This is a genomic window from Paraburkholderia mimosarum LMG 23256 = NBRC 106338 (assembly GCF_000739815.1).
GTDB classification, from domain to species: domain Bacteria; phylum Pseudomonadota; class Gammaproteobacteria; order Burkholderiales; family Burkholderiaceae; genus Paraburkholderia; species Paraburkholderia mimosarum.
This window is the reverse complement of the sequence record NZ_BBJJ01000054.1, coordinates 1-48,439: the sequence shown is the minus strand read 5'-3', so window position 1 is coordinate 48,439 and position 48,439 is coordinate 1. Positions and strand designations below refer to the sequence as shown.

Here is a 48,439-nt window from a genome sequence, read left to right as displayed (position 1 = left end):
TGAAGTGGGCTTTTCGTTGATGGTTTCGCCTTGCCGCTTACTTCGCCACCGGCATCGTGAATTCCGCACCTTTCTCCGTGCTCTCGGGCCAGCGCTGCATGATCGACTTCTGCTTCGTATAGAAGCGCACGCCTTCCTCGCCATACGCGTGCATGTCGCCGAACAGGCTGCGCTTCCAGCCGCCGAAACCGTGCCATGCCATCGGCACCGGAATCGGCACGTTGATGCCCACCATGCCCACCTCGATCTGGCGGCCGAACTCGCGTGCCACGTTGCCGTCGCGCGTGAAACAGGCCACGCCGTTGCCGAACTCGTGGTCGTTGATCAACTGCACGGCCTCGGAGAAGTCCTTCGCGCGCACGCAGGCAAGCACCGGCCCGAAGATCTCTTCCTTGTAGATGCGCATTTCAGGCGTGACGTGGTCGAACAGCGTGCCGCCCGTGAAAAAGCCATTTTCATGGCCCGGCACCTTCAGGCCGCGCCCGTCGACCACGAGCGTCGCACCTTCTTCCACGCCGCTCGCGATATAGCCCTCGATGCGCTCCAGTGCCTGCTTCGTGACGATCGGGCCCATTTCCGCATCGGCTTCCATGCCGTTTTTCACCTTGAGCGTGCGTGCGCGTTCGGCGAGTCGCGGCATGATCTTGTCGGCCACGTCGCCCACCAGCACCGCCACCGAGATCGCCATGCAACGCTCGCCCGCCGAGCCGTAACCCGCGCCGATCAGCGCATCCACGGCTTGATCCATGTCTGCGTCGGGCATCACGACCATGTGGTTCTTCGCGCCGCCCAGCGCCTGTACGCGCTTGCCGTGCTTCGCCCCGGTTTCGTAGATGTAGTTCGCGATCGGCGTGGAGCCCACGAAGCTCACGGCCTTCACGTCGCGGTGTGCGAGGAGGGCATCGACCACGATCTTGTCGCCCTGCACGACGTTGAACACGCCGTCGGGCAAGCCGGCTTCCTTGAGCAGGCGCGCCATGAAGAGCGACGCCGAAGGGTCGCGCTCGCTGGGCTTGAGGACGAACGTGCAGCCCGCGGCGAGCGCAACCGGGAACATCCAGCACGGCACCATGCAGGGGAAATTGAACGGCGTGATGCCCGCCACCACGCCCAGCGGCTGGCGCACGGTCCAGTTGTCCATGCCCGTGGAGACCTGCTCGGTGTAGTCGCCCTTGAGCAGTTGCGGAATGCCGCAGGCGAATTCGATTACGTCGATGCCGCGCGCGACTTCGCCTTGCGCATCGGCAAACACCTTGCCGTGCTCCGCGGTGATGATGGCCGCAAGTTCGTCCTTGTGGCGGTTCATCAGTTCGAGAAAGCGCAGCATGACGCGCGCGCGGCGAATGGGCGGCGTGTCGCGCCACTCCGGGAACGCGGCTTTCGCGCTCGCCACGGCGGCGTCCACATCGGCGACTTCACCCAGCACGAGGCGGCGAGCCGCGACGCCGGTCGCGGGATTGAAGATCGCCTGGGTGCGGTCGCCCACGCCGCGCTCGGTCTTGCCGCCGATAAAGTGGATCACGTCTGCGGAATCGGTGTAGGCCTGCATGTCATCTCCTCGTCTGGTGAGTGCGTGCCGTCCAGTTTACGTAGCTCGAAGGAGCCGGAACAGACTCCGGCGCTGAATTGATTGTTTTCGTTGATGAACAATCGATGGTGCAGGTCGTGAAAGATTTGGGCCGGCGATGCTAGTATCGGCGTGGGTACACGCTATTGATCACGACATTTGAAGCGGGCATTTCATCGATGGATACGCAGCGAATCGAGGCGCTCTGGACGCATCTGCACTGGTTGAACGTGCTGGCCGCGCAAGGCAGCTACACCGCGGCCGCGGCGCGCCTGGGCGTGAGCAAGGCGGCCATGAGCCAGCGCATTGCCGAGCTGGAGCGCGTGGCGGGCGTGCCTCTGGTGCAGCGCACCACGCGCAGCGTGCGCTTCACGGAAGCGGGGCTGCGGCTCGTCGAGGACACGCGCGCGGAGTTCGAGAGCATCGCTGCGAGCTTCGCGAGCGTGCGCGAAATGGCCGACGTGGCGCGCGGCACGGTGCGCGTGACGGCACCCGTTGCGTTTGCGCGCCAGCAACTCGTGCCGCGTCTCGGGCAGTTTTCGCGCGCCCATCCGGAAGTGCGCGTGCAACTGGAGCTGTCCGACCGGCTTACATCGATTGCGAGCGAAGGGTTCGATCTCGCCATCCGCCATAGCGCGCACGTACCGGAAACCCACGTGGCCTGGAAACTGTGCGACACACGCTCGGTCATCGTCGCCACGCGCGCTTACCTCAAGCAGCGCGGCACGCCGCAAACGCCCGCCGATCTCGCGCAGCACGACTGTCTGTACTATCCGCGCACGCTGGGCGCGGGCGTGTGGTCGTTCGAAAAGATTGGCCGCCGCGTGGATGGCGCGCGTGAGACCGTAACGGTGAACGGCCCGTTCTCCGCGAACAACAGCGAGGCACTGCGCGACGCGGCGCTCGAACATCTGGGTATTGCGCTGTTGCCCGACTTCAGCGCGCAGGCGGCCTTGCGGGCCGGCAAGCTGGTCGTGCTCCTGCCCAACTGGCGGCCGGTGGACGCATTCGCTTCGCAGCTCCATGTCGTGCGGCCCTATGGGGCGCAGGTGCCGCGCGCGGTCAAACGCTTTGCGGAATTCTTGCGGCAGACCTTCAAGGACGGCTTCCCGCTGGAGTGATGCGCGTGGCGCCGATCGCAACCCGACTCGCGCGCAGCGTGACAGACCTTCCCGCCCCGAAGTGTTTATGCTGACGCTTAGAGCGTCCCGGACGCCGGTTACCGACGCTATCCTCGAGGCAAAACGGAGGCGGACACATGGATCAGCACGAGACACACGCGCCGGAACGGGGGCGGCAATGGTACCTGGAGCGCGAATGCTCGCTAGAGGCATTCGTGAACCAGTTGCACGACGAAGGCGGTCCGTTGCGTTTCGCCGCCGAAGTGAGGCAGTGCATTCCCGTGTACGACTGCCGCGATCTTGAAAGCGTGCTTGACGACGCAGCGCAGCGCCTGCTTTTGCAGGCCGAGTGGGCGCGTGTGCTGCGCGACGGCGCGGGCGTGCTGGTGCTCGAACGCGCCTACGCCAGCACGCAGCCGATAGACGAGGCGACCGCCGTTTTCGAAGCCATCGTCCGGGCCGAACGGGAGCAGGGATCGAGCGGTGCCGACCACTTTGCGAAAGCCGGCGCAAACGATCGTATCTGGAACGCGCAGCAGAAGCTTTGCCTGCGGGCGCCCGCCGTATTCGTCGACTACTTTGCGAACCTGCCGCTCATGGCCGTGTGCGAGGCATGGCTCGGGCCGTGCTATCAGATGACTTCGCAGGTCAACGTGGTGCGTCCGGGCGGCATGGCGCAGGAGGCGCACCGTGATTATCACCTGGGATTCCAGACGATCGAATCGGCACAGCGCTATCCGGCGCATGTGCATCGCATGTCCGCGTTGCTCACGCTCCAGGGCGCGGTGGCGCATTGCGACATGCCGGTCGAGAGCGGGCCCACGAAGCTCCTGCCGTTTTCGCAGCGCTATGCCGAGGGGTATCTTGCATGGCGGCGCGCCGATTTCCGCGAGTATTTCGAAGCGCATTGCGTGCAGCTGCCGCTGACAAAGGGCGATGCCGTGTTTTTCAATCCCGCGCTTTTTCATGCGGCGGGTGCGAACCGAACCGCCGACGTGCAGCGCATGGCGAACCTGCTGCAGGTGTCGTCGGCGATGGGGCGTGCGATGGAAGCGCTCGACCGCGCAGCCATGTGCGAAGCGATTTACCCCGTGCTGCGCGAGCATCGCACGAACGGGCGGCTCGGCGATGCCGCGGCGCTCGCGGCCATTGCTGCGTGCGCGGAGGGTTACCCGTTTCCCACGAATCTGGACCGTGACCCGCCCGTGGGTGGCCTGGCACCTGAAAGCCAGCAGGGGCTCATGCTACGCGCGCTGGGCGAGAACTGGGAGCCGGCCCGATTCGCCACGGCGTTGCGCACGCAAGACGCGCGCCGTGACCCCGCATGACGAGGGCATACCCCAGCACGCGAGTGCCAGGGCAAGTCGGGTTGCGCGGCGGCGCGCCTTCGGCGCAAGCGCTCGAGCCAGTCGGCATTTTCCGTCGATGGCCGGGGGGATCTGCACATGATCGTCTGCAACCGCGGTCGATCCACGGCAGGCGGAACGCATCCAGGCGCTGATCGAGCCGTCATGGCGACGGTCGTTCGCGCTCGTTCCGGTCGTTGTGTCACGGACGCCATCGGTAAACGACGACGCTTGTTCCGTTGTAGTTGTCTTTCGTAATTACGTATTCGCCGCTCGATCGCAGGTACGCGCGAATCCCGTACATCGAATCCACGTCGTTGCCGACGTCCATCGCCGGTGCGTTCGAGTTGGTCAAGGTCGTGACCAGACGGCCTGTGTCGAGATCGAATACGTCGATGTTCGGCACCGTATGCACGTAGCCGACGAACAGATAATGTCCGGCCGCCGCAATCGATTTCGGGTTCGCGGCCGTGAGGTCGATCACAGGGTTGGGCGCTTCCGTATTGCCGGCCTGCCAGCCGTGGTAGACGGCGATGTGTCCGTTCATCGCCGTCCAATCCCAACTATCCGAAATGCCCTGCGCGAGGATCATCGTGTCGCTGTCCGACTGATAGATGATCCTCGTGAGCGGCAGTACGGCGCGCGGGATCGGGATCGCCGTGGCCGCGCCCCATGACGGCTTGCCGTTCGCGTCGAAGCCCGCGAGGGGATAGTGGTAAATGTGGTTGGTGCGATCGAGCCCGGCCCATATGTCGCCGTGGCCGTCGATCGCGAAGCCGGCCGTTACCTTGAGATTCGTGTTGAACGGCTTGCCCGGAATCGAGCCGTCCGGAATGGCGACGTAGCCGCTCGACGCATTGAAGTGGTAGAGGTTGAAGGTGTCGGGGTTCTGTCCGGACGCGACGAGAATACGGTTGCCGCCCACGAGCACGAGCTGCGCGAAATGCTGGCCGCGTTGATAGTCGTTCATGTTCAGGCGCGCATCGGCGGGCCAGGTGAACGGATCGATTGTGTTCGCAACGAAAATGCCGCCTGCAGTGCCCGTATAGACGGCGTTGCCGCTGTAGAAATAGGCACCGTCGGTCGCCGGATCCGGCGCGGCGACGGCCTCGAAATTGAGCGCCTGCAAGGTCCATTGCAGCGTCCCCGTTGGGCTGTATGCGTGAATGTCGGTGCTGCCGTTGCGCCCGAGGTCCCAGTCGCCGCCCCACGCATTGTTGAGCACGTACAGATTGCCGGCCGTATCCTTGCCGATGCCCGCGACGCGCGTGAAGCGCTTGTCGCCGACTTGCCCCTTGATGCCCGTCGTGGTGTCGAGATAGCCATGTTGCACGCCGAACGTTCCGACCTGCGCCGGCACGCCGGCCAGCGTGTAAATCTTGATGTTCATGTCGGGCCCTTCGTCGCCAACCAGCAACTGGGTCGTCGACGCGTCGAAGTCGAGCGCCGAGGGGCGCGCGAGCGCCGCCATCTGGATCGTGCTCAGTGGAGCGCCAGCGGGGCTGAACTGGACCACGACGCCCGCGTTCTTGCGCGCGACCCACAGGTTGCCCGCGCTGTCGATCGCTAGCGCGCCGGACTGCGTCACGGCGATGTCGCGCTGCCAGACGCCTTCGGTCGTATAGACGCGCACACGGTTGCCGTAAAAGTCGCTGGCGTAGAGCAGCGTGCCGGCCGTCGCGAGTCCGGTGATCACATCCGCGTTGGGGAGCCCGGTCCACGTGCTCACGGCGATGCGAAGGTCGCGTGCGTTCGTGCTGCGGCTATAGCGGCCCACCGAGCCGCTGCCGAACGTCCGGTTATACCCGAGCGCAACGAAGATCGACGTCGCGTTGCCGGTGATCGCGCCGCCCTGAAATTCATCATGCGTGCCGATGGTGCCGAGCGTCGCGCCGTTCCGATAGATCGCTATGCCGCCCGCCTGTTCGTCCCAGCGCGACGATGTATAGATGACGCCTTCCGGCGCGACCCACATCGATCGCGCGCCGTTGCCGACATGCGCAGAAAGCGTGCCGAACGTGTTTGCGAGCCAGTCGCTCGTGTATTGCGCGTGGCTCACGCTCGTCAGCACGGCGACGAAGAGCCCCAGCAATGCCGTGCGAATCCGTTCGATGCGCATGCGCAATGTTCCTTTGGATGCCGCGCGTCGCGACGATTTGCGTCACGGCGCATAACGTGGTCGATGAGATTGACGCTGCACCGGACCCGCACGGTGAGCTTTCGCGGGCCTGGCTGAAGAGGAGTGTGGTCAAGAAAGCAGGAACCGGCGTGTCAACCGTTCGGACTTCGAAGCGGATGGGCCGCCCGGTCGAGGTCACTTGCGCGCCATGAGAGCGTGGCCGATCTGGCGCGCGCGCTTGACTTCATCGCCGTGCAGGTAATTCGATGGCCACTGCCGCTTGCATGAACGGTCCGAGGTCACGGCATATCATAGTGGCGAAAAATTATGTTTCGTGGCGTGCTGACTGATTGTCATATGCCCTGTTTAGCGCCAGCTGGATGTTGAACATGCCGTTCGACATACGTGAACTACTCCGTTGTTTCGGCAACAGGGCCAAAATTCCCTTCATCGTATACAGCAAGATCAGCGCGCCTGTCAGGTCACCCACGAACATGCTGAAGAAGCTTTCGAACCATTCCTTCGTCGCACCGGTCAGCGCAAACCATAAATGATGGAACAGCGGATTTGCTACCGAATAAGCAACCGCAAGGATGAGGAGCCGCTTCGGCGTGAGATTGGTCAGCGTTGCACGCAGGTCATAGTATTCCAGCGCAAGCCGGTAGACGAGATACGGCGCCAGTGACCCAAGGATCGCTCCCGCGGTCGCCCGAACCGGATCGTGGGGAAACCAGTAGAGAAAGTCCACGAGTAGTCCGGCAAGCAGCAGACCAAGGAACCCATCGACACCAACCAGCAACGTGCTGAGCAGTCTGACGCCCGACGGCAGATAGATCCAGTTGACGCCGCGTACGAATGATGTGTGCGTGAACACCTCCAGGCGTGCAGCCGTTGCGCGCTCGCTGATGGCAGCGGCCGGCCATGTGTTTCTATCGGCCCACGTCCAATTCGATTGTTTCCCGGTCGTCTTCGCTGCGTTTGCGGCTCGGTGGACGCGGCACGCTTTCTGCTGTCCCGGTGTGGCCGCGCCTGGTGCATGTCCGGCACGGGCACTCGACCTGGAGAGGAGGCGTCATGGAAGAGACGGATCATCTGCACACGGATTTCGCGACGGCGCGTGGCACCCAACCGCCGTACGCGCGCGGGCAAGGCGCAGTTTCATGGGCTGCGATCTTCGCCGGCGCGGTGGCCATCGCGGCCTTTTCTCTCATTCTGCTCACGCTCGGCACCGGCCTCGGACTTTCGTCGCTCTCGCCGTGGCCTGGAAGCGGTGCGCATGCGAAAACTTTTGGGTTTGCGGCCATCATCTGGATCTGCGTGACTCAAGTGATGTCCGCTGGACTCGGGGGCTATCTGGCTGGCCGTCTGCGTCGTCACTGGCCCGACGTCAGCGTCGACGAAACGCATTTCCGGGACACCGCCCACGGCTTTATCGCCTGGGCGCTCGCCACACTTCTGTCTGCCGTAGTCGTTGCATCTGCCGTTACCGGCGTTGTGCGAGAAGGGGCGAGAGACGTGGCGGCGGGAGAGGCGGCGCAAGCGGGCGTGCCGACAGCGCTGGGCTTTGGCTCGCTCTCGCGTGGGGATGGGCTTGCTGCTTACCGGACCTGGCCGATAGGGTATCTGATCGACGGAATGCTGCATCCGCCGGCTGGAGCCAGTCTGCCAGATGATCAGAGTGCCGGAGCGGCGTTCGCGAGGGTCGAGCAGAAGCAGGAGATCGCGCGAATCTTTCTCAACAGTCTCTCAGGCACCGGAGCACTGGCACCGGACGATAGTGACTATGTCGCCAGACTCGTCGCCCGAAGGACAGGACTTGCGCCAACCGACGCTCGCGCCCGGGTCTTGACCACGTGGTCGCGGCTGCAGGAGAAAGCCGGCCAGGCAACCAACGCGGCGCGCGCGGCTGCGGATGAGGCGCGCAAGGCAACCATACACGTCACGTTGTGGCTTTTTGTTTCCCTGCTCTTGGGCGCGTTCGCCGCCAGCCTCATGGCGACGATCGGCGGCCGCATGCGTGAATTCTGACGCAGCGGGGCACCTACCTTTACCGAACCGGTCTGGAGACAGCTATGCGCTCGATTCTTCTCTACCTGCTGGGTGTACCGATCCCCATCATCATCCTGATCGCGCTACTCTGGCACTGATCCGTAAGGGTGCGATGTCCGCGCCCTGGCGATCTTGCTGGCTACGAACAGCGAGATGTTGCGCGCCGCGCGCGAGCCCATGATCGACGGGACATTGACATGTGGCCGCCCGGCGCAAAGCGATCGCGTTGAATATGGCTTGCGACGTTCAGTAACCTCCCGCCGCGCGTCGATCATGGAGCGGGCGGTTGATCGGGCACGTGACTTCGCAGTCCAGCCTTCACCGCGCAAGGGCCTTCACGGGTAGCGTCGAATTGTGAAATAAACGGCGTTTGTTTCCGGTATTGCATGTGTGGAACATGCAATGGAGCAAACGAAATGGACATCATCGGCATGGCCCGTGCTTCGGGATTGACGGTTATCCTCGATGGCCGGATTGGCCATGAGGAATACCAAAGCGTATGCGGTTCGATATTGGCGTTACAGCGATTCGCCGACTCGCTTCTTCTTCGCCAGGCGTACGGGAATGACAGCGCCCCCCACCGGCCGGCGGCGGCGAGCGCGTCGGTCCGGATACGCGGGCGCATCAGCAAACCTGCGGGAACCGCGCGTGCCGTGGCGTTACCTGCTCGCCGCATGTCGCGCATCACGCGCTGGAGGCTGAAGTGAGAGGCTTCCGGGGAGACGCTCGCCCAACCAGCGAAGTGAGAATCCGGTGGCAATCCATTCTGCGCCGGTTACAACTCGGGTCCGGCCTGGTGATGCTGACCTGGCTGTTTCTTCATCTGGTCAATCACGCGCTCGGGATCTGGTCACTCGACCTGGCCGGCCGTGGACTCGTACTCGCGCTGCGGCTGTGGCGCAGCGTGCCTGGAACGATCGCGCTGTATGGCGCTGCCTCTCTGCATTTTGCGTTGGCGTTGCATACGCTATACGGGCGGCGCCACTGGGCATTGCCGCCCGCCGAATGGATCCGCCTCTGGGCAGGGCTCAGCCTGCCACTGCTGCTCATCCGCCATGCGGTGACGACCCGGCTCGCGTCGTCGCTCTACGGCTTCGAGCCTGACTACGAGCGCGTCATTGTCGTGCTGCTCACGAGCGGTACGCAGGGTCTGCAACTTGCGCTGCTTGCACCCGGCTGGATACACGGGTGCCTCGGACTGTGGTTCAGGTTGCGCCACTATGCGTGGGCCCGTCGCCTGAAGCCCGTGCTGCTGGCGCTCGTTGTCTCGTTGCCGCTGTTGTCCGCTGCGGGCTTTATCCGGATGATGCGAGCCGTGGAGGGAATGAGCCGCGTGCTTCCGCCTGTCGATGCGACGCTCGCGGTCCATCAAGCTGCCCTCAACGCTTTGCGTCACGATCTCGTCACGCTGTATTTAACCCTGATTGTCAGTGCCGTGATCATGGGCCGGATGCGCAATGCCTTTGAACGCCGCTGCTCGCACTCGTAGTTTCCGCTAGTCATGACCGCGGATTCCGGGAATGGACGAAAAGTGGGCAAGTGTCGTTTCAGTGACGAACGGTCTCAGGTGATCTGAAATGGCGTCGATGGTACGAGGCGAGCCGCAATGCCATGCCAGGCGCCTCGCTCAACGGCGTTCCGGAAGGGATAGTGCGACATACGTCCGTATGATGGACAAGCCGCTCGGGGCCAGATAGATTGGATTGACGGGTACTTCGGCAGAGAACTCATGCCCTCAAGCCGTCAAACTGGCGCTTCGCCCGCGGGCCGGGCTCCGGGGACCGTGTGGATCGTAGACGACGACGAATCCTCGCGCCTCGCAATGGAGAGTCTGGTGCAATCGCTCGGCTATCCGACGCAGGTTTTCGCTGCGCCGGATGAGTACCTGGCCGCGCGCACTTCCCGCTTGCGCACCGAGGACGGCGTTCTGATTTCCGATATCCGCATGCCCGGCATGAGCGGCCTGGAGTTGCTCGATCGACTCGTGGCGCTGGGCACAGCGCCACCAACGATCTTCGTCAGCGCATTCCCGAGTGACGCCTTAAGGTTGCGGGTGCAGGCAAGCGCGGCAGTCGCGCTCCTCGATAAACCGGTGGACGCCACGGTTCTTAAGCGCGAACTCGAGAACATCGGGGTTTGATCCGGAATCCGGAATGCCTTGGGCATCTACAGAACAGACACCTCAGGTATGCGGCTCCCCAGGCTTCGGGCCGATATCGAGCGCAGCGGCTTTGAGCACGAGATCCGCAAGCGAATGCGCATTCATTTTTTTCATCAACTGCCCCCGATGTATTTTCACGGTGATTTCGCTTACGTTGAGCTGTGCGGCGATCTGTTTGTTCAGCAGGCCGCGAACGACCAGCGCCAGGATGTCTCGTTCGCGAGGCGTTAGCGAGTCGTAGGCTGCGCGTAGCGCCGTGAGGCCTTGCTCAGTTTCGAGGCGTCGCGCGTCCTTCGAGAGGGCCTCGGAAATCGCATCAAGCATGTCCTGGTCGCGAAACGGCTTCGGGAAGAAATGGAATGCGCCAGCTCTCATTGCTCGCACCGACATTTCCATGTCGCCATGACCGGTCATGAAAAGCACCGGCATGTGGAGTCCGTCGCGCGCCATCGCCTGCTGGAATGCCAATCCGCTTTCCCCCTTCAGCCTTACGTCGAGTACAAGACAACTGGGCCCGCCGGGTTTGCGGAAATCGAGGAATTCCCGGACGGAGCCGAACGTTTCGACGCAATACCCGACCGACTCCAGCAGGTCGCGCAACGCGAGACGGATGGACTCCTCATCGTCGACGACGAAAACGGTCGAGCTACGAATTCCGCTTGCGCTGGACGGAACATGCCGATCGGTAACCATGGAAAGTCCCTTGGTAGGCCCGGGCGAGGTCTGCGCTATCTGGCGTGCCTGTCGCACGCGCGTCGTGGCCTGTTCGAGCAAGAGGCGCTTTAGTATGGCACGCCGATAACCAGGGCAGGGGCAAATGTGCGAATGCAGTTTTGCGCGGGCTCTGCCCTTACCGCGGAGCCATCACGGCTCTGGCACAGCCGATGTGCATTCATGTCGTTCAATCGGCACGGTCAGCCGAAACACGGCCCCGCGCGGCGCGTTCGGCCCCACGTCGATGCGTCCGCCGTGCGCCTGAGCAATGGACTTGCAGATCGCGAGGCCCATGCCCATCCCTTCCGGTTTCGTCGTATAAAACGATTCGAACAGGCGTGCGGATTCTCCGCCTTGTATGCCGGCACCCGTGTCGCGCACCTCGACGAACGCATGCCCTTCGGGATCGACGCCTGTGGCGACCGTCAGTTCGCGGCGTCTATCGTCAACGTCGCGCATTGCATCGATGCCGTTCACGATCAGGTTGATGAGTACCTGCTGGACCTGGACGCGATCGCCGTCGATAAAAACGGGGACATCTTCGATTTCCTCAATGAGCCGGATACGGTTACGCGCGATATCGGCCTGAGTTAGCGCGGTCACTTCTTTTGCCGCCTCGTTCAAATTCCAGCGCTCCAGGCGCGGCGGCGCCTTCTTGACGAGCGAGCGTACACGAGCGAGCACCTCGACCGCGCGGTTGCCATCGTTGACGATCCGCGCAACGGCCTGCGCCGCCTTGTGCGTGGCCGGCGGATCGTGACCGAGCCAGTTCAGCGCCGCGGTGGCGCTGGTCATCATCGCGGCAATCGGCTGTTTGATCTCGTGCGCGATGGACGCCGTCATCTCGCCAAGGACGAGTACGCGGTTCATCCGGAAGAGGTCGGAGCGCGCCTGCTCGAGCGCATCTTCCAGGCGCACGCGCTCGGTAATGTCGTTGTTCGTTTCCAGAACCATCGAAGGGCGGCCGGCCGCATCGCGCTGCAGCGTCAGGCGGGCGCTTACGATGCATATGGCGCCGTCGGCCCGACGTCGGACGAACTGGCCTTCCCAGCTATCGTGCTGAAGCAGCCGGTCGATCATCTGTTCGAGGGGTATGGCGAATTCGGTGTTGAGCACCGTGTGCACGACCTTGCCCAGGACTGCCTGGCGGTCGAAGCCGTACAGCGCTTGCGCGCCACTGTTCCAGTAGAGCACCTTCCCGTTCATGTCCCAGGTAATGAAGGCATCGCGGGTCAGATCCAGCAGGCTTGCCTGATATCGATGCTTCTGCTCGGTCCGCACATTGCGAAACATGAGGAGCGTCACCAGCGCAATCGTGATGATGCTGATGGATTCGTTGATGATCCCCTCGATGGCCGGACCGCCCGGTTGCGTGAGGATCCAGCTGATCGCGGAAAGCGCGATGCATCCGGCGCCCACCCACAGTACCGCCCGGGTCGATCCGGATCTTGCTGACAGCAGCACGACGAGCACATACAGCGTGGCTACGGCGATTTCGGGGACCGTGACGGTATCGGCGACGAAAATGAGCGACGCCAATACGAGCATCGTAATTGCCGTCTGCCAGTTGCGGAAACGAAACCGGTCCATTCGCAATTGTTCGGATGAATGCACGCACCGCGACGCGGAAGACCCGTCGCGTCATCGAAATTATATAGCGCGATAAACCGTTCACGAACGCGCGTTGGCCAGCGGAACAAGACCGGGCGTGGAATCGCCTGCATGCTGCAGCGCGGCGACGATCCTTCCGCCGGGGAACCGACATCCGGTTAATTCGTTATCCTGTTCTGTGTGCACGGCAGCATGAACTCGAACACGGCGCCGCGTGGCGCATTGGCGCTTGCCCACAAGCGTCCGCCGTGCGCTTCCATGATCGACTGACAAATCGATAATCCCATGCCCATTCCCCCGGCTTTCGAGGTGTAGAAAGGCTGGAAGATGCGGTCGATGTGATCTGGCGCGAGGCCTGGACCGGAATCGCGGATGCAGACAAGAATGTCACCGGACTCGTCGCGACGGGTATTGACGATCAATTCGCGCCGCTCGTCGCCGAGCCCGCTCATCGCTTCGACGGCATTGACGACGAGATTCAGCATCACCTGTTGCAATCCGATGCGATCGCCTTCAATGGTTGGCAAATCATCTGCAAGCTGCATCCGCACCGAAACGCCGCTCTCGGCAACCTGAGCCCGCATCAGCGCAATCACCTCGCCAATGACCTCGTTGATCTGCAAACTCTCTCTGGAAGGCGGATTGCTTTCGACGATGCCATGAATCCGGTTCAGAACTTCTGCTGTTCGCTCAGCGTCTTTCAAAATGCGAGCGAACGCTTCTTGAACCTTCGGCAGATTAGGCGGCACAGAATCCAGCCAGATCAGCCCGGTCTGCACATTGGTCACGATTGCCGCGACCGGTTGCTTGATTTCGTGGCTCATCGAGGCTGCAAGCTGCCCAATCGTCGTGATCCGGTTTGCGCGTACCAGCGCCATCTGGGCTTCACGGTACCGCCGTTCGCTCTCACGCAATTCGGCTTCCGCGCGCTTTTGCTCCGTGATATCGCGCGAGATGCCGATCAGAAACTGTGGCTCGCCGCGCGCATCGAGGATCGGGATCTTCATGGTATGCAAGAGGCGTGGGCCATCACGGGTCTGAACCGTCTCTTCCGGTATGTCCACGAGTTGCCGTGACTCCAGCACGGCACGATCCATCTGCGCGAAGAATTCGGCCTGTTGCGCTGGGAACAGGTCGTGGACGGATTTCCCGATCAGCTCCTCTCGCCGGTAGCCAAGCAGTTCCTCCGTGGCCCGGTTGACCCGCAAGAAGCGCAGCGACCCGGCTTCCTTGACGAACAGTAGAACCGGTATGTTCTCGATGATGCTGTCCAGAAAGTGCTCGCTGGCGCGTGCGGCTGCTTCGGCACGTTGACGTTCGGCAATCTCCGCGGTTTGTCCCGCGAGAGCCGCCGCCAATTCGGCCGTGCGCTGCGCGACGCGCGCCTCGAGTTCGGCGTTGAGTCGCTTGAGCGCGTCCTCGGCCCGTCTGCGCTCCCGGCGATCTTCGAGGAACTGCTCGACTGCGCGCGCCATGTCGGCAATCTCATCGCCGCCCTCGACGGGCACACGGGCTTGTGCATTGTCGTCGCCGTCGCGATCGCCATTTCGCAGATAGTGGCTGACCTGGCGCAGCCGTGCCACGATGTGGCGACCAAGAAAACCCTGCACGATCAACCAGGTGAGTACCAGGCTGACAGCGACCTCTCCAACGACCCACGCGCGCAGGCGCCTGGAGTCTTTCGCCAGGTTTTCGACCGTTCTGCGGTAGTCGAGCGTGAAATCGTCCGCCACCTGGCGCGCTGCGGCGGACAGAGCGTCCGCCTGGCGTTGCACCTCTTCATCGAGGTCTGCCACGGTTGCAGCGGCCTGCGCAGAGGCTCTCGGCGCGTCCGCCGTGACAAGCGTCGTCTCACGCATCTGGGCCTCGATGTTCACTGCATTTCGGAAACGCTGGCTCGCTCGATGCAGCGCGAGCGCATCGACACTGACATCGTTGCTCGCCGTAGACGAGGTGAGGCGGTCCACCAGGCTGTCAAAGACTTCTAGCTGCGCGAGGATATGCCGATGCGTTTCTCGCAGCGTGTCAACGGTGCGTGCGTTGGACAACTGCAGCGCCATTCTTTCGATCGCCAGCGTGCGCTGCACCAGAGCTTGCGTGTCCTCTCCGCGCTGCAGTTTCACGCCGGCGAGTCCGCGAACCGCATCGGCGGAATAGGTCAACGAGTAGACGGTCGTGGCTCCGACTGCGATTACCAGTGCAGCCAGGCACGAGACCACCAGCGCGAATTGCGCCGTGAGCGATTGGGGCAGCGGGCGTTTCATGGCCGTTGCCAAATGCGGCGATAGATCTCGCGATAGCCGTTCGCGGGGTCGTAAAGGAGACGCTCACCGCCGTCCTTGGTGACGTTGGCAGCCGTCACGAGATGCACCGGAAACACGTAACCCGATACGTGTTCTCCCGCGAGCAGCCTGTTCATCTCGTCAACAAGCTGCCAGCCCTGGAGAGACAGGGGCTCGGCGACCGTTCCCGTCTGAAAGGTGCCAGTCCGGATGCGCAGGAACGCTGAGTCACTGCCGTCGCCTGCCGAGAGCATGATCATGGCGCTGGTCGGCACGCCGGCCTGGGTCAGCGCCGGGACCGCGTAGTCGAAGTAGATGTCATTGATAGCCAGTGCGCAAGTCCAACGCTTTCCGTAACGCGCGAGCAACTCGCGCGTTACGGCCGGCATCAATTGCTCGCTGCGCGAAATCGGGACGTCGCGAACTTCCAGCAAGGCGCACGTTTTGCAGGCCCGCACGACAGCGGCCATCGCATTGGCTTTGTCTTGCGCAACCCGGAAATTAGAGTCGGTGAAAATGACGACTCCGGGATGCCCGCCGGACTGCGCGATCGCCGCGAGCGCGGTCACGCGCGCAACCTCGCGTGGATCCGTCGACACATTCATCGCCACCGGCGTACCGTCTACCCGTCCTGCCTGGGCCGCAACATGCCAGCCAACGACAGGGATGCTTCGCTCGGCGAACGGCTGTAATCCTGGCAGCAGCGCCTGCGCGTCGCCGCCCACGACAATGAGACCGTCAGGGCGACTTGCAAGCGCGTTCGCAAGGGTCTTGAGCCGCAACCCGGATTGCCCCTCCGAATCGAATGTCTTTGCGGTCCAGCCAATTACCCTGGCCGCTTCGAGCACACCGTCGACGACGCCGAGGATGCCGCCGTTGCGCAAATCCTCGGCGTCTATAGCGATGTATTTGCCCGATTGTGCGTGCGGCCCGGTGCGCGGCCCGTTCCAGGGCAGGGTGGGTTGCGCGGCGGCGCCGGCGACCTGCCGTGCCACTGCAAGAGAGACCTCGCCGGCGTCGTTCGCGGCTTCCGAAACCGGCTCCGGCTGCCCATGCGCCATGCAGGCCGACGACAGGCATGCACAGGCAATTGCCCATGCGCACAATGAAAGCAAGTTCCTCATGCTGATTCCCCTGCTGCCTGCTGCCCTTGTGAGGACGTGATCGCATCTGTCGGGGCAAGGACCCCGCGGCCGGGCAGCTCACGCCCAGCAAGTTTGCCACACGTGGTACGGCGGCGGCGTTGATTCCTGGTCCGCTGGCAAAGCATCGAATCGCGTGGGCGGCCGTTTTCGCGGCTCGCGGAGTCCGTGGACAGGCACGGGCTGCTCCGTGCCACAGGGACAGAGCGACTTCCATCCGCTAGCAGTCGTACCGCTATGAGATCGTGGCGCGAACGGCATCCACCGCGGCAGCGCTTTCGGTGGCCTTCTGGGCTATCACCTGCACAAAGAATGCCGGCGGCGTGTGAGCGGCAGGCAGGATCGCGCCGTCGCCGCTCTCGTCGCGTGCGACCTGCGCGCCTCGAAGCAGGGCGATGCACTTCGCGTTGATGGCCGCGAGTCGGCAACGGTCCGGATGCGAGGTGCCAGCCGCCAGGTGCTCCAGCGGCGAGACGGTGTCGACGAGCCGCCGCAAATGCCGAACGATTACGTTGGCCGCGGCAACGCGCTGTTCGCACGATGGCGTTTCGTCTCGCATTGCCGAGGCGAGAGAATCGAGTTCGTCTATCGCTCGGCAGGCATCGCGCCGTGCGCTCGTCACTAGCTCGGGGCTGACGCAGATGCCGAGCGAAAGATCGCGCTGCATCGCCTGGAGGTAAGACGACACAGCGTCGATCGCAATGCAGGTTGCAGCCGCAAGCTTTGTGCGCTCCCGTTCCGGCCACGCGAGCACGCTGACGAGTGCCGGCGCGAGACTGTTGGCGATGCGCACAGCCGCAAGCGACCATGTAATCGCCGCCGATGCGCCCAGGAAAACGACCGGAATGAAGTGTGGTGTCAATTGGGGCACTCCATACAGGGCGTGCTTGAACGGAGGGCGGTGATTTCGCAACGAAGCCCCAACGAGAAGGAGGCCTGCTCGCTACGACGATCAGTGCATTCCACGTCAGGCCATGAAGCTCAGGCAGCCAGGAGAAAACAGTTACTGGATGCAAACATGGCGGAGGTCGACTGTTCTGCGGTACATGTTGCGGTTGAGCCATGGGACGAACGTATATTCGTCGTATGCGTTGGCGCCGATGTAGATCCAGTTGTGCAGTCTGTTGGACATGTCAGTTAGCTCGAAATGAAGGTTGGTGTGTGATGTTTTCCGCTTCGGGATGCGCGGCGACACTACGGCCGGTGCGAACGCGGGACTGATATTCGCTCTGCTGGACTGCGGCCGCCTTTGGAAGAGACGAGGGTGCAGGCCAGAAAAAGGAGTTTCGTTACGCAGTCGATGAAAGCGACCGCTGGTTGCAGCAGCGGTTCAGTAAGGTGCACTGCTGCAAGCGCTGGGGCGATCGCAAGCGCGCTGATCGCGCAAAGAAAACATAAAACCGAGCGTGCGATCCGGGATTCGAGTACGACCGCGAGCCCGCACACCACCACGATCAATCGAGTGCCTATCGTCGTGGCGAGCGTGTCGGCGTCTATCGATGTGAAGTCGAGTGCTATCTCTATCAGCTCCCACCAACAGACGACGAGTGCCGACATGGTGACCGCGAACCCAAGTGGCTCCGGGCCGCTGCGGGCATCGAGCCCGGATTGGGCCAGATCGCCATGACGTGTGCACTTGCTGAACATGGTTCAACCTTTTCACCGACGTACTTGACGGGAACACCTGCGCGCCGCGACTCACGGATTGCTTGCCGCCGTAAACGGCGAGCTTGCGACGCATTGGCTCCTGTTAGACGGAGACGGACACTTGTCACGACGCCATCAATCTGGCGTCGAAGCATCACCGTCCATGATTGCCAGAATAGGAGCGGGATCGGTATCGAATCCATTCTGCTAGCGTTTCGACCTTCGCCTACCGTTGCTAGCCGGCTCTATACGTTCGTATGATTCGCATTGCCAGCGAGGTGAAGAAAGCGTACGGCTGGTACGGGCGCGAAGCGCCACAAGCCGGTTTCGTGCGGGGGCACCCCGCGATCAGCAAAGGCGTGCTGGGCGACTGGCTATGCTTTCCGGAGTGGATAGTGCGCTATACGCCGGTATGACGGATTGGCCATGACTGGCGGGCAAGGTGCAAATTCGACCGCTGCGACGTGCGTGCGTGTCCCACACGAACTGCCCGCGCCCTATACCCGCGTATAGGCGTTCGATGCCCAGGTAGCGGAGGCGCTGCCCGTTCGTAGAATGGAATTATCAATCTGGCGGGACTAATCTTGTCGCATGGCCGGTGCAATCGAGCGCTCCGTTCGAGACGAGCGGTCTCTATGGGATCCATTTTTCGCGACGTCCACTTTGGGCGCGCGGGCTTCTGGTGAATCTGCGGCGCGATCGTAGAGGCGACTGCGCCGCGATTGCCGATGGAAAGCCGGCAGTTCATGTCGATGAAACGAAGCATCGACGCGCTTTCAGAATAAGTCCATGAATTGCGTTGTCTTTTTAGTGAGGATAGCCAAATGTTGGAAAGCATCGCTGAATGTGAAACTGCCGATCACTCGATGAACGTAGCCGAACTGCACAACTGGATCGAATCCTGGTATCGCCATTCTGTTGCGGTTGGCTACATTCAGCCCATGTATGTCATGGACAACTTCACCGCAGTCCGTCTTGAAAACTATTTCCGTTGGGGCTTGACGCCCTCCGAATGCGCTGACGTCATGTTCGGGACGTTGCACTGAGGTTCTGCGCCCGGATCATTCAATTATTGGAAGACCTTTGCGGGTGGAAAGCCCAGATCAAAAAATTTTTCCTCAGACCAATGCAGCGCTTTCGCTATGTGCTTGCGCTCTGCAATTTCCACCCAGTTGCCAAAACTGATCATGCGGGTGCGGGGCCGGACGCCTGACGCATCAACCCGTGAATCGCATCACAGCATTGTTTCGATGCGGTCAACGTCGCGGTCGATGAAAATGCGCGGGTCGCATTGAACGCCTAACGCCTGCTAATTCTCGAGCAACGGACGGGCAATACTTCGCGTCAAAAGTCGGCCACCGTCATCACAAGTCGTCGGGTGTATGCTTAAGAGACGGCGGGGGCGGCAAATGGCTATACATGAATACGGCGAGATGCGCGACGGTTTCCACGTCGCGTGGGCGGACGGCGAGCGCGTCGTCAGCCGCGTGCGACGGCCTGCCGGCAGCGGCGACGAGTTGCTGCTGATTGCGCGGTCCGCCACCGTGCAGCCCTTGGCTGCCAGGCTCGACCACCTGGCCCACGAATTCGAACTGAAAGACGAACTCGATGGCGCGTGGGCGGTTCGGCCGCTGCAACTGCTCCGTGACGGCGGTGAGGCGCTGCTGGTACTCGAGGATCCGGGTGGTGAGCCGCTTGATCGGCTAATCGGCGCACCAATGGCGGTGGGCGCTGCTCTGCGCATCGCCGTTGGCATTGCCGCTGCGCTGGGCAAGCTTCACCAGCGCGGCCTCGTCCATAAGAACCTCACGCCGGCGCATGTCCTCGTCAACTGCACCGACGGACAGCCGCGGCTAACCGGCTTCGGCATCGCCTCGCAGCTGCGGCGCGAGCGACAGGCCCCCGAGCCGCCCGAGGCGCTTGCCGGTACCCTTGCCTACATGGCACCCGAACAGACCGGGCGCATGAACCGTTCAATCGACGCCCGCAGCGATCTTTATGCGCTCGGCGTTACGCTCTACCAGATGTTCACCGGTTCGCTGCCGTTCACCGCCGCGGACCCGATGGAGTGGGTGCACTGCCACATCGCGCGCAAGCCGGTGCCGCCCAGCGAGACGTGCCCGGGTGTGCCCGTAGTGGTGTCCGCCATCATCATGAAGCTGATGGCGAAAACCGCCGAGGAGCGCTACCAGACCGCGGGCGGCGTGGAGCGCGATCTGCGGCGCTGCCTTGCCGACTGGGAGGCCGCCGGCGACATCGACGACTTCGCGCTCGGACAAGAGGACACGCCCGATCGACTGCTCATTCCGGAAAAGCTCTACGGTCGGGACCATGAGGTCGAGACTTTGCTCAGATCGTTTGATCGCATCGTCAAGAACGGTGTGCCCGAGCTGGTGCTCATCTCTGGCTATGCAGGCGTTGGCAAGTCGTCGGTCGTCAACGAACTGCACAGGGTGCTCGTGCCACAGCACGGACTCTTCGCTGCCGGCAAGTTCGACCAGTACAAGCGCGACATTCCCTATGCGACGCTCGCCCAGGCGTTCCAGAGCCTCGTGCGGACGCTCCTCGGCAAGCGCGAAGCCGAGCTATCCGGCTGGCGCCACGCGTTTGCCGAGGCGCTCGGCCCGAACGCACAGCTGATCGTCGACCTCGTTCCCGAGCTCAAGCTCATCATCGGTGAACCGCCGCCGGTTCCCGCGCTTGCGCCACAGGACGCGCAGCGGCGTTTTCAACGGGTGTTCCAGCGCTTCATCGGCGTATTTGCGCAAGCGGAGCATCCGCTGGCGCTCTTTCTCGACGACTTGCAATGGCTCGACGCGGCCACGCTGGATATGCTCGAAGTCCTGCTGACCCGGTCCGATCTTCAGCACCTCATGTTGATCGGTGCCTACCGCGATAATGAAGTCATCGCTGACCATCCGCTGATGCGTACGCTCAAGGCGATCGCGGATAACGGTGGCAAAGTGGCCCGGATTGCGGTTGCACCGCTCGGGCAAGCGCATCTACGGGACTTACTCGCGGACGCGCTATGCTGCGAGCCCGCGTACGCCGCACCGCTCGCGGATCTGATCCACCAGAAGACGGGCGGCAATCCGTTCTTTGCCATACAGTTCCTGTCGTCGCTCGCTGACGCGGGGCTGCTCGTTTTCGATCACGCTGCTGCCCGCTGGTGCTGGGATCTCGAGCATATCCATGCCACGGGGGGATATACCGATAACGTCGTCGACCTCATGGTCGCGAAGCTCACGCGCCTGCCGCAGTTGACACAGAAGGCGTTGCAGCAGCTCGCGTGCCTCGGCAACAGCGCGGAGACCGCGACGCTCTCACTTGTGCTCGGGACGTCGGACGAGCAGGTTCATGGGGCGCTTTGGCCTGCGTTGCGGCTGGAACTGATCGAGCGTAGTGCGAGCGGCTACCGGTTCAGCCACGATCGCGTTCAGGAAGCCGCGTATTCGCTGATCCCCGCAGCCCGGCGGGACGCTTTCCACCTTCGAATCGGCCGACTGCTGGCGGAGCCGGCCGACAAGCGCGACGAGATGATCTTCGAGATCGTCAACCAGCTCAATCGCGCGATTGCGCTGATCCAGTCACGCGCAGAGCGCGATCAGCTTGCCGAATTCAATCTGATCGCCGCGAAGCGCGCGAAGGCATCCAGCGCCTACGCCTCCGCGCTTCAGTATCTCGCAGCCGGCGTTGCGCTCCTGGGCGACGATGCCTGGCGTCGCCAGAGGGACCTCATCTTCGCGCTGGAGTTGCACCGCGCCGAATGCGCATTTCTGACTGGCGCGCTGGCTGCTGCGGACGAACGTCCGGCCGTACTGGCGGCGCGCACGGAAAACGCGACGGAAGCAGCGCGAGTCGCGTGTCTGCGCATCGACCTGCACGTGACCCGCGATCAGAGCGGCCGCGCGGTCGCCGTCGGGCTCGAATGCCTGCGGCGTATGGGCATAGCGTGGTCGCTCGAGCCGACTGAACAGGAAGCGCGCGAGGAATATCAACGGATCTGGTCCACCCTTGCAGACCGCCCGCTAGAGGCACTGGTTGATTTGCCGCTGATGAGCGACCCCGCTTCGCTTGCGACTGCCGAAGTTCTCGCGAAACTCGCGGTGCCTGCCTTTTATACGAGCCCGAACCTGGGTTGCCTCGTCATATGCCGCTTCGTCAATCTGAGTCTCGAACGCGGCAACGCGGACGGGTCTCCTTTCGCCTATGCGTTGCTCGGCGTGATCGCCGGGCCGCGCTTCGGCGACTACGCAAGCGGATATCGCTTCGGCTTGCTCGGCTGCCAGCTGGTCGAGCAGCGCGGATTAAAGCGCTTCCAGGCCGCGACGTATATCGCCTTCGGCAGCGTCGTGCTGCCGTGGACACGACATGTCCGCGCCGGACGCGAACTGGTGCGTCGTGCGTTCGAGGCGGCCAACGAAAGCGGGGATCTGACTGGCGCGGTCTACAGTTGCAGCCACCTCAATACGGGCCTGCTTGCCGCCGGCGATCCGCTCGAACAGGTGCAACGCGAAATCGAGCGGGGTCTCGCATTTGCGCAAAAGATGCAATGCGGTGCCTTCGTTGATGGCATCAGCGTCCAGCTTGGTCTCGTGCGAACGCTAAGAGGGCTCACGCCGACATTTGGCAGACTCGACGATGTGGACTTCGACGAGGATAGGATCGAGCGCGGCTTCACGGAAAAAGCGGACACGGCGATTGCCGAATGCTGGTATTGGGTCCGCAAGCTGCAAGCGCGGTTCTTCGCGGGCGACTATGGTGCAGCGATCGATGCGGCATTGCGGGCGCGACGGCTGCTGTGGTCGTCGCCCAGCTTCGAGACGGCCGAATACTGCTTCTACGGCGCATTGTGTCGCGCGGCTGCTTTCGATACCGCCACGGCTGATGAGCGGCGGGCTCATCTGGACGCGCTCGCCGACCATCAAAGACAACTCGAGATGTGGGCGGATATTTGTCCGGAGAACTTCGAGAACCGCGCTGCGCTGGTGGGGGCGGAGATCGCCAGGATCGAGGGTCGCGCGCTCGATGCCCAAACGCTTTATGAGCGGGCCATACGCTCCGCCGAGGCCAACGGCTTCGTACACAACGAGGCGCTTGCCAACGAACTTGCTGCGCGCTTTTATTCGACGCGTGGTTTCGCGAAGGTCGCCCGCGTCTACCTGCAGGACGCCCATGACGCTTATCTGCGTTGGGGAGCCGATGGTAAAGCGCGACAGCTCGAACAGCGCTACCCGAATCTGGAGCCTCATGCGGTCGATTCGCGTCAGACGGCCACAGGCGGAACGCCGATCGAGCAGTTGGATCTCGCTACCGTGCTCCGCGTCTCGCAGATCGTATCGGGCGAAATTGTGCTCGAAAACCTGGTCGAAGCGCTGATGCGAACGGCGGTGGAACATGCGGGTGCGCAACGGGGCTTGCTGGTGCTCCCGCGCGGGACCGAGCTGTGGATCGAAGCGCAGGCGCGCACAGACGGCAGCGCAGTTACCGTCGCGCTTCGCGACGCACCGATCGATACTGTGCAGTTGCCCGAATCGGTGCTGCGATATTGCGCGCGTACCCAGGAGAGCGTCATCCTCGACGATGCGTCGGCTCGCGGCGCGTTCGCCAACGACGAATACGTCGCGCGCGAGCACGCGCGGTCGATCCTCTGCTTGCCGCTCGTCAAACAGGGAAGGCTGATTGCGCTGCTGTACCTGGAGAACCGCCTCGCCGCAGGCGCTTTTACTCCGGCGAGGATTGCGGTCCTGAAGGTACTGGCTTCGCAAGCGGCAATGACGCTCGAAAATGCCCACTTGTACCGCGATCTCGCGCAACGGGAAGCGACGATCCGCCGTCTTGTCGACGCCAACATCGTCGGCATCTTCATTGCGGATATCGACGGCCGGATACTCGAGGCCAATGACGCGTTTCTTCGTATCGTCGGTTACGAGAGAAACGATCTGATGGCGGGTGGTCTGCGATGGACCGACCTCACGCCACCGGAGTGGCTCGAGCGCGACAGGACGGAGTGGATGCCGGAGCTTCAGGTCAAGGGTACATTGCACCCCTTCGAGAAGGAGTACTTCAGGAAGGACGGCAGCCGTGTGCCCGTGCTGATCGGCGTTGCGAGACTGGAAGAGCGCGGAAGCCAAAGTATCGCCTTTGTACTCGACCTGACCGAGAGCAAACGCGTGGAAGCGCAAGCCCGCCAGATGCAACTCGAGCTTCTGCATGCCAACCGCGTCTCGTCCATTGGACAACTCGCGGCTTCGATCAGCCACGAAATGAAGCAGCCGATCGCCGCGACGGCTGTCAATGCGTCAGCCGGACTGCGTTGGCTCGATTTCGACCCGCCCAATGTGGACAAGGCCCGCGAAGCACTTGGCCGTATCGTGCACGACACCCGGCGAGCAGGCGAGGTCATACAGCGCATACATGGCCTTATCACGAAGACCCCGGCGTGCGAGGAGATGGTGCAAATCAACGAGGCGATTCGCGAGGTCATAGCGCTCACGCACAATGAAGCGAACACGAGAGGCGTTGCTATTCAGTTGCAGCTTGCACAGACGTTGCCGCTCATCAGAGGAGATCGCGTGCAACTCCAGCAGGTGATCATGAATCTTGTTATCAATGCCATCGATGCGATGAGTGCGGTTGAAGACGGACCACGGGAATTGACGATCCATAGTGCTATTGATGAACCAGAGGGTGTCCGGGTGACGGTGCGCGATTCGGGGCCAGGCATCGCTCCAGAGCACGTCGAGCGACTGTTCGAGCCGTTCTATACGACGAAAAGTAGCGGGATGGGCTTGGGGCTTTCGATCTGCCACTCGATCGTCGAGGCACACGGCGGTCGTTTGTGGGTGAGTGCGAACGTACCCCGTGGGGCTGTCTTTCAGTTCATTGTGCCCGTGCATCCAGCTGTTTCAACGTAGGCTGTGGTGCGACAAGCTGGCCACGCTTGCCTTTTTCGCGTAGCTCAGGGTCGTGCCGGTAAATGCATGCCAGCAAGAGGGCTGCCGTAGCCGCCGGCCTCCACATTGTTAGGGAATCCATTGCATGGCCCGTATCCTCAAAAGATGACGGCGCCGACGGAGGGTTCTCCCTGGTGTCCATTCATGCGGCGAAATTTGTATGATGACCATATCACATGGTGAGTCTCTGGATATGTTCGAAAAAATTCCATCGAGGGCACTGAGCGACACCGTCGCGCAACAGCTGCTCGCCCAGATCGACAAGGGCACCTTCGCGCGCGGCGGCAAGCTGCCGACGGAAGCCGTGCTCGCCCAGGAGTTCGGCGTGAGCCGCACGGTGATCCGCGAGGCCATTTCCCGCCTGAAGAACGAGGGCGTGGTCGAGCCGCGTCAGGGCAGCGGCGTGTACGTGTCCGCGCACGGCGCGATCCGCCCGCTGCGCATCGACTATGCGGAAGCGATGGAAGGCGGCTCGGTGCTGCAGATACTCGCGGTGCGCCGCGCGATCGAAGCCGAAGTCGCGGCGGAAGCCGCGATGCGCCGCACCGACGCGGACATGATGGCCATCGACGCCGCGCTCAAGAAGATCGACGAAGCCGTCGCCGAGGGCCGCGACGGCGTGGCCGAAGACGTCGCGTTTCATCGCGCGATTGCCGCCGTGACGGGCAATCCGTATTTCCTGAAGACGCTGACGTTTCTCCATCAGTACCTCGAAGCGGGCATGGTCGTCACGCGCCGCAACGAGGCGCTGCGCGAAGACTTCTCGCGCCAGGTGCGCGACGAGCACGCGGCGATCGCCGCGGCGATCCGCGCGGGCGACCCGATGGCCGCGCGCAATGCCGCGCAAACGCACATGTACAACGCGGCGCGCCGTTTGGCCGAAGCCGGTATCTGCTGATTCGCGAGACGCATTCGCTCGCGCGCTGCGCGGCGTCCTGTCTGAAGCACGGTTCGTAGAGGAAAAGTGATGTCGAGAAATGTCGGAGTGATCGGTCTGGGCGCGATGGGCATGGGTGTCGCGCGTTCGCTGTTGCGTGGCGGTTTCAATGTCCATGCGTGCGATGTGCGCCGCGATGTGCTGGATCAGTTCGTGGCCGATGGCGGCAAGGCTTGCGCGAATCCCGCCGAGCTCGGCGCGCAATGCGATGTAGTCGTCACGCTCGTCGTCAATGCAGCGCAAACGGAGACGGTGTTGTTCGGCGAGCAGGGCGCGGTCAAGTCGATGAAGCCGGGCGGTGTCGTGGTTGCGTGCGCAACGGTTGCGCCAGACTTCGCAATCGACCTCGGCCGCCGCGTGGAAGCGGCCGGCCTGCATCTGCTCGATGCGCCGGTTTCGGGGGGCGCGGCGCGCGCCGCCTCGGGCGACATGACGATGATGACGTCCGGGCCCGCTGCCGCGTATGCCGCGTGCGAAGACGTGCTGGCCGCGATGGCGGGCAAGGTGTACCGGCTGGGCGAGCAGCACGGCGCGGGCTCGAAGGTGAAGATCATCAACCAGCTGCTCGCGGGCGTGCATATCGCCGCCGCCGCCGAGGCGATGGCGCTCGGCCTTCGCGAGGGCGTCGATCCCGACGCACTCTACGATGTGATCACGCACAGCGCCGGCAACTCGTGGATGTTCGAAAACCGCGTGCCGCACATTCTCAATGGCGACTACACGCCGCTCTCGGCGGTCGACATCTTCGTCAAGGACCTCGGCCTCGTGCTCGATACCGCGCGGCGCTCGAAGTTTCCGCTGCCGTTGTCGGCGGCTGCGCATCAGATGTTCATGATGGCCTCGACGGCAGGCCACGGCGGCGAAGACGATTCGGCGGTCATCAAGATTTTCCCGGGCATCGATGTGCCCGCGAAGCGGTAAGCGGAGGGGCGCAACCCATGACGAACACGACCGCCTCTGGCAGCAAGCCGCTGCTCGGCTGCATCGCCGACGATTTCACGGGCGCGACCGATCTCGCGAACATGCTGGTGCGCGGCGGTATGCGCACCGTTCAGACAATCGGCGTGCCCGCGGCCGACACGCGCATCGAAGCCGACGCGCTCGTGGTCGCGCTGAAGTCGCGCACGATCGACGCAGCCGACGCCGTCGCGCAATCGCTCGCCGCGCTGGAATGGCTGCGTGCGCAAGGCTGCCGCCAGTTCTTCTTCAAGTACTGCTCGACGTTCGATTCGACCGATCAGGGCAACATCGGCCCCGTCGCCGACGCGCTGCTCGACGCGCTCGCGCCCAGCGGCGGCGCGCCGTTCACGATCGCGTGCCCCGCGTTTCCGGAGAACGGCCGCACGATCTATCGCGGGCACCTTTTCGTCGGCGACGCGCTGCTAAACGAGTCCGGCATGGAGCATCATCCGCTGACGCCGATGACGGACGCCAACCTCGTGCGCGTGCTCCAGCGGCAGACGCGCTCGAAAGTCGGCCTCGTGCGCTACGACGCGGTGGCGCAAGGTGCGGGGGCCGTGCGCGCCTCGATCGACGCGTTGCGGGCCGGCGGCGTGCGCATGGCGATTGCCGATGCCGTTTCCGACGCCGATCTCTACACGCTCGGCGAAGCCTGCGCGGACTTGCCACTGATCACGGGCGGCTCGGGTGTCGCGCTCGGTCTGCCCGCGAATTTCCGCCGCGCCGGTTTGCTCGACGACGCCGGCGATGCCGGCGAGCTGCCGCGTATCGGCGGCGCGTCGGCGGTGCTGGCTGGCAGTGCGTCGAAAGCGACGAACGCCCAGGTTGCCGCGTGGCGCGAAACGCGTCCCGCGTTCCGCATCGATCCGCTTGCGGTGGCGCGCGGCGAGCCCGTAATCGATAACGCTCTGGCCTTCGCGCGCGAGCACATGAATGGTGCCGAGCCGCAGCCCGTGCTGATATATGCGACGGCATCGCCCGACGAAGTGAAGGCGACGCAGCGCGAGCTCGGCGTGGCGCACGCCGGAGAACTAGTCGAACGCACGCTCGCTTCGATTGCGCGCGGTCTGCGCGGTCTCGGCGTGCGCAAGTTCGTCGTCGCGGGCGGCGAGACCTCGGGCGCCGTGGTGCAGGCGCTCGGTGTCGACATGCTGCGCATCGGCCGCCAGATCGATCCAGGGGTGCCCGCCACGGCGACCATCGGCGCGGACCCACTCGCGCTCGCGCTCAAGTCCGGCAACTTCGGCGCCGTCGACTTCTTCGCGAAGGCGCTGCGCATGCTGGACGGAGACGCGCAGTGACCGCCGCCATTCACACGAGCAGCGAAGCGAGGGTCCGCGAAGAAATCTGCGTGACGGGCGCGAGCTTGTACGCACGCGGTTACACCGTTGGCAGCGCGGGCAACATCAGCGCGCGGCTCGACGACGGGTGGCTCATCACACCGACGGATGCCTGCCTCGGCCGCCTCGATCCCGCGGAAATCGCGAAGGTCGATTTCGAAGGCAACGCGGTTTCCGGCGGCCGGCCGTCGAAAACGCTTGCGCTGCATCGCGGCGTCTACGAGCGCAACCGCGAAGCGCGCGGCATCGTGCACACGCATTCGACCCATCTCGTCGCGCTGACGCTCGCAGGCGTCTGGAGCGATGCCGACGTGCTGCCGCCCATCACGCCGTACTACGTGATGAAAGTCGGTCACATTCCGCTGATTCGTTACCGGCGCCCCGGCGATCCGCAAGTCGCGCAACAGATCGCTGCGCTTGCCGAGAGCGTGCGCGGTGTGCTGCTGGAGCGGCTCGGGCCCGTGGTATGGGAGCGTTCGGTGTCACAGGCTTCGTACGTGCTCGAAGAGCTGGAGGAGACGGCGCGCTTGTGGCTGATGACGGACCCGCGTCCCGCACCGCTCGAAGAGACCGCGATCGAAGAGTTGCGCACCGTGTTTGGCGCGCGCTGGTAACTGCGCTGGTAACCGTTGGCGCAAACCGGGCTTCGCGCGCACCCGCGCGGGCCATCCGTATCAACCACCTCAGGCAAAAAAGCCGGAGGACCGTCCGACATGAAAACGGATGGTCGGCAACCGGCGCCATCTCGAAGGAGACAACGCATGACAAACAATCAGGCGGTATCCGTTCGCCCGGCCTCAACCGCCGATGCCGCCGGCCAGCCCGGCGCGGCCGAAATCGAACGCACTTACAGCAAGGTCTTCTGGCGCATCGTGCCGTTTCTGATGCTGTGCTACGTGGTTGCGTATCTGGACCGCGTCAACGTGGGCTTTGCGAAGCTGCAGATGTCGCAGGACCTCGCGTTCAGCGAGACCGTATTCGGTCTCGGCGCGGGCGTGTTTTTTGTTGGCTATTTTCTTTTCGAACTGCCAAGCAATATTCTGATGCATCGGCTGGGCGCGCGTATCTGGATCGCGCGGATCATGATCACGTGGGGCCTGCTCTCCGCGTTGTTCGTATTCGTTCGGACACCCATGCAGTTCTATGCGCTGCGCTTCCTGCTCGGTCTCGCCGAAGCGGGTTTTTATCCGGGCGTCATCCTGTACCTCACGTACTGGTTCCCTTCGCATCGTCGCGCGAAGATCATCGCGGTGTTCATGTCCGCGATCCCCGTTTCGGGCATTTTCGGCAATCCGTTGTCCGGCTGGATCATGCAGGCTTTCGATTCGCATCACGGCTTCGCCGGCTGGCAATGGATGTTCGTCATCGAAGCGGTGCCTGCCATCGTCATCGGCATCGTGACGATCCTGTATCTCGACAACGGCATCTCCCACGCGAAATGGCTCACGCCGCGTGAAAAGCAACTGCTCGCCGACGAGATCGCCGCGCAGCCACAGGAAAACGCGAAATCGCATTCGCTGGGTGCCGTGTTCCGCGACCCGCGCACGTGGTGGATGTCGCTGATCTACTTCGCGTTCGTCACGGGGCAATACGGACTCACGTTCTGGATGCCGACGCTCGTGAAGTCGACCGGCGTGACTGGCGCGTTCGAAATCGGGCTGCTGAGCGCGATTCCGTTTCTCGTCGCTATTGTCGTGATGAACGTGATGGGCCACAGCGCGGACAAACGTCGCGAGCGCCGCTGGCACCTGATCGGGCCGGCGCTTGCGGGCGCGGTCGGCTTCACGGTTGCGGCTTCGTTCGCGCACAACACGGCTGTCTCGATTGCGTTCCTGTCGATTGCGGCTGCGGGAGTCTTGACCTGCGCGCCGCTCTTCTGGTCGCTGCCCACCGCGTTCATGTCCGGCGCGACGGCTGCCGCTGGAATCGCGATCATCAATTCGATCGGCAATCTGGCGGGCTTCGCGAGTCCGTATATGATCGGCTATCTCAAGGATCTCACGCACAGCACGCAGTCCGGCATGTACGTGCTTGCCGCGATGCTCGTGATCGGCGCGATCGCCGTCTGGCTGACGCCCGCGCGGCTCGTGAACCGCTAAACACGCTTGTTTGAGGAGTTGCTTCGATGCCACGCTTCGCCGCCAATCTGACCATGATGTACAACGAACACGCGTTTCTGGACCGTTTTGCCGCTGCGGCGCGCGATGGTTTCGAGGCCGTGGAGTTTCTGTTCCCCTATGAGTTTCCGGCCGCCGAGATCAAGGCGCGGTTGACGGAAAACGGCCTGACGCAAGCGCTATTCAATGCGCCGCCGGGCGACTGGGCGGCGGGCGAACGCGGCATCGCGTCGTTGCCGGGACGCGAAGACGAGTTTCGCCGCAGCATCGACACGGCGCTCGACTACGCGCGTATGCTCGGCAACGACAAGATGCACGTGATGGCGGGGCTGATCAAGCCGGAGCAATCGCGAGCCGCGCATCGCGACGTATATCTGAAGAACCTCGCGTATGCAGCGAAGGCCGCCCAGGCGGACGGGATCACCGTCGTCATCGAGCCGATCAACACGCGCGACATTCCTGGCTTCTTCCTGAACCGGCAAGACGACGCGCAGGCGATCTGCGTGGAGGTCGGCGCGCCGAACCTGAAGGTGCAGTTCGACCTGTACCACTGCCAGATCGTCGAAGGCGATCTTGCGGTCAAGCTCAAGCGCGACATGAAGGGCATCGGGCATATCCAGATCGCTGGCGTGCCCGAGCGGCACGAGCCGGATATCGGCGAAGTGAACTACCCGTATCTGTTCTCGCTGATCGACGAACTCGGGTTCGACGGCTGGGTCGGCTGTGAATACCGGCCGCGCGCGGGCACGTCCGCAGGGCTTGGATGGATCAGGCCGTACGTGAAGGCGCGTAGCTGAGCGAAGCGCAGGTCGCGTCGCCTCGCGTGAATGCCGCTAGCGGAAAACGCGTGCGGCAACGGCACCCGAATCGCAAGGCTGCGCCCGGATCGCGGCCATCTTGACGTACAGCGTGCTCCTCGAGATGCCTAGCGTTCGGGCGGCCATGGACATATTTCCGTGCGCCTTCGCGATCGCATCGAGTATCGCTTGCCTCTCGATTTCCTTCAGTCCTCCGAACGAAGGTGGGACGGGCGCCGAGGTTGGGGAGGCAGGCGAACTCCACTCCGCCTGTGCGATGGACGGCGGCAGGAGCGAGATGTCGATGACGTCATCTTCGCTCAGCGCGAACATCACCTCGAAGGCATTCTGCAACTCGCGGATGTTGCCCGGCCAGCCATAGTCGAGCAATGCCTGTTTCACGGCCGGATCGAGCCGTTTGGGCGCACAGCCATATTTGCGCGCCATCTTGTTGTTGAGGTGCTCGACGATCGTCTCGATGTCGCCGGGCCGTTCGCGCAGGGCAGGCAAATGCAGGTTGACGACGCTGAGCCGGTGGTACAGGTCTTGACGGAAGCGCCCTGCATTCACTTCGTTCTGGAGGTCACGGTTCGTAGCCGCGATCATGCGTACCGAGACGCATCGCTCGCGGGTATCGCCAAGGCGGACGACGACGCCATCTTGCAGCACGCGCAGCAGGTGGGGCTGCATGTCGAGCGGCATCTCGCCTATTTCATCGAGGAAGAGGGTGCCGCCGTCGGCCTGCTCGAACTTGCCCGGCAAGCCGCCCCGCCGCGCGCCCGTGAATGCGCCTTCGGCATAGCCGAAAAGCTCGCTCGCAAGCAATTCTCGCGTCAACGCACCGCAATTGACGGCAATGAACGGCGCAGCGGCGCGAGGCCCCGCCCGATGCAGCGCGCGGGCGAAGAGTTCCTTCCCGGCGCCCGTCTCGCCAAGCAGCAGGACGGGGAGATCCAGCATGGCAACGCGGCGCGCGCGTGCTTTCGCCGCCTTCAGTACCTCGCTTTCTCCAATGATCTCGCCAAAGGCATCGTCGCTTGCCGGCGTCGTCACGGTCTTCGGCAACGATATGGCAGCGTGTCTGTCGCCAACGGCAAGGGGAATCACCACCATCGTGCCCAGGACGCCTTCATGATCCTTCAACGGGTGTAACCATTCGGGGCGAAGCCATTGCAGACGTTGGCGGTATCGATCGGCCTCCGGGCGGGCAAGGTCCAGTTCGGGTACCTGGCTGCCGACCTGCAGAAGCATTTGCAGGTTGTACGTCTCGCGCGCGGCCTGTGCATTTCCGTTCGTCCGGACAATGCGTCCCCGGCTGTCGACGAGGACCACGTAGTCGCTCGCGTAACGGATGAAATGGTCGATCGCTCGAGTGAGAAGACGCTCGTGGCGAGCCACGTCGCGGCGGCCGAGTTCGCACTCTATCTGCCTCGCCGCGGCCACCACGAGGCCTAGCGTGTGGCCATGAAGGGATTCCTTGACGCCGGAGACATCCACCACGCCGAGCAGGGAGTGGTCGAAGGGATCGAGGATAGGCGCAGCGGCACACGTCCAGCGTTTGACGTCGAGGCAAAAATGCTCATTCGCATGGATCTGAACCGGCGCACCGGTGACGATTGCCGTGCCGATCGCATTGGTGCCGATGACTTCCTCGTTCCAGCAGCCCCCGGTGGCCAGGTTGATTTCCTCGCCGACGTTGCGGACCCGGGTCTCGCCACTAAGCTGAAGAATGGTGCCGCCCTGATCACAGAGCATGATCAGCGTGCCGCATTCGCGCAGGATGTCGCGCAGGGATTCGAGCGCGGGACGCGCGACGTCACAGAGATCGCTGTTGAGCCGCTGCAATTGTCGGACGCGTTCGGCAGCGGCGCCCGGCGCGGACGGTCTGGCCGGATCGACAGCTTCGGAACGGCATCGCTGCCAGGACGCAAGGACGACCTTGCGCACCCCCTCGTTCTCCAGGGGTTTGTCCTGCAGAAAGCGCTCCCAGGCAGACGCCACGACGGCTTCGTCGCTGACGCGTGGGATCAGGGCACCGCAATGGGAAAACGGCATGGAACGATCCCGCTCGTTTGGTGCTGCGAGTCTAGCCCGGGGCCACGGCCCCGTCAATTAAGGTCTTTTGCATCAATGACTTGTGCCTGCAGCATGTCGATCGCACAGTGTCCGGAATCCGGATGGCGCTTACTTGCGCGAGTGTCCGGAATCCGGACACTCGCGCAAGTAAGGTGAGGAATGACTTGCGTTTAGATCGTAAAGATCGCTCCGCAATTCGCGTTTGCTGTGAAGCGCAGCAGAAATCGATATGCGCCCTCCCTGCCCACGCACGCCAACACGCTGATTCGCGACTAATGCGCCGCAACATTCGCCGCTGCCCACGCGGTAGAAAGAGGTGCGCGCGCTTGACGCCCTGCACCGCACTGCTGAGTGCTGGGCTCGAATCGGCCCCTGGCACACCTCGTGCGGTGCAGAGCGCAAGAGGCAGCGAAATGCGGTGATGGTCATGAAGTACTTATCGAAGAACGAATACGTCGTGGGTGATGGGATCGGCTGGCACGAGTTAATGATTGGAAGCCATCTCGTAACCGAACGGCTTGGGTACACACATCATGGCCTCTATGCCGGGGCGGGCAAGGTGGTGCATTACGCAGGGTTGTCACGGTCACTGCATCGCGGCCCGGTGCAGGAAATCACGCTCGAAGCCTTCGCAAACGGACACCCGGTCTGGATCAGAAAAAACCCCAGCGCCAGGTTCGCTGGCCAGGAAGCCGTTCGGCGAGCCTACTCCCGGCTGGGAGAGGACCGCTATCGGCTCATCTCCAATAACTGCGAGCACTTCTGCATGTGGTGCTTGCACGGCGAGAGCCGCAGCGAGCAGATCGATGTCTGGAAGTCGTACGCCATCGATATGCTCGACACCGGGTTCAAAGCCCTCCGGCAACTCACTAGCCTCTTGATGTCGAAGGGCGCCCATGGGGCGCGCCCGGTCGATCAAAACCAGGTACTCCATATCAAATGAGACAGAGCGTGTCCGGATTCCGGATGCGGCTGTGCAGGTGTCGGGATTCCGGACACCGGTGGCGGGCAGCAGATCCTCGTTTGTCATCCTGAATATTCCAGCAACGCGTTGATTTCATTGGCCGCGCGAGCCGCCGATGTCGACGTCGTCAGCCTGGCATGTCCCTTGCCATATGTCGTGCGTGGGGATTCCCACCATGACCAGTGCAATGACAGGAGACAGACATGCAGCAGCAATCCACCGTACAGGTGATGGGCATCGACGCCGGCGGCACGATGACCGACACCTTCTTCGTGCGTTCGGACGGCCGTTTCGTGGTCGGCAAGGCGCAGAGCAACCCGGGCGACGAATCGCTCGCCATCTACAACTCGTCGCAGGATGCCCTGGCCCATTGGGGCCGCGGCGTCGACGACGTGTACCCGGAACTGGCGACGTGCGTCTATTCCGGCACGGCCATGCTCAACCGCATCCTGATGCGCAAGGGTCTCGACGTGGGCCTCATCTGCAATCGCGGCTTCGAGCAGGTCCACTCGATGGGCCGCGCCCTGCAGAGCTATCTGGGCTACGCGCTCGAAGACCGCATCCACCTCAACACGCATCGCTACGACGAGCCACTGGTGCCGGTTTCCCGCACGCGCGGCGTCACCGAGCGCACCGACGTGCAGGGCAAGGTAGTCATCCCGCTGCGCGAGGCCGACGTGCGCCAGGCCACGCGCGAACTCGTGGAAGCCGGGTCCCAGGCCATCGTCATCTGTCTGCTGCAATCACACAAGAACGAGACGAGCGAACTGCGCGCTCGTGACATCGTCAAGGAGGAACTCAGGAAGCTGAATGCGGACATTCCCGTCTTTGCCTCGGTGGACTACTACCCGTCGCGCAAGGAAAGCCACCGCATGAACACCACCATCCTCGAGGCCTACGGCGCGGAACCCTCGCGTCAGACGCTGAAGAAGGTGAGCGACCGCTTCAGGAAGCACGGCGCAAAGTTCGATCTGCGCGTGATGGCCACGCACGGCGGCACCATCAGCTGGAAGGCCAAGGAACTGGCGCGCACCATCGTCTCGGGCCCGATTGGCGGCGTCATCGGTTCGAAACTGCTCGGCGAAGCCCTTGGCGACGAGAACATCGCCTGCTCCGACATTGGCGGCACGAGCTTCGACGTGGCCCTGATCACCAAAGGCAACTTCGCCATCAAGTCCGATCCGGACATGGCGCGCCTCGTCCTCTCGTTGCCGCTCGTGGCGATGGATTCCGTCGGCGCGGGTGCCGGCAGCTTCGTGCGGCTCGATCCCTATAGCAAGTCGATCAAGCTCGGCCCGGACAGCGCGGGCTACCGCGTGGGCACATGCTGGCCCGAGAGCGGGCTCGACACGGTATCGGTGTCCGACTGCCACGTCGTGCTCGGCTACCTGAACCCGCACAACTTCCTCGGCGGCGCGATCAAGCTCGACGTCGACCGTGCGCGGCAGCACATCAAGGCGCAGATCGCCGATCCGCTCGGCCTCTCTGTCGAGGATGCGGCCGCTGGCGTCATCGAGCTGCTCGACCTGACCTTGTCCGAGTATCTGCGCGCCAATATCAGCGCGAAGGGCTATAACCCGGCCGAGTTCACCTGCTTCTCCTATGGCGGCGCGGGCCCGGTTCACACCTATGGCTACACCGGGGGCGTCGGCTTCAAGGACGTGGTCGTGCCCGCGTGGGCGGCCGGCTTCTCGGCCTTCGGCTGCGCCTGCGCCGACTTCGAGTACCGCTACGACAAGTCGGTGGATCTCGGCGTCGCCCAACTCGCCCCGGCGGCGGACAAGGAAGCCGCCTGCAAGGCCCTGCAGGACGCCTGGTCGGAACTGGCCGTCAAGGTCATCGACGAGTTCGTCCTCAATGGCTACAAGGCCGAGGATGTGCTGCTGATCCCGGGCTACAAGATGCAGTACATGGGCCAGCTCAACGACCTCGAAATCGTCTCGCCGGTGACCCGCGCCGGCACGGCGGCCGACTGGGACCAGATCGTCGAAGCTTTCGAGAACACCTACGGCCGTGTATATGCGAGTTCCGCCCGCTCGCCGGAACTGGGCTTCTCGATTACCGGCGCGATCCTGCGGGGCACCGTCGTGACCCAGAAGCCGGTGTTGCCTGAAGACCCGGACGCGGGGCCGATCCCGCCGAAGGAGGCCTACCTCGGCACGCGTCCCTTCTACCGTCACAAGAAGTGGGTGGACGCCCAGCTCTGGAAGATGGAAGCGCTCAAGGCCGGCAACCACATCGTGGGCCCCGCCATCATCGAATCGGATGCCACTACCTTCGTGGTGCCGGATGGTTTCGAGACGACGGTCGACAAGCACCGCCTGTTCCACCTCAAGGAAGTGAAGTAAGGAGACCTGCCATGAACATGATGAGCAACAAGGAAATCGGCTGCGCCGACCTGCTGAAAACCGGCCAGACGCTCAAGCAATACCGCGACGGCATCATCGAGCGCACGAAGGCCAGCGGACATTACAACGGTCTCGAGAAACTGGCGTTTCGCGACAGCGACCCGATCGGATACGAGAAGCTCTTTTCCAAGCTGCGCGGCGGCCTGGTGCATGCGCGAGAGACCGCGAAGAAAATTGCCGCGAGTCCGATCGTCGAGCAGGAAGGCGAACTCTGCTTCACGCTCTACAACGCCGCGGGCGACTGCGTCCTCACCTCGACCGGGATCATCATCCACGTCGGCACGATGGGCGCGGCGATCAAGTACATGATCGAGAACAACTGGGAGGCCAACCCGGGCATCAACCCCGGCGACATGTTCACGACCAATGACTGCGCGATCGGCAACGTCCACCCCTGCGACATCGCCACGATCGTGCCGATCTTCTGGGAAGGCCGGCTGATCGGCTGGGTCGGCGGCGTCACCCACGTCATCGACACCGGCTCGGTGACACCGGGTTCCATGTCCACCGGCCAGACCCAGCGCTTCGGCGACGGCTACATGATCACCTGCCGCAAGACCGGCGTGAACGACGAGCCGCTGCGCGACTGGCTGCACGAGTCGCAGCGCTCGGTTCGCACACCGAAGTACTGGATCCTCGACGAGAAGACCCGCATTGCCGGATGCCATATGATCCGCGAGCTGGTGGAGGAAGTGATCCGCGCCGACGGCATCGAGGCGTACGAGAAGTTTGCCTTCGAGGTCATCGAAGAAGGGCGGCGCGGACTGCAAAGCCGTATCAAGGCCATGACCCTGCCGGGCAAGTACCGCAAGGTCTCCTTCGTCGACGTTCCGTACAAGCATGAGGACGTGCAGGTCTCCAACGCGTTCGCCAAGCTCGACTCCATCATGCACTCGCCGGTGGAGATGACCATCCGGCCGGACGGCAAGTGGCGACTGGACTTCGAGGGCGCGAGCCGTTGGGGCTGGCACACTTTCAACGCCCATCAGGTGGCATTTACGTCCGGGATCTGGGTGATGATGTGCCAGACGCTCGTGCCGACCCAGCGCATCAACGACGGTGCGTATTTCGCTACCGAATTTCGCCTGCCAAAAGGCACCTGGTGCAATCCGGACGACCGCCGGACCGGCCACGCCTATGCCTGGCACTTCCTCGTCTCCGGCTGGGCGGCCCTCTGGCGCGGTCTTTCGCAGTCCTATTTCAGTCGCGGCTACCTGGAGGAAGTCAACGCGGGCAACGCCAACACCTCGAACTGGCTGCAGGGGGGCGGCATCAATCAGGACGGCGAGATTCATGCCGTCAACAGTTTCGAAGCGAGTTCCTGCGGCACGGGCGCATGCGCAATCAAGGACGGTCTCAATCACGCCGCCGCCATCTGGAATCCGGAAGGCGACATGGGTGACATCGAGATCTGGGAGATGGCCGAACCGCTGCTTTACCTGGGGCGCAACGTGAAGGCCAACTCCGGCGGCTACGGAAAATACCGTGGCGGCTGCGGCTTCGAAACGCTGCGGATGGTGTGGAACGCGCAGGACTGGACCATGTTCTTCATGGGCAACGGCTTCATGAACAGCGACTGGGGCATGATGGGCGGCTACCCGTCCGCGACGGGCTATCGCTTCGAAGCCCACAAGACGGGGCTGGACGAGCGTATTGCCATCGGCGATTCCCTGCCGTTGGGCGGCGATATCGATCCGGGCAACCCGGACTACGAACGGCACCTCAACGCCTCTGCTGTGGTCAAGCGCGACAAGCAGTGCATTACCACGGAAGACTGTTATGCGAACCACGATCTGTACCTCAACTATCTGCGCGGCGGCCCGGGCTTCGGCGATCCGATCGATCGTGACCCGAAGGCCATCGAGGCGGATCTCAACCAGAAGTTCCTGCTGCCGGAATACGCAAAGAGCGTGTACGGCGCGGTCTTCACTGAGGATGGCGGGGTGTTCACGGTGGACGCGGCGAGGACTGCCGCGCGCCGCAACCAGATGCGGGTGGAACGTCTTGCCCGGTCCCTGCCGACCGGAGAATGGATGAAGGAGGAACGCGAACGCGTCCTGAACAAGCACGCCGCCATCCAGGTGCAGCACATGTTCGCCACGAGCTTCGCGCTGTCGGAGAAGTTCACCCGCCACTTCAAGGCGTTCTGGAACCTTCCCGACGACTGGCAGTTGCTCGAGGAGGAACTGGGCGTCCCGTCCTACGGCGCAAAGCACCGCATGGACCTGTCGCTCCTGCCCGACGTCACCACCGTCGTTCAGGTCGAAGAGTAATCATCGAATTCAGGAGTCCAAATATGTCTACCTACACCAACGAACAGGTCGCTCACCTCGTCGAAGGCTCGCTCGACTGGGAAACCACCTTCCGCATGCTTTCCATGCCCAAGGACGAGAGCCGCTTCGAGCAATACCTTGCAGCGCTCCAGGCCAAGGTGAGCTTCCCGGACCGCATCGTCCTGCCGCTCGGTCCTCACCTCTACATCGTGCAGTCGGCTACGACGAAGAAATGGCTGACCCAGTGCGACTGCGGCCACCCGTTTTGCGACTACCGCGAGAACTGGAAAATGCACGCCGCCATCTACGTGCGCGACACGGAGGAGGCAATGACCGAGGTCTATCCCAGGCTGATGGCGCCGGACACGCAATGGCAGGTGTATCGCGAGTATTACTGCCCGCAGTGCGGCACGATGCACGACGTCGAGGCGCCGACGCCGTGGTATCCGGTGATTCACGACTTCGAACCGGACATCGAGGCGTTTTACAGGGAGTGGGTCAATCTCCCGGTGCCGGAGCGGGCCGCGGATTAATGGCCTGATTGGCGCGTAAAGCAGGGGAGTGGGCTTTGCCTGCTCCCCTGGCGCACCGACGCCGCACGGTATCGATGCAGTTGCAACGCGATGAACGGCGTCAACGTGACAACGGTCCGCGCGAGGGCGCTTCACGGAGCACGTCGCCCTGGTAGAACGCCGCAAAGCGTTCGAGTTGCCGAAGCGCATCCTGGATTGAAGCGCCATCGCGCAATACGGCGCTCGAAAAGCCCATGCGCTCCATCTGAAGCAGTTGATCGACTAGCACCTCGCCCGTCGCGCGCAAGTCGCCGCGAAAACCTAGCCGGCGTCTGACGAGATAGGCCTGCGTAAAGGCGCGCCCGTCGGTGAAGGTCGGGAATTGCAGTTCGACACGCGTGGCTGCCGAGATTTCCGCGGCGTGCGCGAGCGGATCGGCGTCGTTAGACAGAGTCAGGACGATTTCCCGGTGATCGTCGGCGTGTTCCCCGGCGCTTAAAAGCCGGATACGCGAAACATTCGTCATGCCGCGTCCTCCGCCGTTGCGCGCACCGCGTCCGCGGCGGCCTTGAAGGGTTCGAGCCCCACGCGGCGCACGGTTTCGATGAACGTCTCGCGGCGTTCGCTCTTCTGCTCGCGCAGCGCCAGATAGCAGCCGATCACCGCGTCGACGGCATCGGTCACTTCGTGCGCGGCGAACGACGGGCCGATGACCTTGCCGGGCCGGGCTTCGCCGCTGCGTGCGGAGCCATCCGAGCCGCCCAGCGTGATCTGGTACCACTCGGCGCCGTCCTTGTCGACGCCGAGTATGCCGATATGCCCGCTGTGGTGATGGCCGCACGAATTGATGCAGCCGCTGATATGCAGGTCGATCTCGCCGATGTCGTCGAGTTCGTCGAGATCCTGGTAGCGCTCCATGATGCTCTGCGCGACGGGCAGCGAGCGTGCATTGGCGAGCGCGCAAAAGTCGCCGCCGGGGCAGGAGATCATGTCGGTGAGCAGATGCACGTTGGCGCTCGCGAGCCGCACGTCGACGGCCGCCTGCCACAGCGGCAGCAGGTCGTCCGCATGAACCCATGGCAGCACGATGTTCTGGGTGTGCGTGACGCGCGCTTCGCCTGCGGAGAAGCGGTCCACGAGATCCGCCAGGCGTTCGAGCTGCTCCGCCGTTGCATCGCCGGGCGCCTGCAGCAGGCGTTTGAAGGACAACGTGACGATGCGCATCGACGCTTCCTTGTGCGGGGCGACGTTGCGCTCCAGCCAGCGCTGCAGTTGCGGCGTTTGCCGGGCAGCCGTTTGCAGCGCAGTGGCGGCGGCAGGATCGACAGCGCGGCCAGCGGCCGCTTGCGGCGGCACGGCGAAATGTGTGGTCATGCGGTCGAACTCGGCCTGCGCAATCGTGTGCGGACCACCGTCGCAGTCCACGATCTGACGAAACTCTTCTTCGACTTCGTCGATGAAGCGCTGGCCTTCTGCCTTCGCCAGTATCTTGATGCGCGCCTTGTACTTGTTGTCGCGCCGGCCAAACTGGTTGTACACGCGTACGACCGCCTCGATGTAGTTCATGATCTGCCGCCACGGCAGGAACTCGCGCAGCACCACGCCGATAACAGGCGTACGGCCCATGCCCCCGCCCACCGCTACGCGAAAGCCCAGTTCGCCGTTTTCGTCATGGACGAGACGCAGCCCTACGTCGTGCCAGCCGGTCGCGGCGCGATCTTCCGTCGCCCCGGTAATCGCGATCTTGAACTTGCGTGGCAAGAAGGCGAACTCGGGGTGCAGCGTCGTCCACTGGCGCATGAGTTCGGCAAAGGGGCGCGGGTCGGCGATCTCGTCCGGCGCAACACCCGCGCGCTCGTCGCACGAGATGTTGCGGATGCAGTTGCCGCTCGTCTGGATGCCGTGCATGTCGACCGTGGCGAGCAGGTCCATCACATCGGCGGCTTTCGACAGCGGAATCCAGTTGAACTGAACATTGGTGCGCGTCGTGAAGTGCGCATGGTGCGTCGGCAGGCGGGCGGTGCCGAGCTTGCGCTGTGCCTCGAGCGCATGCCGGTAAACCTCGGCGTCAGGCTCGTCATACTCGCGGGCAACGCGGGCGAGCACGCGAAGCTGCGCGCTCGACAGCTCGCCATACGGAACCGCAACGCGCAGCATCGGCGCATGGCGCTGCACGTACCAGCCGTTTTGCAGGCGCAGCGGGCGAAACGCATCCTCGCTCAGCGTGCCGTTTTGCCAGCGCTCGATCTGGTCGCGGAACTGGGCCGCGCGGCTCGCCACGAAGGCTTTGTCGAATTCGTTATAGCGATACATGGTGACTGCGAAAATGACGGGAGCGAAGACCTTATCGCGCCGCATCCGGCACCTCAAGCAGCAGATGACGCCAAAAAGAGCGCAGCAGAAGCCGCGCGCACGAATCGGTCAGCTTCGCGAGCGCACCTCGGGATGAACGAGCAGTTCGGAGAGCGTGCGGATCGCCTCGTCGATGCGGGGCGACCACGGATGGCCATAATTGAGGCGGATGCAATTCTCGAACGCGTGGGACGCGGAAAAGATCGGGCCGGGCGCCACGCTGATGCCGCGCTCGATAGCGAGACGATGCAGCGCCATGGCGTCGATGGCATCGCGAAACGTGAGCCAGAGAAAATAGCCGCCCTCGGGGCAGGTGTACTGCGTGCCTTCGGGCAGCCAGCGGCGGATCGCGCCGATCATCGCGTCGCGTTGCGTCTGCATGGCAAGGCGAATCTTCTTCAGATGGCGCTCGTAGCCGCCGTGCTCCAGATAGTCGGCGATGCCGGCCTGAACGGGGATGCTTGCCGAGATGGTCGTCATGAGCTTGAGGCGCTGCACGCGTTCGGCGAAGCGCCCCGCGCTCGCCCAGCCCACGCGGTAGCCCGGCGCGAGGTTCTTCGAAAACGAGCCGCAGTGCATGACGAGTCCGCGCCGGTCGAAGGCCATGGCCGGCGGCGGGTAATTCGGCGCGTAATGCAATTCGCCATACACGTCGTCTTCGATGAGCGGCACTTCGTGTTTCGCGAGCAAGTCGACGAGCGCCTCTTTCTTCGCCGCCGATAACGTGACGCCCGTGGGGTTCTGGAAATTCGTCATGAACCAGCATGCGCGGATGGGGTGCTTTTCCAGCGCCCCGGCCAGCGCGTCGAGATCGAGCCCCGTCTGCGTATCGACGGGGATCTCGACGGCGCGCAGGCCGAGCCGCTCGATCGCCTGAAGCGCGGCGTAGAACCCCGGCGACTCCACGGCGACGATATCCCCGGGCTGCGTGACCGCCATCAGGCAAAGATTCAATGCCTCGAGCGCGCCGTTGGTCACGATGATGTCCTCGGCCGGCTGCGAAATGCCAACGCGCATATAGCGCAGCGCAATCTGCCGTCTGAGGTTCTCGTTGCCCGGCGGCAGGTCGACGACCGTGCTCCACGGGCTCACGTTGCGCGCGGCCTGGCCGAGCGACTTCGCGAGACGCGACAGCGGAAAGAGCAGCGGCGAAGGGAAGGCCGACCCGAGCGGCACGATGCCGGGACGCTTGGCGGCGTCGAGCACCGAAAAAACGAGTTCGCTGATGTCGACGGTAGCGGTTTCGCCGCTCGTTGCCTGCGCTGCCGTTCCCGCGGGCTTCGAAGGCGGCGCGACGTAGTAGCCCGAGCGCTCCTCGGCGCGCACGAGACCCCACTGTTCGAGCAGATAGTAAGCGCGCGCCGCCGTGGACTGGCTCACGCCGTGCTGCGCGATGATCTGCCGCAGCGACGGCATGCGGGCGCCGGGCGCCAGGTTGCCGGACCGGATCTCGGTGGCCATGCTCTGCGCCAGGCGTTCATAGCGTGTCATGCGCTTTTGTTCATCGAAGGAGGGGGCGATTTGCGTCGGCTTCTGCGGACCGGGGAAGCGATCTGCTGCGCTGATTTTATCGTCGTCTGCTTCTGTACGGTGGCTTCACAGGGGCGGATCATGGCGATCAGCGCGCATCGAGGTCCGGGTCTGTTCTCCCGGGATGCGCCGGGATTACTGCGCGAGTGCCCGGATCATCACCTAAACCCGCAGAGCTTGCGGCTCTTTTTGCCTGTAGCGTGGCAAGCCTTTGGCCCCGGCACTCGCGTGCCGGGGCCATTTCTCGTGGCCGCGCCGAATACGCTGCTGCTGCATCGCTCGAATCGTTTGCAACTGCTGCTTTTGCTGCTTGCGAAGCAGTTCGAACATACGTCCATGTTCGAGTCGCTCGAGCGAAATGGAGAAAACGATGGAACTCATCCGCATGGTACGCATTGTTCTGTGGAGCTTCTTCGGCGTGCGCAAGAGCGCCGCCCATGAAGCGGACTTCGCCAATGTGAATTTCAGCTGGCTGCCGTTCGTGGCGGTCGGGCTGGCCGCTTTGATCGGGGCCTGCATACTGGGCGTCGTGCTGCTGGTGGCGCATTCCACGGGGACCGCACAAGGATTCTGAGCGGCTGCTTCCGGTCGTTTCGTCACGGACGCGATGCGTCTTCGTCAAGCAGGTCGATGGCGACGGATGCCAGTTGTGCGCCAGGGGCCGAGGGCCGTAGCGCGAGTTCTTCGGAACGTCCGCTGATCCAGAGCACGTGGAGCGGCGCAAGGGTCACGCCGCGCAGCAGGCTGCTCTCCACGCTCCATTGTCCCGCGAGACTCACGAGCAACTGGGTGGCGGCGGGCGTCACGCGCAACGAATGCGACGCGACATTCACCCGCGCGCGCGCCGCGCCGCGTCTGCACATGACGTTCAGGACGCTCACGGGCTGCGCGGGCGCGTTCGCCCACATGTGCAGGTCGCCGGAGAAATGCACCGGCTGACCGGCGCGCGCCTGCAACTCGCCGAAGGCGATTTCGGCGCGATATCCGACGTGACGCTGCGCGTGGTGGGCGCGGCCCGGCAGTCGGCGCAACCCGTCGATCTTCTGGTTTTCGACGCGGCGACGGCCAGCGCGGCCGTGCGGTTCATCGACTGCAGCGGCGTCGCACCCGAACCGTGGGCCAACGGCGGCGGCACGACGCGCACGCTCCCCGCGCGGACCCGAGGCAAACGGCGGCGCGTCATGGCGCGTGAGTGTCGCCACAGTGGAAGGCCCCGCGCGATTTTCGCAGTTCCCGGGCTACAACCGCACCCTGCTGCTCATCGACGATGGCGCAATCGACCTGCACTCGCAGGAAGTACCAGGGTTCTCATCATCACGCTCCCACCGTTTCGAACACGCGCTGATCCGCGAGCGTCTGAAGGAGCGCGTCCACGCTCTTCACCTGAACGCCCGGTTCGCGCGCGGGCGGGTCGCTGAGCGCGACCACGCGGCTTTGCGCCGACAGCGAGACACCGAGCGCAGCGGCCTCGTACGTGACGAGCGGCTTTTGCTTCGCCTTCACGATGCTCGGCAGCGTGACGCGGCGCGGTTGCGCGAGACGCAGGTCGGCGCTGATCACTGCCGGGCCGTCGACTTGCCAGTCGGCGGTGCCCACGTCCTCGCCGCAGCTCACGCGCCAGCCGCGCTCCTTGACGTCCAGCGCGCACGCATTGAGCGCCTGCGGCCAACCGAGCAGCGCGGCTAGCATGGCCGCCACGCCGCCCACGTCGCCGTCGATGGCCTGCTTGCCGCACAGCACGAGTCCGTAATCCGCGTCCTTCATGTGCGCGGCAACGAGGCGAGCGACGGCGAACGAATCGAGCGTTGCCGTCGCGGCGCCCGTGTCGATGAGCACGGCGTCGTCCGCGCCCATCGCGAGCGCGGTGCGCAGCACGTCCTGATGGGCGGGCAGCCCGCACGTCAGCACGGTGACGTGCGAGGCGACGCCCGATTCCTTCAGTTGCAGCGCCTTTTCGAGCGCGCATTCGTCGAAAGGGTTCAGCGACATCTTCAGGCCCGCCGTGTCGATCGTGCCCGTTGCGCCCACCCGCACGCGCACGTTCGGGTCCACCACGCGCTTGACGGGCACCAGAATGCGGATACTCATCGGTGTTCAGCGGCGAGATGATGGGCGACGGACGCGCCGATCACGCCGGCGCCGATGACGACAAAGTCATAGTGGCTCATGAAGCCCCCGTAAATGCACGATGGGCCGGATTTTAGAAATACGGGCGGCCACGCTTTTTTGTATTAGGCAAACTTATGGTCAGCGAGCGCAAATGCTCATCGAGTGTGCGCACGGCATCGGGCGCGGCATCATGCATTCCGGTGCGGTGCCGGCGATGCACGGCGATTGTGCGGGCCATCCACGGAGCCGATCATGAGACGTACGCAGGCGCCTATCGATCTGAACGCATTGCAGGCCTTTCTGGCCGTGTGCGAAACGGGCTCGATGACGGGCGCGGCAAAGCAGTTGGGTGTCAGCCAGAGCGCGGTGAGCCAGGCGATCGCCGGGCTCGAACGCGACCAGGGCACGACGCTGTTCGACCGCGAGAGCCGGCCGCCGCGCCCGAACGTGGCGGGCCGCGCGCTGCTCGAACTGGCGGGCGCGCTGCTGGAGCACGCGCAGATGGTGAGCACGCGTATCGGCGATGCGTCGCATGCGGGCATGCTGCCGGTGCGCCTCGGTTGTGTCGATTCGTTCGCCGCGACGGTCGGTCCCGAGCTCATTCGCGCGGTGGCCGGCTCGGCGCGGCAAATATCGCTCTGGTCGGGACTCACGCCTGGCCTCAGCAAGCAGTTGCACGATCGCGAGCTCGATCTTGCCGTCTGCACGCAAACGGCGATCAACGATGCACGCATCGTGGAAATACCGCTCTTTTCGGAGGCGTTCGTCGCGGTCGTCTCGCGCAGCTGGCTCGCGGAGCACCGCAATGCGGACTGGCGGGCGCTCGCGCCCGAGATGCCGATGATCCGCTATACGACGCGCTCGGTGATCGGCCAGCAAGTGGAACGCTATGCGCGGCACCTGGGCATCAACAGTCCGAGGCGCTACGAGTTCGACGCGACCGATCCGCTTCTGAGCCTCGTCGCGGCGCGTCTGGGATTTGCGATATCGACGCCGCTGTGCCTGTGGCAGGCACGGCACTACCTGCCGGAGATCGCGGTGCTGCCGCTGCCGGCGGGGCGCCTTGGCCGGCGCGATTTTTTCCTGCTGCATCGGCAGGGCGAGTGGGAGGCATTCGCGCGCGAGATCGCGACGCTCACGCGCCGGGTGCTCGAGGGATCCATCCAGCCGGCGTTGGCCCGCGCGCTGCCGCAGATGCCGCCCGACGCCTTGCAGTGAGCCGCTGCACAGCATTGCAGCAAGACGAAAGAGAGAACGGATGAACGAACTATTCACGCTGGAGCGCGGCGAGGCGCCGCTGGTGATCTCGATTCCGCATCTCGGCACGCACATTCCCGAGGCGCTGCGCCCGCTGTATACCGAAGCGGCGCTCACGCTGGCCGACACCGACTGGCATCTGGATCGCCTCTATGCATTCGCGCGCGAGATGGGCGCGACCGTGATCGGTGCGCGGATATCGCGCTATGTCATCGATCTGAACCGCCCGCCCGGCGACGAGAGCCTCTATCCGGGCCAGACGACGACGGGCCTGTGCCCCGGCGAGACTTTTCGCGGCGAACCGATTTATCGGCCGGCAAGCGCGCCCGACGAGGCGCAGCGCGCCGAACGCATCGCCCGTTACTGGCGGCCGTATCACGATGCCCTCGCGGCGGAGCTGGCGCGCCTGCGTGCGCGGCACGGCAACGTGCTGCTGTGGGAGGCGCATTCGATTGCGAGCCGATCGCCCAGGCTTTTCGAGGGCAAGCTGCCGGATCTGAATCTCGGGACGCAGGACGGCCGCACGTGCGCGGGCACGGTCCAGCAGGCGGCCGTCGAGGCGATGGCGGCGAGCGACTCGACGTGGGTTGCGAACGGCCGCTTCAAGGGCGGCTACATCACGCGTTGCTTTGGCGCGCCGGCGCGCGGCATTCACGCAATCCAGCTGGAAATGTGTCAATGCACCTATATGAACGAGACTGCGCCGTTCGAATACGTGCCCGAGCGGGCGCAGGCGGTGCAGCCGACGCTCGTTCGCATGGTCGGTGGCGCGTTCGAAGCGGTGAAGCGTCTCGCCCCGGCTTTTGCATAAGACGTTCTGATGACTCAGCGTAAGCGTGCGTCCCGTTTCAGTGCAGGCGCGCACTAGCGGCAACGAGGGCACGCACCGCTAACGAACAACGCGCCGCGCCAGAATCGTGCGGGCAACGCAGTAGACGCCGGATTGCGCCCGGGATGTTTATCAGCGGGAACTTTTGATTCACGTCAGTTAAACATGGCACGAAGGTTGCGTTGAATAATGCGGTCGCTGGCGCTTCAGTCGGCGGTGCCGGGCGGATAGATAAAGATCGACAGAAACTGGATGGGCAACTTGATCAACCGCTCGGGGCCGTGAGGGATATCGGCCTGGAACGTGAGCGTGTCGCCGGGATGGAGGATGTAGGTTTGCTGGCCGTGGCGGTATTCGATCACCCCCTTGAGCATGTGGATGAATTCGGTGCCGGGGTGTTCGAAGGTCGGAAAGCGTTCGGCTTCATCCTCCATGGTGATGAGGAAGGGTTCGAAGGCTTTGCGCGGACCCTGGTCGTAAGCGAGCAGATGGTAGGTGTGTCCGCGCTTGGTGCCCTTGCGTACGACCTCCATGCCCGTGCCTTTTTTGACGAGCTGCGCGCCGCCTTGCGGCGCGTCGAAGTTGCGAAAGAGCGTGGAAAGGGAAACGCCGAGCGCCTGGGCGATGCGGTGCAGGACGTCGAGCCCGGTCGAGGTTTGCGCGTTCTCGATCTTCGAGAGCATGCCGCGGCTGATGCCGGCCTGTTCGGCCACCTGCGCGATGGTCAGCGCGTGGCGCTGGCGCAGGTCGCGGATGGTGGCGCCCAGAAAGCGTTCGAGTGCGGTTTTGTTGTCGTCCCCAGTGTGCATGATCGGCCTCGGTAGCAATGCTTGACGCGTAGCTGGCCGGCACGCTGTGGCGCGCGCCGGTTGTTTCATGGTGTGAAGCATTGTTGCATGGCAGGAAAAGGAGTTCCAGACGCAGTGCGCAACGAGAAGCGCCTGGCGAGCGCGTAATGCGGGCCGCGTGCGCGCTCCGAACGATGGTCAGCAAGTTCCCGGAACCGGCCCAGGCGCGATGCGCCCAGCCTCTATCAACCGCAACGGAGTTGGTGCAAGGAGTGACGATGAATCTGAACGACGCGAGTAAGCTGCCGCTCGGCGAGCCCGGAAGCGTGCCCCGTTTCGACTCGGCGGAAAACGCGCAAGGCTGGCTCGCTCAGCAGGGCGTGAAGTACGTATTGGCGCAGTTCGTCGACATCCATGGTGTCGCAAAGGCCAAGTCGGTGCCGGTCGCGCATCTGAAGACGGTGCTCGAGGCGGG

Annotated in this window: 40 protein-coding genes and 3 pseudogenes; 24 read left to right on the top strand and 19 right to left on the bottom strand. The window is 63.6% G+C overall.

Going from position 1 to position 48,439, the window contains the following annotated elements; all coding sequences use genetic code 11:
- Positions 1-37: 37 nt before the first annotated feature.
- Complete coding sequence (locus BMI01S_RS27655; protein ID WP_028232530.1) at positions 38-1,549, bottom strand: CoA-acylating methylmalonate-semialdehyde dehydrogenase; 1,512 nt, start codon at positions 1,547-1,549, stop codon at positions 38-40.
- Positions 1,550-1,746: 197 nt separating this feature from the next.
- Here BMI01S_RS27655 and BMI01S_RS27650 point away from each other — a divergent pair, with 197 nt between their 5' ends.
- Both BMI01S_RS27650 and BMI01S_RS27645 read left to right on the top strand, forming a co-directional pair.
- Positions 1,747-2,688, top strand: coding sequence for a LysR family transcriptional regulator (locus BMI01S_RS27650; protein WP_028232531.1), 942 nt, complete (start codon positions 1,747-1,749; stop codon positions 2,686-2,688).
- Between the two features lie 137 nt (positions 2,689-2,825).
- Positions 2,826-4,016 carry a phytanoyl-CoA dioxygenase family protein gene (locus tag BMI01S_RS27645; protein WP_028232532.1) on the top strand — a complete coding sequence of 397 codons (1,191 nt, stop codon included), beginning with the start codon at positions 2,826-2,828 and terminating at the stop codon, positions 4,014-4,016.
- 220 nt (positions 4,017-4,236) lie between these two features.
- Here BMI01S_RS27645 and BMI01S_RS27640 read toward each other — a convergent pair whose 3' ends face one another.
- Both BMI01S_RS27640 and BMI01S_RS27635 read right to left on the bottom strand, forming a co-directional pair.
- Complete coding sequence (locus tag BMI01S_RS27640) at positions 4,237-6,153, bottom strand: NHL repeat-containing protein (protein WP_028232533.1); 1,917 nt, start codon at positions 6,151-6,153, stop codon at positions 4,237-4,239.
- Positions 6,154-6,478: 325 nt separating this feature from the next.
- On the bottom strand, positions 6,479-7,027 hold the full coding sequence (locus BMI01S_RS27635) for a hypothetical protein (RefSeq protein ID WP_244145342.1): 549 nt from the start codon (positions 7,025-7,027) through the stop codon (positions 6,479-6,481).
- Positions 7,028-7,227: 200 nt separating this feature from the next.
- Between BMI01S_RS27635 and BMI01S_RS27630 the strand changes: the two genes are divergently transcribed.
- From BMI01S_RS27630 to BMI01S_RS27615, 4 genes are all read left to right on the top strand, one after another.
- Positions 7,228-8,181 (top strand): hypothetical protein, encoded by a 954-nt coding sequence (locus tag BMI01S_RS27630; RefSeq protein WP_051381553.1) that lies wholly within the window; start codon positions 7,228-7,230, stop codon positions 8,179-8,181.
- Positions 8,182-8,618: 437 nt separating this feature from the next.
- Positions 8,619-8,909 (top strand): hypothetical protein, encoded by a 291-nt coding sequence (locus BMI01S_RS38245; RefSeq protein ID WP_036019931.1) that lies wholly within the window; start codon positions 8,619-8,621, stop codon positions 8,907-8,909.
- A 92-nt stretch (positions 8,910-9,001) separates the two neighbouring features.
- Positions 9,002-9,691 (top strand): hypothetical protein, encoded by a 690-nt coding sequence (locus BMI01S_RS27620; RefSeq protein WP_042291196.1) that lies wholly within the window; start codon positions 9,002-9,004, stop codon positions 9,689-9,691.
- Positions 9,692-9,931: 240 nt separating this feature from the next.
- The gene (locus tag BMI01S_RS27615) at positions 9,932-10,342 is read left to right on the top strand and encodes a response regulator transcription factor (protein WP_042291193.1); all 411 of its coding nucleotides are present in this window, start codon (positions 9,932-9,934) and stop codon (positions 10,340-10,342) included.
- Between the two features lie 42 nt (positions 10,343-10,384).
- On the opposite strand, the gene BMI01S_RS27610 is transcribed toward BMI01S_RS27615, so the two are convergent.
- The 8 genes and pseudogenes from BMI01S_RS27610 to BMI01S_RS38240 form a co-directional block, all read right to left on the bottom strand.
- Positions 10,385-11,056, bottom strand: a complete 672-nt coding sequence (locus BMI01S_RS27610) for a response regulator transcription factor (RefSeq protein ID WP_028213451.1) — start codon at positions 11,054-11,056, stop codon at positions 10,385-10,387.
- A gap of 171 nt (positions 11,057-11,227) precedes the next feature.
- Positions 11,228-12,667, bottom strand: coding sequence for a two-component system sensor histidine kinase NtrB (locus tag BMI01S_RS27605; protein WP_042291191.1), 1,440 nt, complete (start codon positions 12,665-12,667; stop codon positions 11,228-11,230).
- A gap of 179 nt (positions 12,668-12,846) precedes the next feature.
- Positions 12,847-13,566, bottom strand: a complete 720-nt coding sequence (locus BMI01S_RS44110; protein WP_407669097.1) for a sensor histidine kinase — start codon at positions 13,564-13,566, stop codon at positions 12,847-12,849.
- Between the two features lie 30 nt (positions 13,567-13,596).
- Positions 13,597-14,952 (bottom strand): annotated as a pseudogene (locus BMI01S_RS44105) (PAS domain-containing protein); the annotation flags it as partial.
- Entirely contained in the window at positions 14,949-16,094 is a 1,146-nt protein-coding gene (locus BMI01S_RS27595; RefSeq protein WP_028232536.1) for a substrate-binding domain-containing protein, read from the bottom strand. The pseudogene BMI01S_RS44105 and the gene BMI01S_RS27595, both read right to left, overlap by 4 nt.
- Positions 16,095-16,347: 253 nt before the next feature.
- Positions 16,348-16,974: an FUSC family protein gene (locus BMI01S_RS27590; RefSeq protein WP_028232537.1), complete on the bottom strand. Its 627-nt coding sequence runs from the start codon at positions 16,972-16,974 to the stop codon at positions 16,348-16,350.
- Positions 16,975-17,115: 141 nt separating this feature from the next.
- Entirely contained in the window at positions 17,116-17,244 is a 129-nt protein-coding gene (locus BMI01S_RS43220; RefSeq protein ID WP_255217825.1) for a hypothetical protein, read from the bottom strand.
- Positions 17,245-17,306: 62 nt separating this feature from the next.
- Positions 17,307-17,759: a hypothetical protein gene (locus BMI01S_RS38240; protein WP_051381554.1), complete on the bottom strand. Its 453-nt coding sequence runs from the start codon at positions 17,757-17,759 to the stop codon at positions 17,307-17,309.
- Between the two features lie 257 nt (positions 17,760-18,016).
- Here BMI01S_RS38240 and BMI01S_RS41105 point away from each other — a divergent pair, with 257 nt between their 5' ends.
- From BMI01S_RS41105 to otnI, 9 genes are all read left to right on the top strand, one after another.
- On the top strand, positions 18,017-18,175 hold the full coding sequence (locus BMI01S_RS41105) for a hypothetical protein (protein WP_154671427.1): 159 nt from the start codon (positions 18,017-18,019) through the stop codon (positions 18,173-18,175).
- Positions 18,176-18,583: 408 nt separating this feature from the next.
- The gene (locus BMI01S_RS27580) at positions 18,584-18,805 is read left to right on the top strand and encodes a hypothetical protein (RefSeq protein WP_051381555.1); all 222 of its coding nucleotides are present in this window, start codon (positions 18,584-18,586) and stop codon (positions 18,803-18,805) included.
- Positions 18,806-19,168: 363 nt separating this feature from the next.
- Positions 19,169-24,676 (top strand): trifunctional serine/threonine-protein kinase/ATP-binding protein/sensor histidine kinase, encoded by a 5,508-nt coding sequence (locus BMI01S_RS27575; protein ID WP_042291186.1) that lies wholly within the window; start codon positions 19,169-19,171, stop codon positions 24,674-24,676.
- A gap of 232 nt (positions 24,677-24,908) precedes the next feature.
- Complete coding sequence (locus tag BMI01S_RS27570) at positions 24,909-25,613, top strand: FadR/GntR family transcriptional regulator (protein ID WP_028213445.1); 705 nt, start codon at positions 24,909-24,911, stop codon at positions 25,611-25,613.
- Between the two features lie 69 nt (positions 25,614-25,682).
- Complete coding sequence (gene ltnD, locus BMI01S_RS27565) at positions 25,683-26,573, top strand: L-threonate dehydrogenase (RefSeq protein ID WP_028232356.1); 891 nt, start codon at positions 25,683-25,685, stop codon at positions 26,571-26,573.
- Between the two features lie 17 nt (positions 26,574-26,590).
- The gene (gene otnK / locus BMI01S_RS27560; RefSeq protein ID WP_028213443.1) at positions 26,591-27,913 is read left to right on the top strand and encodes a 3-oxo-tetronate kinase; all 1,323 of its coding nucleotides are present in this window, start codon (positions 26,591-26,593) and stop codon (positions 27,911-27,913) included.
- Positions 27,910-28,566: a 3-oxo-tetronate 4-phosphate decarboxylase gene (gene otnC / locus BMI01S_RS27555; protein ID WP_028232355.1), complete on the top strand. Its 657-nt coding sequence runs from the start codon at positions 27,910-27,912 to the stop codon at positions 28,564-28,566. The genes otnK and otnC overlap by 4 nt, the downstream gene beginning before the upstream one ends.
- Before the next feature lie 147 nt (positions 28,567-28,713).
- Entirely contained in the window at positions 28,714-30,051 is a 1,338-nt protein-coding gene (locus tag BMI01S_RS27550) for an MFS transporter (protein WP_028232354.1), read from the top strand.
- A gap of 26 nt (positions 30,052-30,077) precedes the next feature.
- Complete coding sequence (gene otnI, locus BMI01S_RS27545; protein WP_028232353.1) at positions 30,078-30,866, top strand: 2-oxo-tetronate isomerase; 789 nt, start codon at positions 30,078-30,080, stop codon at positions 30,864-30,866.
- Positions 30,867-30,902: 36 nt separating this feature from the next.
- Here otnI and BMI01S_RS27540 read toward each other — a convergent pair whose 3' ends face one another.
- Positions 30,903-32,921, bottom strand: a complete 2,019-nt coding sequence (locus BMI01S_RS27540; RefSeq protein ID WP_042291181.1) for a sigma 54-interacting transcriptional regulator — start codon at positions 32,919-32,921, stop codon at positions 30,903-30,905.
- 448 nt (positions 32,922-33,369) lie between these two features.
- On the opposite strand from BMI01S_RS27540, the gene BMI01S_RS27535 reads away from it, so the two are divergent.
- From BMI01S_RS27535 to BMI01S_RS27520, 4 genes are all read left to right on the top strand, one after another.
- Positions 33,370-33,885, top strand: a complete 516-nt coding sequence (locus BMI01S_RS27535; RefSeq protein ID WP_238327974.1) for a lecithin retinol acyltransferase family protein — start codon at positions 33,370-33,372, stop codon at positions 33,883-33,885.
- A gap of 224 nt (positions 33,886-34,109) precedes the next feature.
- Positions 34,110-36,254, top strand: a complete 2,145-nt coding sequence (locus BMI01S_RS27530; protein ID WP_028232352.1) for a hydantoinase/oxoprolinase family protein — start codon at positions 34,110-34,112, stop codon at positions 36,252-36,254.
- An 11-nt stretch (positions 36,255-36,265) separates the two neighbouring features.
- Positions 36,266-38,587, top strand: a complete 2,322-nt coding sequence (locus tag BMI01S_RS27525) for a hydantoinase B/oxoprolinase family protein (RefSeq protein WP_028213438.1) — start codon at positions 36,266-36,268, stop codon at positions 38,585-38,587.
- A gap of 23 nt (positions 38,588-38,610) precedes the next feature.
- Positions 38,611-39,120, top strand: a complete 510-nt coding sequence (locus BMI01S_RS27520) for an acetone carboxylase subunit gamma (RefSeq protein WP_028213437.1) — start codon at positions 38,611-38,613, stop codon at positions 39,118-39,120.
- 100 nt (positions 39,121-39,220) lie between these two features.
- Here the strand turns inward: BMI01S_RS27520 and BMI01S_RS27515 are convergent, their stop codons facing one another.
- From BMI01S_RS27515 to BMI01S_RS41100, 4 genes are all read right to left on the bottom strand, one after another.
- Positions 39,221-39,625: a DUF934 domain-containing protein gene (locus BMI01S_RS27515; protein WP_028213436.1), complete on the bottom strand. Its 405-nt coding sequence runs from the start codon at positions 39,623-39,625 to the stop codon at positions 39,221-39,223.
- Positions 39,622-41,412 (bottom strand): nitrite/sulfite reductase, encoded by a 1,791-nt coding sequence (locus BMI01S_RS27510; RefSeq protein WP_028213435.1) that lies wholly within the window; start codon positions 41,410-41,412, stop codon positions 39,622-39,624. Before BMI01S_RS27510 ends, BMI01S_RS27515 begins: the two co-directional genes overlap by 4 nt.
- A gap of 108 nt (positions 41,413-41,520) precedes the next feature.
- Complete coding sequence (locus BMI01S_RS27505) at positions 41,521-42,942, bottom strand: aminotransferase-like domain-containing protein (RefSeq protein ID WP_028213434.1); 1,422 nt, start codon at positions 42,940-42,942, stop codon at positions 41,521-41,523.
- A gap of 201 nt (positions 42,943-43,143) precedes the next feature.
- A complete protein-coding gene (locus BMI01S_RS41100; protein ID WP_154671396.1) occupies positions 43,144-43,311 on the bottom strand; it encodes a hypothetical protein in 168 nt (55 codons plus the stop codon).
- A gap of 40 nt (positions 43,312-43,351) precedes the next feature.
- Between BMI01S_RS41100 and BMI01S_RS27500 the strand changes: the two genes are divergently transcribed.
- Complete coding sequence (locus BMI01S_RS27500) at positions 43,352-43,555, top strand: DUF2970 domain-containing protein (RefSeq protein ID WP_028213433.1); 204 nt, start codon at positions 43,352-43,354, stop codon at positions 43,553-43,555.
- 22 nt (positions 43,556-43,577) lie between these two features.
- Here the strand turns inward: BMI01S_RS27500 and BMI01S_RS43215 are convergent, their stop codons facing one another.
- Positions 43,578-44,183 (bottom strand): HutD family protein, encoded by a 606-nt coding sequence (locus BMI01S_RS43215; RefSeq protein ID WP_051381532.1) that lies wholly within the window; start codon positions 44,181-44,183, stop codon positions 43,578-43,580.
- On the opposite strand from BMI01S_RS43215, the pseudogene BMI01S_RS43210 reads away from it, so the two are divergent.
- Positions 44,170-44,256: pseudogene (locus tag BMI01S_RS43210) on the top strand (HutD family protein); the annotation flags it as partial. The gene BMI01S_RS43215 and the pseudogene BMI01S_RS43210 overlap by 14 nt on opposite strands.
- Before the next feature lie 39 nt (positions 44,257-44,295).
- Here the strand turns inward: BMI01S_RS43210 and BMI01S_RS27490 are convergent.
- The gene (locus BMI01S_RS27490; protein ID WP_051381531.1) at positions 44,296-45,069 is read right to left on the bottom strand and encodes an electron transfer flavoprotein subunit beta/FixA family protein; all 774 of its coding nucleotides are present in this window, start codon (positions 45,067-45,069) and stop codon (positions 44,296-44,298) included.
- 273 nt (positions 45,070-45,342) lie between these two features.
- On the opposite strand from BMI01S_RS27490, the gene BMI01S_RS27485 reads away from it, so the two are divergent.
- Entirely contained in the window at positions 45,343-46,308 is a 966-nt protein-coding gene (locus tag BMI01S_RS27485; protein WP_028213431.1) for a LysR family transcriptional regulator, read from the top strand.
- Positions 46,309-46,348: 40 nt separating this feature from the next.
- Positions 46,349-47,158 carry an N-formylglutamate deformylase gene (hutG, locus tag BMI01S_RS27480; protein ID WP_028232350.1) on the top strand — a complete coding sequence of 270 codons (810 nt, stop codon included), beginning with the start codon at positions 46,349-46,351 and terminating at the stop codon, positions 47,156-47,158.
- A gap of 224 nt (positions 47,159-47,382) precedes the next feature.
- Here the strand turns inward: hutG and BMI01S_RS27475 are convergent, their stop codons facing one another.
- Positions 47,383-47,985: a helix-turn-helix domain-containing protein gene (locus BMI01S_RS27475; protein ID WP_028213429.1), complete on the bottom strand. Its 603-nt coding sequence runs from the start codon at positions 47,983-47,985 to the stop codon at positions 47,383-47,385.
- 257 nt (positions 47,986-48,242) lie between these two features.
- Between BMI01S_RS27475 and BMI01S_RS27470 the strand changes: the two are divergent.
- Positions 48,243-48,439 (top strand): annotated as a pseudogene (locus tag BMI01S_RS27470) (type III glutamate--ammonia ligase); the annotation flags it as partial.

What these genes read in the sequence shown, in the direction of transcription:
- BMI01S_RS44110 (WP_407669097.1), bottom strand. Translation starts at nt 13,566, where the DNA reads ATGGCGCTGGTACGCGCAAACCGGATCACGACGATTGGGCAGCTTGCA.
- BMI01S_RS38240 (WP_051381554.1), bottom strand. Translation starts at nt 17,759, where the DNA reads ATGTTCAGCAAGTGCACACGTCATGGCGATCTGGCCCAATCCGGGCTC.
- BMI01S_RS27640 (WP_028232533.1), bottom strand. Translation starts at nt 6,153, where the DNA reads ATGCGCATCGAACGGATTCGCACGGCATTGCTGGGGCTCTTCGTCGCC.
- ltnD (WP_028232356.1), top strand. Translation starts at nt 25,683, where the DNA reads ATGTCGAGAAATGTCGGAGTGATCGGTCTGGGCGCGATGGGCATGGGT.
- BMI01S_RS27475 (WP_028213429.1), bottom strand. Translation starts at nt 47,985, where the DNA reads ATGCACACTGGGGACGACAACAAAACCGCACTCGAACGCTTTCTGGGC.
- BMI01S_RS27650 (WP_028232531.1), top strand. Translation starts at nt 1,747, where the DNA reads ATGGATACGCAGCGAATCGAGGCGCTCTGGACGCATCTGCACTGGTTG.
- BMI01S_RS27570 (WP_028213445.1), top strand. Translation starts at nt 24,909, where the DNA reads ATGTTCGAAAAAATTCCATCGAGGGCACTGAGCGACACCGTCGCGCAA.
- BMI01S_RS27645 (WP_028232532.1), top strand. Translation starts at nt 2,826, where the DNA reads ATGGATCAGCACGAGACACACGCGCCGGAACGGGGGCGGCAATGGTAC.
- BMI01S_RS27540 (WP_042291181.1), bottom strand. Translation starts at nt 32,921, where the DNA reads ATGCCGTTTTCCCATTGCGGTGCCCTGATCCCACGCGTCAGCGACGAA.
- otnI (WP_028232353.1), top strand. Translation starts at nt 30,078, where the DNA reads ATGCCACGCTTCGCCGCCAATCTGACCATGATGTACAACGAACACGCG.
- BMI01S_RS43220 (WP_255217825.1), bottom strand. Translation starts at nt 17,244, where the DNA reads ATGTCCAACAGACTGCACAACTGGATCTACATCGGCGCCAACGCATAC.
- BMI01S_RS27610 (WP_028213451.1), bottom strand. Translation starts at nt 11,056, where the DNA reads ATGGTTACCGATCGGCATGTTCCGTCCAGCGCAAGCGGAATTCGTAGC.
- BMI01S_RS27620 (WP_042291196.1), top strand. Translation starts at nt 9,002, where the DNA reads ATGCTGACCTGGCTGTTTCTTCATCTGGTCAATCACGCGCTCGGGATC.
- BMI01S_RS27510 (WP_028213435.1), bottom strand. Translation starts at nt 41,412, where the DNA reads ATGTATCGCTATAACGAATTCGACAAAGCCTTCGTGGCGAGCCGCGCG.
- BMI01S_RS27595 (WP_028232536.1), bottom strand. Translation starts at nt 16,094, where the DNA reads ATGAGGAACTTGCTTTCATTGTGCGCATGGGCAATTGCCTGTGCATGC.
- BMI01S_RS38245 (WP_036019931.1), top strand. Translation starts at nt 8,619, where the DNA reads ATGGACATCATCGGCATGGCCCGTGCTTCGGGATTGACGGTTATCCTC.
- BMI01S_RS41105 (WP_154671427.1), top strand. Translation starts at nt 18,017, where the DNA reads ATGATTCGCATTGCCAGCGAGGTGAAGAAAGCGTACGGCTGGTACGGG.
- BMI01S_RS41100 (WP_154671396.1), bottom strand. Translation starts at nt 43,311, where the DNA reads ATGTTCGAACTGCTTCGCAAGCAGCAAAAGCAGCAGTTGCAAACGATT.
- BMI01S_RS27580 (WP_051381555.1), top strand. Translation starts at nt 18,584, where the DNA reads ATGTTGGAAAGCATCGCTGAATGTGAAACTGCCGATCACTCGATGAAC.
- BMI01S_RS27550 (WP_028232354.1), top strand. Translation starts at nt 28,714, where the DNA reads ATGACAAACAATCAGGCGGTATCCGTTCGCCCGGCCTCAACCGCCGAT.
- BMI01S_RS27530 (WP_028232352.1), top strand. Translation starts at nt 34,110, where the DNA reads ATGCAGCAGCAATCCACCGTACAGGTGATGGGCATCGACGCCGGCGGC.
- BMI01S_RS27535 (WP_238327974.1), top strand. Translation starts at nt 33,370, where the DNA reads ATGAAGTACTTATCGAAGAACGAATACGTCGTGGGTGATGGGATCGGC.
- BMI01S_RS27575 (WP_042291186.1), top strand. Translation starts at nt 19,169, where the DNA reads ATGGCTATACATGAATACGGCGAGATGCGCGACGGTTTCCACGTCGCG.
- BMI01S_RS27520 (WP_028213437.1), top strand. Translation starts at nt 38,611, where the DNA reads ATGTCTACCTACACCAACGAACAGGTCGCTCACCTCGTCGAAGGCTCG.
- BMI01S_RS27605 (WP_042291191.1), bottom strand. Translation starts at nt 12,667, where the DNA reads ATGGACCGGTTTCGTTTCCGCAACTGGCAGACGGCAATTACGATGCTC.
- BMI01S_RS27500 (WP_028213433.1), top strand. Translation starts at nt 43,352, where the DNA reads ATGGAACTCATCCGCATGGTACGCATTGTTCTGTGGAGCTTCTTCGGC.
- BMI01S_RS27615 (WP_042291193.1), top strand. Translation starts at nt 9,932, where the DNA reads ATGCCCTCAAGCCGTCAAACTGGCGCTTCGCCCGCGGGCCGGGCTCCG.
- BMI01S_RS27490 (WP_051381531.1), bottom strand. Translation starts at nt 45,069, where the DNA reads ATGAGTATCCGCATTCTGGTGCCCGTCAAGCGCGTGGTGGACCCGAAC.
- BMI01S_RS27630 (WP_051381553.1), top strand. Translation starts at nt 7,228, where the DNA reads ATGGAAGAGACGGATCATCTGCACACGGATTTCGCGACGGCGCGTGGC.
- hutG (WP_028232350.1), top strand. Translation starts at nt 46,349, where the DNA reads ATGAACGAACTATTCACGCTGGAGCGCGGCGAGGCGCCGCTGGTGATC.
- BMI01S_RS27485 (WP_028213431.1), top strand. Translation starts at nt 45,343, where the DNA reads ATGAGACGTACGCAGGCGCCTATCGATCTGAACGCATTGCAGGCCTTT.
- BMI01S_RS27515 (WP_028213436.1), bottom strand. Translation starts at nt 39,625, where the DNA reads ATGACGAATGTTTCGCGTATCCGGCTTTTAAGCGCCGGGGAACACGCC.
- BMI01S_RS27655 (WP_028232530.1), bottom strand. Translation starts at nt 1,549, where the DNA reads ATGCAGGCCTACACCGATTCCGCAGACGTGATCCACTTTATCGGCGGC.
- BMI01S_RS27525 (WP_028213438.1), top strand. Translation starts at nt 36,266, where the DNA reads ATGAACATGATGAGCAACAAGGAAATCGGCTGCGCCGACCTGCTGAAA.
- otnK (WP_028213443.1), top strand. Translation starts at nt 26,591, where the DNA reads ATGACGAACACGACCGCCTCTGGCAGCAAGCCGCTGCTCGGCTGCATC.
- BMI01S_RS27505 (WP_028213434.1), bottom strand. Translation starts at nt 42,942, where the DNA reads ATGACACGCTATGAACGCCTGGCGCAGAGCATGGCCACCGAGATCCGG.